Below are 40597 nucleotides of genomic sequence, written 5' to 3'. Positions count from 1 at the left end.
GAATTACTGCTTTACATCCAAATGCCACACCGAAGTAAGTTTCAACCCCAATTATTTCTTCGTTTTTCCCCAAAACTAAATCCGTTACCATGCCTTCGCGGACTGTCAAATTGGGTTGGTTTTCGACAATTCGCTTCATTACTGCTGCATATTCTCGCTTATCTGTTTGTGCGCGTAAAGCCCAAACTGCTGGCCCTCTAGAAGAGTTTAGCACTCGTTTTTGCAGGTAAGTGCGATCGGTCATTTTGCCGATTTCGCCCCCAAGTGCATCGATTTCGTATGTTAATTGAGACTTCGCTGGCCCACCCACTGCGGGGTTACAAGGTTGCCAAGCAATTTTATCAAGATTAAGGGTTAAAAGTAAGGTACTACAACCGAGTCGTGCGGTAGCAAGTGCAGCTTCACAACCGGAGTGTCCTGCACCAACAACAACAATATCAAATTCTTTTTGGAATTGTACGGACATAAAGGGTTAAGTGCGATCGCGTTAGCGTAGCGTAGCCATATCGAAGTCAGGGTTTGAGTAGCAAGAACTCATTAGTTTATTGTAGCGGTTAAAATTTAAGTGCAGATGTGTTGATTTGGCGATCGCATTGTATCCTTCTAGTTAATACGACCGCCCGTTCTTGTAAGTCAGATTGAAGGATGAAACCCAACACTCATCATTACTTTTCTACTCAAACCCTGGTGCGATCGCTTTCCTTGAAGGTGTCAGCGAAGATGGGAAATAACAATCATTAAATTCAGTGAACTCAAAACCATGCAAATTACCATCGACCTCCCTGACAATCTATCCCTCACAGAATCAGACCTGCGCCGAGAAGTTGCGATCGCGCTCTTCCAGCAAAAAATCTTGCTCATCGAGCAAGCGGCTCAAGTCATTGCGATGGATGTAGACGATTTCTACCAAATCCTCGTCGATCGAGGTATCCTCACCCCCCCAAGCGACCCTGACGACGACCCCAATGAACTCATCCTTGCTCATTTGCGGATCTCTTTACAACAAGCCAAAGAAGGCAACTTGAAGCCCGTCTCTGAACTCTGGGACGGCATTGATGACTGACGCTCCATCCATTCAAATCTTAGTTACCCCCGATTTTCAAGGACAACTTCGCAAGTTAGCCAAACGGTATCGCAATATCCGGTCTGATCTACAACCGCTGTTCGATGACCTCGAAAATGGTAACTGTCCTGGCGATCAAATTTCTGGCACGACCTATACCGTTTTCAAAGTCCGCGTCAAAAATAGCGACATTCAAAAAGGCAAAAGTTCAGGCTATCGAGTCATTTATCAATTGCGAGACAACATCTGCATTCTGCTTGTCACGCTCTATTCCAAATCTGATGAAACTACTCTCACAGCTAGTGAAATTCGCGAAATTATCGATCGCTTCAATGAACCCATCGAACCTCCTGTCCAAGGAGATTGAACTTCGTGTTACCTTACCTACTGATTCACAAGCAAGAATGTAATAAACTAAACTGATAATTAACAGATAAGATGTTTGAAATTTTATTATGAGATGGCGAAAAGTGAGTTTTCCCAAAGCAGGCAGAAAGGTTATTCGTGGGCGTACAATTCTAGATATCATCACGTATAGAATAAACATCTATTAAGAGGTCAAGATTACCTGTGGAGAGCGATGGAACTTTTAATATAAATTTAAATATAAAAGGAGTTTTTAATGACGAAGAAATGGATTTTATATGACAAAAATGATAGGCAAGTCACTTGGCCAGCTTGCATTAAAAATTTGTCACCTGTTAAAAACACTTTAGGAGCGGAATTGCCATCATGGATAAGGCAGGCTTTCAATGAAGAGGGCATTTTTAATGAAGAAGAAATGATTGTTCCGATTCGCCCGATTTCAGTTTTAGGAAAGTGTAGTACAGCCAAATACATTAACTGTCCAAATATGCCTAAGCATCACATAGAAAATGCTAGAAATTGGGCTAAATATGAGCATAGAGGGAATCTAGCACAATATCTCGATCGCATTGGAAGGTATTTCTGGTTTGATTTCGATCTTATTAGCTCGGATGGAACGCTACTAAAACTACGGATGGTGTTTAATAGAGGCGATGCTGACTGCAATGATGGTATGTGGGGGGCAGTTTGGAGACGCAATACAGGGGAGCTTATTGCAGACATTATGAGTACTGGTGATATGGAAACAACAATAGCTGTCTCAAAGAAATACATCGATCTGTATAAACCTTATAATATTTGGATTCCTCTTTTTTTCAACTACAAATACGCCAATAATTTAGAAGTGGAAAAACTTGTAGGCTTAGCAATTAAAATTTGTTTTTATCCGGAAGCCGAGGTTAATGATACTGGATTCATTTTGTAAGGTTGAAAGTAAACTGTCTAAAAATCAATACACCTGAAACAGATTTTGAGTGCGATCGCTGCCAAGGCTACATCGGGTAATTGGAGATTAGTGTTTGAAAGTTTGAAATCTAATTTTGCGATCGCATCCCATTCTTCAACTTATTCCTTTAGAGAGAAGAAAGTTTTAGAACCCCTGCCTTCCCAAACCCCAAATGACCCCCCTTCAGTTTGTAGGTATTAAATATGAAATATCTGTTGACTATTTTATTAGCATTCAGTTTTGTAATTATAAATGCGGAAATTGCCAGATCTGAGTTTAAACAACCCACTGCTATTTCGAGAATGTTTCCCCCTGAATTAACTAAATCGATTACTGTGTCAGGAAGTTTATCTGCTTACCAATTTAATACCTATAGAGAACCAACAGTAGCCATTTATCCAAAAAAACTGGAATTGAATATGGTTTACAATGGAATAGATGATGAAAATTGGCCTTATACAAGAATTTTAGCTACACTTTTAAATAATGTTTGTCAAATCAAAGATACCAACTTTTCGACAAATTTAATTGAGCAAACCTATCGTTCTCGATCGCTCACTCCTGCTGTAAATTTGGGTGGTAATGCGGGAACGAGTGTTTCAAAGCGACAAAGTGCGACTCGTAATGGTTGTTTAGTTAGTGTTGAAGTTAAAGGCGCTCGGTGGCATACAATTACAACTACGATCGCTCCAGCTAGAAAGTAAAATTGACTACGTTATTTTGGTCAGAGTGCATTAACCAGCAATTAGAGTTTGAAAAATTCTCTGGGTTAGCCATATAATCAAAACGCCTTGTCGGGAATAACTCCTGCGATCGGGCAACATCCAGTTAAGTTAACTCATACAAAGAATATCAGTGAAATATTTTTTTCTTTCTGATGGTTGGACTTATGGGCGCGTGTGGTCGTCTGAGGGACTGTGGAACGACGCTACTTGGCGACGCAAACCTCACATTCAACGCTTAAACCTTTATTTTCTTGAGCAAAACGAACAATTGTGGCTATATCGGGTCGAAGATGCCATTTTAACTGTAGAAGTCAAACCTGTAGCCGCAGAACAAATTGAACGGGCAGCGGGTGCGATCGGTCAAGTAGTACTCAAACGATTGATTAGCGGCGACCAAGTTCTAGAACGGCTGAGTGCCGCCGAAACAGTTTGTCAAGTAAAAAATATTCAATCGGTCGTATTTTGACACTCCCTGCTATAAATAGACGAGGATTCTTGGCTCAATGAGTCTGCTTGCTTGTTTGTGTCACCACAAGCAAGTAGAGGTCGTTCTCTCCCCAAGCGTTAATTCCGGCGTGTCCCGCCGTATTTATCTGAATTCCTACTTGCTGCAAAGCCTTAGCCAAAATGTTTAAAGCCGCATTGTGGTCACGGTCTAATACTGTGCTGCAACTACAAATATGAGTCCTAACTGATGATGATCCATCCAGTACCTCAGAGTTTTGTTTCGGATAAATTGAGCAGTGCGGCTCATCTCATCAATAATCCGATACTGCTGCGGCTTACCTTTTAACTTAAACTCTAGTACTATCATCAACCAAAAATATCATGATTTATGAGTAAAGATTACTATAAACTATTCCAAGATGAATAAATTCATCTATTCGCTTATCTTCTCTGCCTAAAAGACAGGGGCTTTACGCTTCACGCTTCGTAACCTACACTTAAAACTGTAACTTGGGGAGTGAACCTAGCTGTGAGTCCAAGTACTGTCAACAATACAGCGCCTAGATTTGCTTGCAATAGGCACCATCAAAAGTTACACTTCTTTAAATACTCTCATTTTGTTAAACTCACTGTTAAACTGCCCAAGGTATCTTAATTAAAGGCAACTTGATTGAGATTTCCTGGACAGCCGCAGCAAACAAAACCTTAACAAACTGCACAAAAGTTCGTTGATCCGACATCACTCATCGAGGAGGAGCGTAGTCAATGGGACTACCCTGGTACCGAGTACATACAGTCGTCCTGAATGACCCAGGCAGATTGATAGCTGTACACCTTATGCACACTGCCTTAGTGGCAGGTTGGGCTGGTTCGATGGCCTTGTACGAACTAGCGATTTACGACCCCAGCGACCCCGTTCTTAACCCTATGTGGCGGCAGGGTATGTTCGTCATGCCCTTCATGGCACGCTTAGGAGTAACGGACTCTTGGGGCGGTTGGAGCATCATCGCTGACAAAGCAAATATTAATCCAGGTATCTGGAGCTTTGAAGGTGTTGCTGCCGCTCATGTTATTCTGTCTGGTTTGCTGTTCCTAGCTGCCGTTTGGCACTGGGTTTACTGGGATTTGGAACTTTTCAGAGATCCCCGTACTGGCGAACCTGCGCTTGACTTGCCAAAAATGTTTGGCATTCACTTGTTCTTATCTGGTCTACTTTGCTTCGGTTTCGGTGCTTTCCACCTCACAGGTCTATTTGGCCCTGGAATGTGGGTTTCCGATCCTTATGGCATAACCGGGCACGTTCAACCCGTAGCACCAGAATGGGGGCCAGCAGGATTTAACCCCTTCAACCCTGGGGGCGTTGTGGCTCACCACATTGCGGCTGGTGTTGTAGGTATTATTGCTGGTTTATTCCACTTGACAGTTAGACCACCGGAAAGACTCTACAAAGCTTTACGGATGGGGAACATTGAAACCGTTCTTTCTAGCAGTATTGCGGCGGTTTTCTTTGCTGCCTTTGTGGTCGCTGGTACTATGTGGTACGGCAATGCTACTACACCGATCGAACTATTTGGCCCCACCCGTTATCAGTGGGATAAGGGTTACTTCCAGCAAGAAATCCAACGTCGTGTCCAAGCTAGTGTAGCTGATGGTGCGACTCTGGTTCAGGCTTATGAACAAATTCCCGAAAAATTGGCCTTTTATGATTACGTAGGTAACAGCCCAGCTAAAGGTGGTTTGTTCCGCGTTGGCCCAATGAACAACGGAGATGGTCTGGCTCAAGCATGGTTAGGTCATCCAGTATTCAAAGATGGTGAAGGTCGCGAATTAACTGTTCGCCGCTTGCCTAACTTCTTTGAAAACTTCCCTGTGATTCTGACTGATAAGGATGGCATTGTTCGTGCTGATATTCCTTTCCGTCGTGCTGAATCTAGATACAGCTTTGAGCAAGTTGGTGTAACTGTCAGCTTCTACGGTGGTGCGCTTGATGGCAAGACTTTCACCGATGCTGCTGATGTGAAGCAATATGCGCGGAAAGCTCAATTGGGCGAACCTTTTGAGTTCGATCGCGAAACTTTAGGTTCTGACGGTGTGTTCCGTACCAGCACTCGCGGTTGGTTCACTTTTGGACACGCTGTATTTGCGCTATTGTTCTTCTTCGGTCATATTTGGCACGGTTCTCGTACCATCTACCGTGATGTATTCGCGGGTGTCGATCCCGACCTGTCTGAAGAGCAAGTGGAATGGGGCTTCTATCAGAAAGTGGGTGACAAGTCTACCCGCCGAGATCAACCTATCTAATCTCTTGTTTGAAGACTTTTGATTAAGGTCTAGCGACTAACTAATTTAATTTATTTTGTTAGGGCGTTAGACCTTCCTCTGTTAGTAATTGGTAAAATCTTAATTGGCAGGATAGTCAGGATTTTTTGATATGGAAAGCATTGCTTACGTTCTCATCTTTGCTATTACTTTGGGCGTGCTGTTCTTTGCGATCGCTTTTCGGGAACCTCCCCGGATCGAAAAGTAATAACTCTCCCGTCTTGTAACGGTTACAGTTTAAAATTGGCAACAGCTGTTACCCAACTGGTTATTTAAGCAAAACCAGAAAAAGTGGTGACAGCTGAATTTGCTATTTTTACTAAAGGCTTAGTTTTGTGTCAAAATCTCGATTAAGGGCGATCGGTTAATCAGGGTTTAATTTGCATTTTTCCCCATCTTTGTTCCCGATCCGGAGATGCACTTTAAATCACTATTAGCTATACCAAGCTTTTTTAAGTATAAAAGGATTTTACAAAATGCGCTGTCCTTTCTGTAATAACCCAGATAATCGTGTGCTGGAGTCACGTTCAGCAGAAGGCGGACAAAGTATTCGCCGTCGTCGAGAATGTCTCTTATGTAAGCGTCGCTTTACGACTTATGAACAAATTGAATTTGTTCCGGTGACAGTGATTAAGCGAGATGGGAGACGAGAAGGTTTCGATCGCTCTAAACTATTACGGGGGATCGTCCGGGCGTGCGAAAAAACTGGCATTCCCCAAATGCGTTTAGAAGCACTTACAGATGAGGTTGAAACTGAATTGCAACAGCGAGAAGTGCGGGAAGTTACCAGCAATGAAATTGGTGAATTAGTTTTGGATAAACTCCGCTATTTAAGTGAAGTAGCTTACGTGCGCTTTGCTTCGGTTTATCGCCAGTTTCGCGGCATCGCTGATTTTATTCATACCTTAAATCAACTCCGCAACGACAATATTACAACACACAGAGAAGGAATATCCACAACCAATACTCCAAGTGCGGAAATGTCTGGTTTAAGAAATGAGGAAATCGAAAAAGCTGTAACTTTTATCGCCCATTCATAAATTGAGTGAAGTTTTCGATCGAGGAGATATTCTGTGCTGCTATCAGTCTCAGCAGTTACACAGAAAGTATTTTGCTATATCTATTGCAAGAAAGCAGAAGGTAAAAGGCTATAAGGCTACAAGGGTTTGAGCTGCTTTTATCTGTTTTCAACTGATTGGTTATTTGTGCGGCGTAGAACTAAGAGTAAATCCAAGAAAATAGTAAAAACTAGTTTCAGAGGCGCTAGTTAGGATAGAATGATATGTCTGGACTCTAAATCCCCTTAGCTGGAACTGCTAAAATATGAGATTTGGAGGGGTGAAGGTGTAAACGGCACATTAAAAACGTGCGTATACATCGACAGGAGGCGTAATTTTTCTAAAAACTAACAAGGACAAGGTTCGATTCGCATGGTCAATCAGAAAACAACAACTGCCGATATTGGTTTTACTCTCGACGATTTTGCTGCTCTACTCGACAAATACGATTATCACTTCAATCCTGGTGATATTGTAGCTGGTACTGTATTTAGTATAGAGCCGAGGGGCGCTCTGATTGACATAGGTGCTAAAACGGCAGCTTATATTCCGATTCAGGAAATGTCGATTAACCGAGTAGACGCTCCTGAAGAAGTACTGCAATCCAACGAAACTCGCGAATTCTTCATTCTTACAGATGAAAATGAAGATGGACAATTAACTCTTTCGATTCGTCGCATTGAGTATATGCGTGCTTGGGAACGGGTGCGCCAGTTGCAAGCTGAAGATGCTACAGTGCGTTCTCAGGTTTTTGCTACTAATCGTGGTGGTGCGTTAGTTAGAATTGAAGGGTTACGTGGTTTTATTCCCGGATCTCATATTAGTACCCGTAAGCCTAAAGAAGATTTGGTAGGGGAAGAATTACCACTAAAATTTTTAGAAGTAGATGAAGACAGAAATCGTTTAGTTCTCTCGCATAGACGCGCCTTAGTTGAGCGGAAGATGAACCGCTTAGAAGTCGGTGAAGTGGTAATTGGTTCAGTACGTGGTATTAAACCTTATGGTGCTTTTATCGATATTGGTGGTGTGAGTGGGTTGCTACACATTTCGGAAATTTCTCACGAACATATCGATACGCCTCATAGTGTGTTCAATGTCAATGATGAAATTAAGGTGATGATCATTGACTTGGATGCGGAAAGAGGGAGAATTTCGCTTTCTACTAAGCAATTAGAACCAGAAACTGGGGATATGATCCGGAATCGCGATCGCGTTTACGAAATGGCTGAAGAAATGGCGGCGAAGTATCGCGAACAGCAACGGGCGAAGTTGCTGGGTGAAGTTCCTCCAGCAGCAGAAACGGTTGCTCCGGCTGAGGTTGTGGAAGCGGTAACTGCGGAAGAAGATATTCCGCCTGCTGAGGAAGAAGTAGAAGCGGTTGCGGAAGAAGATATTCCGCCTGCTGAGGAAGAAGTAGAAGCGGTTCCAGCTGTTGTCGGGGCTGTGGATAAAACTGAACCAGAAACGGTTGCAGAAGCAGCAATACCTTCAGCTGAAGACGAGTAATTGATTAAAAAAATAACAAAAAACACAGAGGGAAGCACCCTCTTTTTTTGTGTTGAAGGGAACAGGGAAGAAGAAGTGGGGAGATAGGGAGATGGGGGATGAGGGAAAATATAGCAGAAGGCAGAAGGGAAAAGTCGTAAAACCAAGGGTTCTAGCCCTTCATTCTGGCTTAACCGCCCTGACGGTTGCTATAATTTAATTAACTACCTCTTCAACTGAGTTTTCTTCCCCACCTCCCCTACTGTTTCTATCAACAATTTAAATGAATCAATGGCTTAGGAGAGAAATATGGTGGTAACTATCCGTTGTGGAGAAGTAATTTTTCCTGAGATTCGGGGGATCATTTTTGATAAAGATGGGACTTTGGAAAATTCCGAGGAGTTTTTGCGAAATTTAGCCCAAAAGCGATCGCGCTTATTGGATGCTCAAATTCCTGGAGTTGGGGAACCATTGTTGATGGCGTTTGGTGTTGATGGCAATAAAATCGATCCGACTGGTTTAATGGCAGTGGGAAGTCGGCGGGAAAATGAAATTGCGGCGGCGGCTTATGTGGCAGAAACTGGTAGGGGGTGGATGGAAGCTTTGGCGATCGCAAGTCGCGCTTTTACAGAAGCAGATCAACACTTCCAAAATGCTGCACCTTCACCTTTATTTATAGGAAGTTTAGAAGTTTTGCAATTACTTTCCCAAGCTGGCTTAAAATTAGGAATTCTTTCGGCTGATACTACAACAAAAGTGCAGGCATTTGTCCAAAGATATCAGCTAACTGATTATATTCAATTAGCAATGGGAGTTGATCGAGGCCCCAGTAAACCAGATCCGATTTTATTTTGGCAAGCTTGTGAAAAATTAGGAATAGAACCTGGTGCTACTTTAATGGTGGGTGATGCTGTCAGTGATATTGAAATGGCGCGTCAAGCTGGTGCTGCTGGTTGTATTGGTATTTGTTGGGGTAACTCAAAAGCAACTCATTTAGCAATGGCAGATGTAACTATTGGACAGCTAGATGAACTTGAAGTTCTCAGTTGCTAATAAGTAAATTTTATCTCGGTAATTTAGCTTATTTTCAGTTATTTTATGAAGTTGGTTGACAGCAATTCTTTGATAACTGTTTGAGAAAAACGATCGCTGATTGTGGCGTAGGAGTTCTCGATTTTTTGCGTCAAGTCTGGTCAATCTATCTTCTGAGAGAGTCAAAAAATTAAAGAATCTTTTTTTTAGTTTCCGTCTAGAGATGGAGTAACAACTATCTGAGACAACGATAACATTTGCATAACAGTTAGACAAGCTAAAGGCAATTTTATTTATCAGTCAGCAGTCTGAAGATTCTTATGAAATAAGCATTCTGCTCACTAAAATTTAGCAAAAAAGCTTGCTCTAGATGATTAAATTTACTGTTAAGCGCAAGGAGAGAAAAATGCGAATAGCTCAAATAGCACCTTTATGGGAAAGAGTTCCACCTCCAGCTTATGGAGGTATTGAATTAGTAGTAGGGCTCCTTTGTGATGAACTAGTCAAAAGAGGACATGAAGTAACTTTGTTTGCTTCTGGAGACTCAATCAGTTTAGCTAACCTAGAGTGGGTTCATCCTCGTGCTTTGCGCTTAGATGAAACAGTAAAAGAGTATAGCGTTTATGAGATGTTAAATCTCAGTCTGGTGTATGAAAAAGCTTCTGAATTTGACATAATTCACTCTCATGTAGGTTGTGCAGCTTTACCTTTTGCTAAGTTAGTAAAAACGCCAACAATTCATACTTTACATGGCACTTTTACGCCTGATAATGAAAAATTGTTTACTCATGCTCACCAGCAACCTTATGTGAGTATTTCTGATGCTCAAAGGGAAACTCGGTTAAATCTTAACTGTGTAGCCACAGTTTATAACGGCATTGATGTTAACACTTACAAGTTTTACGATAAACCTCAAGCTCCACCTTATTTAGCATTTTTGGGGCGTGTTTCTCCCGAAAAAGGAACCCATTTAGCCATTGAAATTGCTAAATGTTCTGGTTGGCAATTAAAGATTGCGGGTAAGGTGGATGTAGTCGATCGCCTATACTTTGAGCAAGAAATCAAACCTCACATTGATGGCGAACAAATTCAGTTTATTGGTGAAGCTAACCACGCCCAAAAAAGTAAATTAATGGGTAATGCAGCAGCGACACTTTTCCCGATTACTTGGCGAGAACCTTTCGGATTAGTAATGATTGAATCAATGGTAACGGGAACACCTGTAATCGCCATGAATATGGGTTCAACTTCTGAAATTATTGCTCATGGTAAGACAGGTTTTCTCTGTAATAGTGTAGAGGAATGTGTAGCAGCAATTGAACGTGCTACTCAACTCGATCGCTATACTTGCCGTCAGCACGTAATTGACAACTTTAGCGTGCAGAAAATGACTTCGGGTTACGAAGCAGTTTATCAAAATATTTTGGCAGAACGGTTCGTCCAAAATGGTCATTCTCGTCCAGTAAAAAGAATGCAATTTGTATAAAACTCAACATTACATAACCACCTAAAATTTAGGTGGATTTTTTAATTTCAACAGAGCATTTTGATAACAAGTTATCGCCAGGGTTGATTTACTGGAAAGTTGCAGGAGAAAAGGATATGTCACAGCTGAATAGACAACCGATCGCTATAATTTCCGATCACGCCGATCCAGCAGCAGAAGTGGTAAAACAGGATGTTGGGGGACAAAATGTTTATGTGCGAAACATCGGAGAAGCATTAGCAAAGTTGGGTTGGCAAGTTGATATGTTTACCCGCAAAGTTAATCCCAACGATGCCAAAATTGTGCAACATTCACCTCACTGTCGCACAATTCGCTTGTCAGCAGGGCCGGAGGAATTTATTCCTAAAAATGAATTATTTGCATATATGCCAGAATTTTTGGAAGCTTTTCTCAAATTTCAAAATAAAGAAGGCACAAATTATCCTTTAGTGCATACAAACTATTGGCTTTCTGGTTGGGTTGGCTTGCAATTGCAAGAATTACGTAATATTCAATTGGTACATACTCATCACTCATTAGGTATAGTCAAGTACCAAGCTGCTGGTTATCAACCGCCAATTGCTAAAACTAGATTAGGAATAGAAAAACAAATTTTAGAGCAAGCAAATTGTGTAGTTGCTACCAGTCCTCAAGAACAAGAAGCTTTGCGAAAATTGGTTTCGGAAGCAGGGGAAATTAAAGTAATTTCTGGCGGTACAGATATTAGTAACTTCCGGTTATTATCTAAGACGGAAGCCAGATTAAAATTAGGATTTGACCAAACTGAACATATAGTTTTGTATGTCGGCAGGTTCGATCCTCGTAAAGGTGTGGAAACATTGCTGCAAGCTTGTGCAAATTGTCAGGCAAAAAGTTTGGGAAATTTTCGGTTAGTAATTGCTGGGGGAGAAGATCCACACTCAGAAGGCGATCGCGAAGATGAGAGAATTAAACTTTTAGCTCAAAAATTAGAATTGACTGAAAATATCCTATTTACAGGACGTTTAAATCATGATATTTTGCCCTTTTATTATGCCGCAGCCGATGTTTGTGTGGTTCCTAGCTATTATGAACCTTTTGGTTTAGTGGCAATTGAAGCTATGGCTTGTGGTACACCTGTAGTAGCTTCTAATGTTGGTGGCTTGAAGTTTACTGTAATTCCCGAAGAAACAGGCTTATTAGTACCACCTCATGATGTTGCTGGTTTTGCGGCTGCAATTGACCGGATTTTAACCGATGATGTTTGGGCGAAAAAAATACGGAAGCAAGCTTCGCTTCGAGTGAGACATAACTTTAGTTGGGCTTATGTAGCAGGACAGTTGAGCGATCTTTATCGTTGCTTATTGGCTAGGTCAATTATGAATGAACAACTGTGGCATTTACATTTACCAACTCATTGGTCAACTAATGCTTCTAATGTAGAGGTTTCCCCAGTTCGATCGACAAAACTGGGTAAAGTCTCTTAAATTTTGGGAGTTGAGGAGTCGGGAATAGTGAGTAAGAGTTACCTATTCGCGACTCCAGTGTTATTAAGAAGTATTTTGTTTCTCGATCGCCTTTTTTGTGATATTTTGTGATGTTTAGTGATAAATTTCACAAAAGTATAACTTTGTTGATGAAAGTGTATTGAAAAATATCCGACTCTAGACAGAGGAGAATACTATGTTAGATGTGCTACAAGAGAATTTGATACATACATCAGCCAATTCAACTTTATTTTAGAGTAGCCAATGCCAGCCTCAGCGCAATCTTCACTGCAAAAAGTGTTCGATTACACTATGCTTGATGCAGAAACCAGTTTATTCATTCAAAAACAAACTGGGGAAATTCGGGCGCTCATGAAGCGCACTGCACAAGACATCATCGAGATCGGACAGAAGTTGATTTTAGTTAAGGAGAAACTCGCCCACGGCAGATTCTTAGATTGGATAGCGGCAGAATTTGAATGGAGCTATCCCACTGCGGCGAGATTTATGCAGGTAGCTAATTCGTTTAGTAAAACTTATCAAATTGACAGGTTTGCTGCATCTGCCTTATATGTCCTAGCGGCACCTTCAACGCCAGCAAGTGCGCGATCGGAAGCGATCGCTCGTGCGGAAGCTGGGGAACCGATAACCTATACGATCGCCAAAGAAATTAGGCAAAAACATACTTTACCAGGCAATAAATCTAAAACCGAATCAGTTCAAACAATTCAAACAATTCAAACAGTTCAAACAGTTTCTCCATTAAAAGCTGTTCCGGTTATTTTACCTGCCAATGAATCACGTCCTAGAGTAGAAATTGTAGCTACTCGTCCAGCCAAAGAAGCAGTTCGGGTTCTCAAGAAAGAAAAAGAAGCAGAATTGCCGGAAATTAAACGAGTAATTCCCATTTCTGTAACACCATCAACAACAATAACAATAGCATCCCAGCCTATTTCTCAACCATCTTCAACTGTTGTCAAACGCGAATCAACAGGAATTTGGTGGCAATTAGGTAGAAGACATTTACTGTATTGTGGCGATCCTAATTCCGCAGAATTTACTCAGAAAGTTCCTCATCATGCGGGATTATTATTAGGTTTTCCGGCAAGCAAAGATTGGCAGTCTGCAATTCCAGCCGAAAATCGGATTATTGTTACGAAAAACTTACCGCAATCTAAAGATGTTCGGCTCTTTGAAGACACTTTAGAATCAATTATTTTGCTTTACACGGAATTGGGAGAAACAATAACTGTTTGTTTCTTGCCTTATCCAGAAATTCTCTCAACAATTAATCGTTTAGATCGCCTTGCCATATTTGCTGAACCAGATCCTAAACGAGTCAATGAAATTATTACTGATTGGAAAGCTGGTGGATTGAAGGCAGAAAAAATTGATTTTTGAAATTTTTCTTTTTTCTCAAGGGTGCATTTCATTCAACTAGTGCCGCAATGCCTGTATCAACCAAGCATTCAAAATCTTAACTAAAGCAAGCAGACTCCCGTTATACTGACGGGTTAACGGGAAAGTAGTTTTCACTCATATCTTGCTCCAGTCAGGAGGTAGAACCTCTCAAGAACTCGTTTCCAGGTTGAACCTGGGAACGAGAAATAGAGGTTCCGCTCAGGAGTGCAAGATATCAGTTTCAGGGCAAATTATGTGAATCTTTAAGGTATATTTCAGTTATTTTAAAGATAATATCTAACCGAAAATTATCTACTAAATCTTTTAAAATATTTACCAAATTAATGTAAGTTTCCGGGATTTCCTGAGCTAATTCTAGAATTAGTTGATCGTCTACTGCGGCAGCAGCTTGATGTAATTTTCCGATCCATTCTTGAGACATTACCTTTAACTCTTCTGGTGTTAGAATTAGAATTTGGGAATGGTCAGGAATTGATTGCGAATTCTCCGCATAAATGTAGCGTAAATCCAAATATTTAGCAATTTTTTCTAATAAAACTTCTGAGCGAAAAGGTTTAGGCACCAAGTCATCACATCCCGCCTTTAAAATAGCTGGTTGCTGTTCTTCAAAAACACTAGCAGTAAGAGCAATAATGACTGTGTTTTTTCCTTGAGGATGAGCTTTGATCCGTCGAGTAGCTTCATAGCCATCCATGACTGGCATTCGCATATCCATCCAAATCAGATGGGGTTGCCAACTTTCCCAAATTGTAATAGCTTCTTGACCATTTTCAGCTTCTCGCACCTCGAATCCTAAAGGTACTAATAATTTGACTAGTAGTTGGCGATTCTCTTTGATATCCTCAACCACTAATATCCGATAAATTGGTTGATTTGGTTCTAAAGATATAACTTGTCGAGTATTTAAACTAATGTTTGTTGTAGTTTCAGGTGCTAACTTGGCAGAGATATTAAAAGTAAAAATAGAACCAATACCTAATTGGCTTTCGACAACAATTTCACCACCCATTAGTTTGATAAATTGTTGACTAATAGCTAAACCTAAACCAGTTCCTTGTCCTGTTTGGCGACCTGTTTGGGTTTGAGAGAAAGGTTGAAACAATCTGGTAATTTCATCGTGAGCAATTCCTGGCCCTGTATCTTTGATTGTAAACATTATTGGCATTGCTTCTGTTTCCTGGGCTTCTAATTGCGCTAAAAAAACTGTTAAAGTTATATAGCCAGTATCAGTGAATTTAATGGCGTTACCTAATAAATTAAGCAAAATTTGACGTAATTTACTTTCATCTGTTTGGATATTTTGGGGGACTTCGGGAGCAATTATAAAGTTCAGTTCTAAGCCTTTTTGTTGAGCTTTTAACTGAAACATATCTTTTAATAATTCCAGCATTTGATGTAAATTAAAACAACTTTCGTTTAAGATAACTTGTCCTGATTCAATTTTAGCCATTGATAAAATATCGTTAATTAGGTTGAGTAAATGTTCGCCGCTACGGTTGATAATTTCTAAATGTTCTCTCTGTTCTGGTGAAACAGAATTACTCCGCACCATAATTTGGCTAAATCCTAAAATTGCATTTAAGGGTGTACGCAATTCATGACTCATTTTGGCGAGAAACTGACTTTTAGCATAGTTGGCAGCATCGGCTACTTCTTTTGCTTTCATTAGTTCTAAAGATTGCCTTTGTGTTTGAGAGAGTAGTTCGGCTTGTTGTAAGGCGACTGCTAATTGAGTTCCGATTTGGAGTACTACATTAATTTCTGATTCTTGCCATTGTCTGGGGCGATAATTTTGATAAACTGCTAGTAAGCCCCAGAAGTGATTCCCAGAAAAAATTGGCACCGTTAAATAAGCTTTGGATTGAAATTTTTCTAAAATCTCAATGTGACAATTAGTAAGTTCGCTTTGATAGATATCGGCTACGGCTAAATAATTGGCGGTGTGGTTTTCTAGATCGTGTTGATTTAATTTTTTGATGACACATTCTTCTTTCTTTAAGGTACAAGCTGTTAGTTGAGGATTTTGCTGTTGTACTTCTAACAAAGAAATCCAACCATCTGCTACTGATTCAGAGACAAATTCTCCACTACAATCATCATGAAAGCGATAAATGGTGACGCGATCGCAATCTAAAAGTTGTCGCAATTCAGTGGTTGTAGCACTGAATATTTCCGGCAATTCTAATGTTTGGCGAATTTTTTGAATTACTTGTGTGAGTGCTTGTTCCCGTTTGGCGCTTTCCCGTAAAGCTTTTTCTACCCGTTTCCGTTCTGTAACTTCCACCACAACCGATCCGACGCTGCGAGAATTTCCATCTTCTCCAGGAATGGGAAATAAAGACACTATCCAATCTCGTAAAACTCCTGGTTGACTGGGAACTTCTCCCCTAATTTCTAAGTTAAGTGCTGCTTCATCTTTGGTTAAAACTTGCTGAAATAATGGAACTAAACTAGGGGCTACTTCAGGTAAGATTTGGTAAAAGTTTTTGCCAATATGTTCTGATGTAGGTAAGCCATTAATTTCTGCTAATTGTTGGTTGATTTTTACATATCGCAATTCTTCATCTACAATACATAATCCTACTGGTGCTGAGTAGAAAAAGGCATTGAGTAAAGCTTCTCTGAAGGCGAGTTTTTGCTCTAAGGTTTTGCGATCGCTAATGTCTCTTCCTTCCGCAATTAATAAAGTTACCTCTCCTTGTTGATTACAAATTGGACGTAGGGAAAAATCAATGGTGACTGTTTGGTTATCTTTACCAATTACATCTACTTCATAACGCATCAAAGCTCCCGCTGCTGCGGCTGCGATCGCCAATTTTAACTCGGATTGGGTTTCTGGAGAAATTGTCCACCATTTAGTTTCCCAAAATAGTTTATCTATGACATCCTCTCTAGCGATTCCCGCAAAATCTAGAGCCGTTTGATTAATTTCTAAAATCATCCCATCGGGTTGCAATAAACCTATGAATTGAATTGCTTGATTGAAAATAGCACGGAATTTTTCCTCACTTTCCCGCAAAGCTATTTCTGCTTGCTTGCGTTCCGTAACATCCATTGCTGTGCCATATAATTGGATGACTTCTTGGGCATCATTAAAAATAGCTTCTCCTCTCCCTTCAATGTAACGGATTTCACTATCAGGACGAATAATTCGATATATTTGTGTGTAAGATTTTCCGGTCTGTAAACTATCAGTAACTATTTGATACCAAACATCACAATCTTCTGGATAAATTAATTGTTTATGTTCGTCAAATGTTGGTTCTGGGTTGGTAGGATCTAACCCAAAAATGTGGAATAATTCTTCCGACCATGTAACTTTTCTTTGAAATACATCAAATTGCCAACTGCCAATATGAGCGACTCTTTGAGCAGTTGCTAAATTAGTTTTACTCTCTTGTAATGCTTGTTCGGCAAATTTGCGATCGCTCACATCAAATAATACACCGTACCAAATAATATCACCATTGTTTCGTCGTTCTGGTTGTGAGTTTGCTTGCACCCATTTCAACTTTCCCGAAGGTGTAATAATCCGCCATTCATGAGAAAAAGGTGATAAGTTTTGGCGACTAATAGTGACAGCTTCTTCGTAGCTTTGGCGATCGTCTGGATGAAAAGCATCGAACAAAATTTGTGGCTCTTCTAATACTTCTTCATGCGTAAATTCGTAAATTTCTTCGATCGCCGGACTTATATATTCCAAACTGATACCATCATGGGAATTTATTACAAATTCATAAACTGCTCCTGGTATATTAGCGACTAATGTTTGGAAGCGTGCTTCGCTTTTTTCCCATGCGTGTTCTGCTTGTTTACGAGCGGTAATATCTCTCGCTACCCACAGCACAGAATTATCTGAAAAGGGGGAAATACTAATACTAAACCAGAATTCTTGTTGAAAAAAACTTATTTGACGATCAAAATTAATTATTTGATTTTTCATTAATGATTCTTGAATCAGACTTAATAAATTTACTGAATTGTTATCGCAATAATTTAAATTTTCTAATATGTATTCAACTAATTCATTACTATTAGGTAAATTCGTTAAATTAGTGGGAAAAATTTCCACATCTTTTACCTGACCTTCTGCCAGATTAATAACCATCAATAAATCGGTCATTGCTGCAAAGACTCTACGCAGCTTTTGTTCGGAAGAAAGGACTTTTTCTTCGGCTAAGTTACGATGATGAATAGTATTTTGTAATTTGTCATTTAAAATCTTTAATTCTCTGGCTTGCTGCTCAATTAAATTTTGTAATTCAGTAAGCTTTTGATTAACTTCTTTGGTATTGATGGCTTCTAGTAAGCGATCTTGAATACTTTGCTGAGTGATTATACCAATGAAATTACCTGTTTTACCAACTACAGGTAAATAATTAATTTGATGTTTACGTAATAAAGAAGTGACCCCAAACAAATCTGTTGTGGCGGTTTCATTAATGGTAATTAACTCTTTACTAATGACAGAATCCAGAGATAAGTTACTCAATTGAATACCGGAAGCGGTTAATTGTATTATCTCTCGTTCTGTGAATAAGCCAACTATAGGACTTTCTGGTTCAGTGTTAGCCAATACTACCAAATAGTTAGTAGAATTTTGGCTCATTAATGCGATCGCTACATCTACTGTAGTGTCTGCTGTAATAGTTAAAGGATGATAATTGATCATTGAACTATTTTCTTGGTTCTGCATAATAACAAGAATAATCGGTAAAGTTGGTCATTCGAGTTTAGATTTCAGATTTGAGATTTTCTGGCAATATTGACCCACGATTTGAGGCTAATTTATCAGCCCAACGAGTTGTTTCTGGTAAACGATATTTGGTAGTACAACGCAAAACATAATCAATCGCTGTAGCTAAACTAATTTTATGTCCGCTTGAAACATAAACAGGTTTTACTCCTGTGCGTGTTCGTAAAACCGCCCCTACTGTCTGGTTACGATATACCAAAGGTTGCCAAGCTTCCCGTTGATCTGGCAATTCCGCGTGTTTGCCAACTAACAAAGATTTTGCCACTCCGATCGCTGGAATATCCGTGAGTAAACCTAAGTGACAAGCAATCCCAAAACGACGCGGATGTGCGATTCCCTGACCATCGCATAAGATTAAATTGGGTGTAATACTGAGTTTTTCCAATGCTTCTATTACTGCTGGAACTTCTCTAAAAGAGAGAAATCCCGGAACGTAGGGAAAAGTGGTGGGACGGTAGGCGATCGCATACTCTTGCAACTGCAAGTCAGAAAAACTTAAAACTGCTACAGCTGCTCGTGTAATGCTTCCAGATTCGGTAAATCCTACATCAACCCCCGCAACATACTGTACAGTAGTCAACTGATCCGAAGTAATTACCTCTGAGGCTAACTGCTGTTGGATAATAATTGCTTCTTCCGCTGTCAAAGGCCAATCATGACGTTGATTTATCTTCATCTTTAAACACCTTTTATCTATAAGTGTAACCATACAAAGCATGACCAAAACCAAAGAAGGATACATCCCAAAAGTAAAATATAAAATCGGATGAGCGATTAATCATACTTAGAATAAAGCTTAATATACTACTCAAAATAAACAATTAAATTAATTAAAATGTAAGCTATGTTGGGAAAACTGTTAGGGGCAAGATACCAAATAATTCAAGTTCTCGGTGCTGGAGGATTTGGCGAAACCTATATCGCCCAAGACCAGCAACGTCCAGGTCATCCGAGATGTGTGGTCAAACGCTTTCGTCCTACTAATCAGAATACAAGTTTTTTAACTGTAGCTCGACGACTTTTTTATACTGAAGCAGAAACCCTAGAAAAGTTGGGACGACACGATCAAATTCCCCGACTATTGGCTTATTTTGAAGAAGAAAAAGAATTCTACTTAGTCCAAGAATTTATTGAAGGGCGTTCTCTGAGTGATGAATTAGGAACAGGCAAAAAACAATCAGAAGTTTATGTACTAAATTTGTTAGAAGATGTTTTAGGAATTCTCAGTTATGTTCATAACCAAGGTGTAATTCACCGCGATATTAAGCCGAGTAATTTAATTCGTCGGAATTCGGATGGAAAGTTAGTTTTAATTGATTTTGGTGCGGTTAAGTCCATCGAAACTCAAATGGCAGGTGAGCCAAAAGATCAAATGGAATTAACGGTGGGAATTGGTACTCAAGGTTATATGCCTCTTGAACAATTGGCGGGAAAACCCAGGTTTAATAGTGATATTTATGCCTTGGGAATGATTGGTATTAAAGCTTTAACAGGACTCCAGCCGCTGCAACTGCCAAATAGCCCACAAAATCATGAAATTATCTGGCAAAACCATACCCAAGTCAGCCCAAATTTGGCAGACATTTTAGATAAAATGGTGCGTTATCACTGGAGCGATCGCTATCAGTCAGTCTCCCAAGTATTAGAAGCGTTGGGAAAAATTTCTAGCCCTGTTATTCAGACAGAATTACCTTCAGAAATTAAACAAGAAAATTTAGTAAAAGTCAAGCGATTATTGCTGATTGCTACTGGAGTAGCAGCAGTTATTTTCCTAATTGCCTGGTTTGGTAAATCTTTATTTTCCCTATCTACAAACTTCAATTTAAATTTTTTGTTTCAGACAACTAATCAATCGGATTCTGCTGCTGAACGGATTAGTTTCGGCACTAAAAGTTTAACTCCCTGGCAAATTAACCCTTATAAACAAGAAGGAATACATTTAATAAAATCTGGTGCTTATAAACAAGCAATTTTAGCTTTTCAAAAAGCTAGAAAAGTCAATCGTAGCGATCCAGAAACTTTTATTTATTTGAATAATGCCCAAATTGGTAATGCCAGAGCTTACAGTATTGCCGCAGTTGTACCGTTAGTTACGAGTTCTCAGAGTGCTTTGGAAATGTTGCGCGGTGTCGCCCAAGCACAAGAGGAAATTAATGCTGCTGGTGGAATTAATGGAATTCCGCTGAAAGTGGGTATTGCTCATGATGATAATCAATCAAAAGTGGCTCAATCTGTAGCCCAAGAATTGGTAAAAAATCCTGAAGTTTTAGGTGTAGTAGGGCATGGAATTAGTGATACAACTTTGGCAGCCGCATCAGTTTATCAAGAAGCAGAATTAGTAGCAATTTCTCCGATTAGTTCAGCCGTACAATTATCGGGATTTGGTGGTTATATTTTCCGCACTATGCCGAGCGATCGCTTCACCGCCAGAGCTTTGAGTAATTATATGTTAACTGAATTGAAAAAAGAAAAAGTGATAGTTTTTTATAATTCCGCTAGTATGTATAGTAAATCTTTAAAAGATGAATTTAAAAATGCTTTGTTTTATGCAGGAAAAGGCAAAGTTTTAACGGAAATTGATTTGGCTAGACCTGACTTTAACGCTAAAGCTAGCGTCGATCAAGCAATTGAAAAAAGTGCAGAAGTGATTATGCTATTACCTAGCAGTGATGTAGCCGATCGCGCTTTGCAAGTTGTACATATCAACCGTCGCCGCTTAAATTTATTAGCTGGAGATGGTTTTTATAGCGATAAAACTTTACAAATTGGTGCGGAAGATGCCGCAGGAATGGTGTTAGCAATTCCGGGAAATATTACCGGAAAACAGGGAGAAATATTTCAGAATCATGGCTTAAAAATTTGGGGCGGAAATGTTAATTGGCGCACGGCGCTTGCTTATGATGCTACTCAAGCTTTAATTATTGCTATTGGTAAAAATCCTACCCGCGAAGGCGTACAGCGATCGCTTTCTGCACCAGATTTTACAATTTCTGGAGCTACCGGAGATGTAAGTTTTCGTTCTACAGGCGATCGCGAAGCTCCAGTACAATTAGTAATAGTTACTCCGAAATCTCCCGGAAAAGCGGAAAATGGTTATCAGTTCACTCCGTTAAAGTAATTACTTATGGAATCTTTCAGCATTTCTTCGCTATATTAGCAATAACAGCTAAAAAGTCAGGTCAATAACTAATGAAATCTTCCAATGGTTCTTACATCTTGGCAGCTATTACCATATTGCTTTTAGTAGTCGCAATTTTTTTTAAACCTTTTGTAATTATCAATGCCGGACAACGGGGCGTTGTCATGAAATTTGGACAAGTTCAAGAGCAGGTATTAACTGAAGGAATACACCCTATTATCCCCATAGTTAACACTGTAAAAACTCTCAGTGTCCGAGTTCAAAAACATCAAATCCCTGGGCAAGCTTCCTCAAAAGATTTGCAAGATGTGTTTACAGATGTAGCTCTTAACTGGCACATTAGCCCAGAAAAATCGAATATTGTCTTTCAACAAATAGGTGATGAAGATGAGGTAGTGCAACGCATTATTAATCCCGCAGTTGAAGAAATTTTAAAAGCGGTAATGGCGCTTTACACTGCGGAACAAATTATTACTAAACGGGGAGAAGTAAAAGCCGGAATTGACAATCAATTGACTTCAAGACTAGCTCAATATAATATTGTAGTTGATGATATTTCTCTGGTAAATATTCGCTTTTCCCAAAGGTTTAGTGAAGCAGTAGAAGCCAAACAAATTGCTGAACAAGAAGCAAAAAAAGCAGAGTTTTTAGCTTTGAAAGCTACCCAAGAAGCCCAAGCAGAAATTAACCGCGCCAAAGGACAAGCAGAAGCACAAAGATTACTCCGAGAAAATTTAACAGCGGAGATTTTGCAAAAAAGAGCGATCGACAAATGGGATGGACATTTCCCCACTGTTTTAGGTGGCAATGGTGCGCTACCATTTATTAATATTGCCCCCAATGAATTACCACCCACAATTCAACAGTGAACACATCCAGTCACGTAAATGTATGAGTAGCGAGAGTCAAGTAAGTTAGACTGGAAATGCGATCGCAAAAGGTGATTTAGATGTTTGTCGCAACTTCTCAACTAGGATTGGTTACAAATGCAGCTTTGCTGTCAAATATAACATGGGAAACTCTCTTAAAACTGGATGCAGATTTGGCAGGAACAGGAGCACGTCTAACTTATTTGGATGGGTGTTTAGAAATTATGTCTCCCTTATCTGAAGAACACGAAGAACCTAGAAACACTTTAGGTCAACTTTTAGAGATTTATCTGCGGATGAAAAACATTCGGTTTTATGGAAGGGGGAGTATAACGATCGGGAAAAAGGAGTTAGCCGCAAGAAAAGAACCTGATGAATCTTATTGTTTAGGTACGCGAAAGTCTGTTCCAGATTTGGCAATTGAAGTGATAGTAACTAGTGGCGGAATTGAAGTTTTAGAAATTTATCGGCGCGTGGGAGTGCGAGAAGTTTGGTTTTGGCAAGATGGGGTAATTTCGGTTTATTGTTTGCGTGAAACGGGATATGAATTAGTAAGTAATAGTGAAGTTTTGCCGGAGTTGGATTTGCGATCGCTAGAGTTCTATTCCCGCATGGCAGATCAATATGATGCGGTTAATGCTTTTAGGGATTTTTTAACCACAGATGAACACAGATGAACACAGATTGTATATGTAAGTTATCTGTTTTTGCTTGAGTTCTTTTTTTTAATACGCAGATGAACGCAGATGAACGCAGATGTATGCGTAGCCTTCCCGTAGGGTACGCAGATGTAGAGATATATTTGGAAGAGGATGCGATCGCAAAATCACTCCAAAGCACGACAATAGAAAATGCGGGAATTTTTTCCCGATTCTTGCCTAAAATAGGAGTCTGCAATTGTGGTTGCCCAAAATAATAACACTTACGAACCAAAAACCCAAGAGATTGCTAAACAACTTTTAGCAGCAACTAAGGAAAATCGCTCGTTTTTTGCCCAAATGCGCGACCAAATGCGCTGGGATGATAAACTGCTGGCATGGGCGATGAGTAATCCAGGTTTGCGCGTGCAGCTGTTTCGCTTCATTGACTGTCTTCCGGCGTTGCGTAGCAAGACTGAAGTTGCGCGTCATTTACAAGAATACTTGAGCGATGAGTCGGTGGAACTTCCCAGCGCACTGAAGGGAATGTTAAACTTTGCTTCTGCTGATTCTATGCCGGGACAGGTGGCGGCGACAACTGTATCGACGGCGGTGGAGGCGTTGGCGCACAAGTACATTGCTGGGGAAAATGTTCAGCAGGTAATTAAGACGATCGAACGTCTCAGAAAGGATAAAATGGCTTTTACCATCGACCTTCTTGGTGAGGCGGTAATTGCTGAGTCGGAAGCACAGTTGTATCTGAAAAAGTATTTGGAATTGATGCAGCAGTTGACGGAAGCTGCTAAGAATTGGAAAACTATTCCTCAAATTGATGAAGCTGACGGACAAGCAATTCCGAAAGTACAGGTTTCGGTGAAGCTAACTGCATTTTACTCGCAGTTTGACCCTTTGGATGATAAGGGAAGTGAAGAGAAAGTTAGCGATCGTATTCGTATTTTACTCCGTCGCGCTCAAGAGTTGGGAGCGGCTGTTCATTTTGATATGGAACAGTATGCTTACAAAGATTTAACACTCGCTATTTTAAAACGAGTTTTGTTAGAAGAGGAGTTCCGTTCGCGTACCGATATTGGTGTTACTATTCAAGGTTACTTGCGTGATAGTGAAAAAGACCTGAAAGATTTAATCGAATGGGCAAAACTGAGAGGATATCCGGTAACAGTCCGTTTGGTAAAAGGCGCATATTGGGATCAAGAAACCATCAAAGCGGCTCAAAGAGATTGGTCGCAACCTGTTTATAATGATAAAGCGGCGACTGATGCTAATTATGAAAAACTCACCCAACTGTTGTTAGAGAACTATCAATATATATATACAGCAATTGGTAGTCATAATGTCAGAACGCAAGCACGCGCAATTGCTATTGCCGAAACTCTAAATGTTCCCAAGCGTTGCTTTGAAATGCAAGTGCTGTATGGCATGGGAGATAAATTAGCTAAAGCTTTAGCGGATAAAGGTTATCGGGTGAGAGTATATTGTCCTTATGGGGAATTACTTCCGGGAATGGCGTATTTGATTCGTCGTTTGTTGGAAAATACTGCTAATAGTTCCTTCCTCAGACAAAACTTAGAAGACCGTCCAATTGAAGAACTCTTAGCACCGCCTTCTCCTAATAATACTGTATCAGATTTGGCGGCAAAACGCGCATTTCCCAATGTGGCAGATACAGATTATGCTGACAAAGCAAAGCGGGAAAAAGCACAAGAAGCTTATCGCATTGTCAAAGGACAATTGGGTAAAACTTACTTACCTTTAGTTAATGGTAAGTACGAAAATACTTCCGAAACTTTTGATTCCGTTAACCCTTCCAATCCCAAAGAAATTGTTGGTAAAATCGGTTTATTATCTGTTGAACAAGCAGAACAAGCACTGAAAGCTGCAAAAGCAGCGTTTCCCCAATGGCGGAAAAAATCTGCCAAAGAACGCGCCGACATTCTGCGGAAAGCAGCTGATTTAATGGAACAACGTCGCGCCGAACTTTGTGCTTGGATTGTATTAGAAGTTGGCAAACCTTTACAAGAAGCAGATGGAGAAGTTTCAGAAGCGATCGATTTTTGTCGTTACAATGCCAACGAAATCGAACGCTTAGATCAAGGATACAACTACGACCTCGCTGGCGAAACTAACCGTTACATTTATCAACCTTTGGGAATTGCAGTGGTAATTTCCCCTTGGAATTTCCCCTTTGCCATTGCAACGGGAATGACTGTAGCGGCGTTAGTTGCGGGAAATTGCACGCTTTTGAAACCTGCGGAAGTTTCTTCCGTAATTGCTGCTAAACTAGCAGAAATCCTGGTAGATGCGGGAATGCCTCCCGGAGTTTTCCAATTTGTACCAGGGAAAGGTTCAGTCGTTGGCGCGTACATGGTGAAGCATCCCGATGTGAACATGATAGCTTTCACAGGTTCGCAAGAAGTCGGATGTCGCATTTACGCCGATGCTGCCATTTTACAACCCGGTCAGAAACATCTCAAACGGGTAATTGCCGAAATGGGTGGCAAGAATGCGATTATTATCGATGAAAGTGCGGATTTAGATCAAGCCGTTGCCGGGGTTGTGCATTCCGCTTTCGGTTACAGTGGGCAAAAATGTTCCGCTTGTTCGCGTGTAATTGCCGTCGATTCAGTATACGATACCTTTGTGAATCGCTTAGTCGAAGTTACCCGCAGTTTAAACGTCGGTAATGCTGAAGATCCTAGTACAAAAGTCGGCCCTGTAGTTGATTCTAAGGCACGCGATCGCATTCGGGAATACATCGCCAAAGGCAAAGAGGAAAGTAAACTAGTTTTAGAAATGCCTTCTTCAGAAGCGGGATATTTCATCGGCCCGGTAATCTTCAGCGAAGTCTCGCCAACTGCTACAATTGCCCAAGAGGAAATTTTCGGCCCTGTACTCGCCTGCATTCGCGCTAAAGATTTCCAAGAAGCTTTGCAAATTGCCAATGGTACGAACTTTGCCTTAACTGGCGGTTTGTACTCCCGCACACCTTCGCACATCGAACAAGCAACCGCAGAGTTTGAGGTAGGTAATCTTTATATTAACCGAGGAATTACGGGTGCGATCGTCTCGCGTCAGCCTTTTGGAGGATTTAAACTTTCTGGTGTCGGATCTAAAGCCGGAGGGCCCGATTATCTGCTACAATTCCTTGAACCCCGCGTGGTGACGGAAAACATCCAACGTCAAGGTTTCGCACCAATCGAAGGGGCAGAATAATCTAAGTTTCCCTTGCTAGTCTATCAACTCCGTAGGGGTGGGCAATGCTCACCCTGTTTTTTTGCTCTCTTTCCTTCGCGTTCTTTGCGTCCTTTGCGGTTTAATAAAAAAACCACAGATAGAAATACAGATTAAACCGCAGATGAACGCAGATGAACGCAGATGTAGTAGATAAATTGTTGATTTTCGCCAGAACTTTTTGATGAGATGGTGCGTTACGCTGAAACTTGAAACCTATTAAAATACACACAATGACTATAATGATTAGATTAAGCCAAAATGAACGTAAAAAAAGTAAACTGGCTAATTGAAAGAAATATTTTTGATGCAGATGAGCAATTTTTAGAAGAACTAAGGACGCTGGGATACATTTACAAAGAAATTAAATATCTTAATTTTCGACCAGAAGAAGCAAATAAATACTTTCCAGATGATGAATGTGTTCTTTTCAGAGGAACTCTAAATCTCGGTAGAGATATTCTACGAACTTCTTGGATTCCAGGGGCGTACATGAATGAAAAGAACCTTCGCTGTTCTACTTACTATGCTTATTTTGGTGAATACTTACTGAACAATAAATATTTTATTTTTCCTTTGCGTGAGTTGGTTAGAAGAAAAGAAGAAGTCCTAGAATACTTTAAATCCGAAGGTGAAATTTTTATCCGACCTGATAGCAACATGAAGCCATTTCGTGCAGGAGTATTTAACCTGAAAGTATTAAATACCATGCAGAGTTTAGCAAGTGAATTAACCAGTGATAAAACTACTTTAGTATTAGTTAGCAGCAAACGACATATATCTAAAGAGTGGAGATTCTTTGTTTACAAAAATGAAATTATTACTGGGTCACTCTACTTAGTTGGAGAGGAAAGAGTTGATGAGAAAATCCAAGGGGGTTATTTAGAAAACTACCTTATTGAAGTACTAAAACAAGTAAATTGGTATCCTGAATTGCTTTATACAGTAGATATTTGTGAGTCCGAAGGAGAGCTTTATATTTTAGAGTTGGGTTCTTTTAGTTGCGCTGGAGAGTATGGTTGCGATTTGGGTTTGATTATAGAAGCTGGCGCAAAAGCTGCTTGGGAAGATTACGAAGCTGTAAATGGTTAACACACCTGATTGATAAATCAACTGCTACGCTTACAAGCAGTGGTGTTTGTGGGGTGTAGTGCGATTCATTCTTCTATTATGCCTTCATCTGCGATCGCGTTTATTAATTTTATCCTGCTAGTCTATTAACTCCGCAGGGGTGGATAACACTTAGTTACTCAGTTTGTTTTGCTCTTTTAATTTGCTCAAGCTTTTCTTTAAAAATAGCTTCCATTTCGGCTATAGGATCGGCAAGAGCGAGAGGATTAGGATACCTTATCGCATTAGGATCGCGACGACTCATTAACTCTTGCAATGCCGCATGAAAGGCTTCTTCATCGTTTCTATTTTCAGAGATATACTGCTTTAGTTCAGCATTTGTCATTTCTTTTAAGTTTTGTGTCATTGAACAAACTCCCAAATTCCATCTTCATCTATTACGATCGCAAGTTCATCCCTTACCCCAGCCTGAATGTAGATTGTTTTTAACTTTTGGTCATAACGAAAAACTTGAATTGGTTGATACAAATTAGAAAGTAACTGACAAACAAATATTGCCATGTAGCACTGGCTTTGTGTCGGCAAGTTGTAGCCCCTAAATATAATATATGACAAATTTAGCTTATCAGAAGTTGATAATGATGAATCAGCTGCTACGTTTGCAAAGACTGAGTGCTAGTTGTGCATGGTGTTTGTGGGGTGTAGTGCGATTTATTCTTCTATTATGCCTTCATTTGCGATCGCATCCTCTTCTTCCGACTCCAAATTAAACTCTATTCGACTTTGCAAAACAATTTCCTCTATTACTTCCCCACCTCTATTTCGTTCTAACACCGCGTCAAAACGGCGCATTAACTCAGGTATATTTATCACTTCTTCCACACATTCTATATATCTCCTAACAATAGCTTTAACTTTATATCTAGTTGTTGCTTGTTCCTCAACCCTCTTAAGTACTTCATCAATTGTCTGTTCAGTTTTAACAACAAAAGTAATGGGATACCTTTGCACTTTATCAATATCTAAAAAATATTTTCCTGCATCTATAGTTTCCGTTACTTGAAAGAAACGACCAAGAGGCTTCATGACAAAATCTATACCTCCATCATTGGCATTTGTGCGTCCAGTCTTGTATAAAACTAAATACTCAGCATTTAACTCATCTGGCGACCAACCCCAATATATTAATTGTTCAGCATAATATTCTTTCAAAATTGCATAACTCACAATTTCAAAGACCCTTGCATCTATATTCGGTTTCAATAAACTGCGAATGAACTCTATTGCTCTTTGAGGTTCTTGTTGCTGTATGTCTATCATTTCCTGGCAATAAATCATGAATTCATTAAATGCCTTTCTTCGTGCTTCTACATAAGCATCGATAATATCTCTTATTGCCTCAGCAATATTGATTTGCTGATTATCGATCGTAAACTTAATCAGATTTTCATTAATCCAGTATCTATTTGTTTTAGCATCTCTAATAATCGGTAAATATGGCGATGTAGGAAAGTATTTTTTGAATTCTTCATTTAATCGATGGTTAAGTGCATGATTCTGAAGCTTGCTGCCAAAAGGAAGTTCCCTTTGTCTGCTTAATAACAATTTATACTGTGCGCCTTCGTAATCATCGTAACCATTTTTAATGTTAAATTCCTTAGTTAAATAATCTTCTATCAATACATAAATTGCATAGTGATTAGCGAATGCTGCTCTTGATTTAGAACCGCGATTAGCAGATAGTGTTTTAATATTTAGGTATTGTAATAATTCACTTGAATTTAATACTTTCTCTCCTAAACTGGGAAAATAACCCTCAAGAATAGAAATTATAGTTTTTGTGAATTCATGCTGTACTATTGGCATTGAATAGATTCTCCTGATTTTATATTCAATCTTTTCCCATTCCGATTTCTAATAATGTGGCTTTTCTGTGGTGGCAAAAGTGGCTCTCCCTGATATTCATGCCATCCTAAAACTCGCCTAAGACCAATTTTAAAATATTCTGCTTGTGACTCTATGCTAATTGAATTTCTTCCTAATCGCTTTGCTACAGCACCTACTGTAAAAGTACCTGCAAATGGATCGAGTATTAAATGTCCTTCATCACTACTCGCAAGAATGATTCTTTCCAGTAATGTTTCCGGCTTTTGTGAAGGATGATTTTCATATTCTTCCATGCGATACCTGACACGCGGAAAGTACCATACATTACCTGGTACTTTTTCTGTATTGTATAGTGTGGGAACGGGTTTTCTATAATCAATTAGTTTCCGTTGGGAACCTGTTTTTGCTTCAACTTTAATGCTTTCAGCGTTAAATATATAGTTATTTTTATCTTTCACACAATGAAGTATTGGCTCATACATTGAGCCGAAATATTTAGTTGCTTGAACACCAGAACTATCATAATGCCATACAATCCGACTAAGAATTGTTAGCTTTTTTCTTAAGTAAAGGTCAAAGTATGGCATAGCTTGGGTACTTGTCATTACATAAATTGTTCCATTTGGTTTTAGTACCCGTATGCACTCATCAAGCCATTTATATGCCCACTTTGTATATTCTTCATCAGATTCCCATTTATCATGAAAAGCTGCAAATTTTTTGCCGATGTTATAAGGAGGATCGATAAAAATAAGATTTACGGATTCAGAAGCAATTTTGTCTGATAAAATAGCGAAAGCATCTCCGTGAAACACTATATGACCCGCATTTTCGTATTGTTCAGACATTAGTTCTCCTGATATTTTGATAGAAATTTTAGCACGTTATGCGATCGCGTAGCCTGTGCGTAGCACGCATCGCGTTTGCGGGGTAGAGTGCGATCGCTCTTGTGCCTTTTCAAATATAGTTAATATTAACCATCAACTCGAATTATTCACTATGGACAATACAGCCAAAATTTACACTCTATACTTTGTTTTGACAGATACCATAACTTCTATTATTCATAAAAGCAAAAATTCCAGTGAAAACTTTGATGGCGATGAACTGTTTAATAGATTTTTGACTAGAGGTAAAAATCAATATTCTGATATACTCTACGATCTGGCTGCCGAAATTGGGTTGGCTCATTCCAAGGCTGAAGAAGAGTATGGCAGAATTGCCACCAGAATAGCAAGTTTTTTAGGCACCTTACGCGATGGAAAGAATGTAGGTTTAGTTTTTGCCCTTTGGACTGCTGTAGAGTTAGCCTTGAGTTTTGATTTTTCTATTTCGGAAAATCAACCTGACTTAGTTTATGATTTGGAGGAAAAACTTAGCTTAGGGCATGAAAAATATTTGGCTGCACAATCTAATTCTGAAGAGTGGCAAAATATTGATTCAATAATGAAGTCTAAATTGGGTGATTTTTAATCAAACTTTCTTATTAAATAAATTTTTTCAAGCTTTTCTTATCACCATAAAACAGTTTTGTTTCTAATACAATTGATTTAACCATTTTTGCTCGCGGTGCTTTAGTTGTTCTGAGAGTTGCATAATAATTAAATGTTCTAATGCCACAGCCCAGTACGGTTTTTTTTGTTGTATTTTTAACCACATCTCTGAAGAGAGATAATAAAACTTACTAGGCCGATCGGTAACAACAGAAACAGAATGAGGAGTTTGTCCGTAAAGGCTAATTTCTCCTAAGATAATATTCTCGCTGAAGGTTCGTAATCGTTTTGACTCTCCATTATGGAGTTGAATCAAAACGCTGACTTGACCAGAAATCAGGAAATAAAGACCTTGAGGAACATCTCCTTGGTGGAAGAGGACATAATTAGAAGGAAAGTTTTGGCAGTCGAAATAGCTGAGTAATTCTGTAATTTCTTGAACCGAAAGCCACAAGGATAGTTGTTCAACTAAAGACTGTCCTAAAGACTGATTAGTTTTGTCTTTATCGTCTTGAAGCAGTTGCTCTTCACACCATTCCAGGGATAAATCAAGCTCACTAAAAAAGCGACAGTAAGACTGGGATGATTCATCTTTTAAACATAGCCCTTGTTTAAGAACTCGTTCGATAGATGGTAAAAGAGAGCAAAAGACTAAATTAACCTTTTGGTTGTAGAGTTTTTGGCGTAGTTTAGTCAAACTAAAAATAGCCGAAGCATCTAAACCACTAACAAGATGACACTCAAGAATCACAAACCTCAAGGGTGACTCCTTGACCCGATCGATTTTGGCGGTAATCTCTTTAAGTAAGTGATAGCTACTACCAAAAAAAATAAATCCTTGAATTTGAAAAATCCCAATTTGCGCCCGTTTTTTTTGCAGAATCTGCTCTTGCCAAAGAGGACGAGCAACATAGCTTTTAAGCAGATTACCAGAATAGACTTCCCGCACCATCGCTATACGACCATAGCGAAAGGCAAATAAGATAGTGGCAATTGCTAAACCAACCCCTATCCCTTCAAGAAAGCCAACTGTCACTATAATTAGCCAAACTAATCCGAGCAAGCAATAGTCTAGATAGGGAAGTTGGAAATAAGCATCATAGAGCCATTCCACCAAAAAGGATAACCCTAAAAACAGCAGTAATCCCCCAAGAATAGGGCGAGGAAAGAAACACAGGATGGAAGAACCACTAATCAATACTGCACCAGAAATTGCTGCTGCTACTAAACCAACCAAACGACTTCTTGCACCAAGTTTGTGAGCAAGAACTGAGGAACTCAGAGAATGATAGCCAATCATGCCACTGGCTAACCCAGAGAGGAAAATCATCAAACCAGTGGTTTGTAATTCTCGTTCTATGTTCAACTCTGCCTGAAAAGTTTGTTCCATGCTACTAAGATTGAGTAGCAGATTCAGCACACTCAGAAAGACAATCACCAACACGCTATTAAGATGATTGAAGATTACCAACCAATTAACTTTAAATAAATCGCTGGGAATCAAGGGATGCCATACGCTTATCTCAGAAGAAGTCTTGAGTAACCATCCCCAAGTAATCGCTTCATTTATAGATGTATGAGTTAACCACAAGAGGAGATAAGTTATTAGGACAGCAACAAAGAGAATAGTTGGAATGATTGACCAATGGCGGTAACGACGGGACGAGATTAACAGCACTACCGCCAAGCTTAGTCCTGATAGCCAATGGGGTAATACCTCAGCCTCGAACAGTGATGGTAAGGATGAGATTGTTAAGGGAATATCCGTCATTACCTGAATTGAGCCTTGTAATAAAAGCCATCCAGTTCCAGCCAGAAATGCGCCGATGATTGGATAGGGAATAAATCCGCTCAAGTTACCCAGTTTTAAACTTCCTAATCCCCAACAGGTCAAACCAGTGACTAATGTGCTTAAAGCAATTACAGATATAATCATCAAGTAGATTTCTTGGCTCGTTGAGTGAGGAGACATTTCCGAAGCTATTTCACTTACTAACATGGCGATAATAGTGGCGGGAGCTTCTTGAAGACCTGCTATTACACCAGAAAATCCGCTGGTTAAGGTCATGCCAATTATCATCAAACATCCGCTAAATAAAGCTATCGCCATACCCGCTGGAAGATAATCAGACAGATTGCCAGAGAAAATTAGTGCTGCTAAGGAAAGGGAAAAAGTAACTTGAATAACACCTATAATTACACCAGCAATCAAACTGGGAATTAGTCGGCTTGGATGTAATTCTTGTTTATGCACATTGGTCACGAGTTAAAATTATGTACAATTAGCTAAAATTTTTCATATAATTTTGCTGAACTTGGGTTGATATATTTCCGAGTGCTGTTTGAATATTTTGTGGGGATGAGCAGGAATTTTTTGAGTGATGGGATGATTTATTTGTGACATTTTGTTGTTCTGTTTTGTTAATATTGATGATAAAATTTCCGCCAAAATTCTATGCTTTTTCACGGTATAAAAAGTAGCCTAAGCTAGATAAGTGCAAAATAGGACAAGATGCAAAGCTTTGTAACAAAATTAATTGTTACGTAATCAATTGACTGGTTTGAGCCTGATTTGGGCAACCAAGAATGGCTTAATCGCCTTGGCGGTTGTTATACCTGCGGTTGCCGACTGCTGGTGACTATAGCTAAGTTTTAGATAAATATTAGCGGTAGCGATTGCTAATTCTGTAAACTTCTCTGCATCATGTAACCAATATATTTGTGCTTGTAGTTCCCCTAATACAATAGCTAAATTTTCAGTCATGCTTCTAATCATCTCTACAATCTGATTTTGGATATGTCTAATTGATTAGCTTAACTCCGTCAAGTAATGCTATCTTTGCTAGGGATAAGTAATAGTTAATTGTAAGCCTGTGATTGAAGAGGAAAAAGATAAAAAGTTCCAAGGGTTAATTGCGCTGGGAATTATCTGGCTGTTGGGTGCTTTGTGCGATCGCCTTTGGTTCGCTCTCGACCATTCTACCCCGGCTTGGGATCAGGCGGAATATCTCACAGGTACTTTAAATTATGGGCAAGCTTTACGCAATCCTCAAATCTTTTCTGGGGAATGGTGGGTTAATTTTTGGCAGATTTCGTCCAAAATACCACCTTTGGTTTATATTTTAGCAGGCTTTGTCCAAAATGTCTTCGGTAATGGGCCGGATCGGGCAACTATTATTAATCTATTTTTTAGTGCTATCCTGTTAATTTCGGTTTATGGTTTGGGGGTTTATCTATTTAGTGTAGAGGTGGGTTTGTTGGCGGCTGTTATCTGTCAGCTTTTGCCTGGTTTGTATCGAGTTCGCTTGGATTTTTTGCTGGATTATCCCCTAACCGCTGTTGTTACTTTTAGTTTTTTTTGTTTGACGGTTTGGCGTTTTTTGGGAACCGCAGAGACGCAGAGGACGCAGAGGAAAGAGTGGTTTTGGGCCGTGATTTTTGGGCTTTCTTTAGGAGTAAGCCTGATGGTAAAGCAAACTGCTTTGTTCTTTCTTTTGATTCCTATTTTATGGGTTTTAGTTGCAACTATTCGTCAAAAAAAATGGGAAAGGTTAGCGCAGCTTTTTACTGCTTTTTTGGTGTCAGTTTTGGTGTTTGGTTTTTGGTATCGAATTAATTGGTTGTTGATTTTAACTTCGGGGAAAAGGGCGACGGTGGATTCTGCGATCGCAGAAGGCGATCCCCCACTTAATACATTAGCTGCTTGGACTTTTTATTGGCAAGATTTACCTTATGTCGTTTCTTGGGTTTTGTTGTTAGTGCCAATTGTCGGTTTACTGATTTATTATTTTAAGTCTAAATCCAAAAATCCGAAAGCTAAGGTTTTAAATCCCTATTTAGGATGGTTGGTGGTTTTTTGGATTGGTTCATATCTACTTTGTTCTTTAAATATCAATAAAGATACTCGTTATGTTTTACCTTATTTACCTGTTTTGGCTGTCTTTTTAGCTTATTGTTTAACTCTCTGGCAAGGTCGGTTTGCTAAGTCAATTCGTTGGGGTACAATTGGGTTAGCATTTTTGTTAATGTTGTGCAATCTTTATCCTTTGGGTGGTGCTTGGTTAACGCAATTTTTGAGTCCTCGATTTCAACATTATATTTATACTGGTGCCCAATGGCCGCAACGAGAAGTTATCGCGGAAATTACTCAAACTGAACCTTATTTACGCTCAAATTTAGGGGTTTTACCTTCTACTCCCAATTTGAATCAGCATAATTTTAATTACTTCGGTGCTTTGCAAAATTTCCAAGTTTACGGTCGGCAAGTGGGCACTCGCAAAAAGTTTGTTCTGCAAGATGTGAGGAGTCTTTCTTGGTTTGTAACTAAAACAGGAGATCAAGGTTCTGTTCCCTCGGAAGCGCAAAGTCAAATAACGCAAATTGTCGAACAAGGAAAGGATTTTAAATTACAGAAGAGTTGGAAGTTACCCGATGGAAGTAACTTGAATCTTTACCGCAGTAAACAACCGCCTGTCATCGTTCAACCTTTGGCGAAACCTTTGGGAAAAGTTAGCTTGAATAAAGTTACTGTACCGGAAAAAGTTGCACCGGGAACACCCGTTACAGTAGTCTATGATTGGTCTGGTTCTTGGGAACAATTACAATCGGGAATAGTTTTATTAACTTGGTATAATTCCGCTACTCCTAACCAAAGAATTAATAACCAATCTCGCTGGGTACACGATCATGGTTTTGGTATGGGAAATTTGTATCCGCCAAATCTGTCAAACAATGCTTCTAAAGGGTTTCGAGTTGTGGAAAAAATGGCAATGCTTCCACCAGCAGAATTAACTCCGGGAAATTACACTTTATTTGCCACTTATTTAAATCGCCAAACAGGTGAAAATTACCCTATCAAAACACCAAAGGTTACGGTAATTATTGAGCCTAATGCTAGCAAAATACCTGCACCAGAATTGGATTTAATTACTCAATTACGCACTTTAGCAATTTCTTTACCCGAAGGGCCAAAAGCACTCGATCGCGTGTTCGAGCAAATTGGTAGAATTAATCAATATGACCCGACACAAGATTATTTGCAACAAGCCGAAATATCGCTGAAATTCCGCCTCAAACGAGAACCGAGCAATTGGGAATTCGCTTATAATTTGGCATTAACAAAGGTTTTGCAAAGAGATGTGAAAGGCGCGATCGCAGCACTACAAACAGTCACCCAGCTAGACTCCCAAAACCCCTACGCCTACGCTTACCTCGCCTTCGTACACCTGTACAACTGGAACCCGAAAGCCGCCCAAACAGCACTCCAGCCAGCCTTAGCAATCGATCCTAACTCGCCAGAATTGCAAGCTCTTAGCGGTGTCGCTTCTGCGATGCAAGGTAATCTGATTAAAGCTTGGCGACAACTTCAGCCTATTCTTAATAGCAACAGTTCAAAATAGATTCTTGATATCTTCCTTTGCGTTCTACCCTACGGGAAGGCTATGCTTAATGCGGTTAAAAAAAATTATGTAACGTAAGGAGGATAAAAATTTCTAGACAGAGAGGTAAATTAAGATAAACTCCCCCAATTATATGGTGATAAATTATGAATAATAGCGATCAACTGAGAATCGTTTCTCTACTTCCCAGTGCGACAGAAATTGTGGCTAGCTTGGGTTTAACAGATGCTTTGGTAGGACGATCGCACGAATGCGACTACCCACCCGAAGTCCAAAACTTACCTGTTTGTACCCAAGCAAGAATAAATGCAGAAAAATCTAGCGCCAATATTCATCAAGATGTTACCCAATTAGTACGATCGGCATTGAGCATTTATGAGATCAAACTTGATGTTTTAGAACAGTTAAAACCTACTCATATTTTAACCCAAGACCAATGTGATATTTGCGCGGTTAGTGTGGCGGATGTAGAAACTGCTGTGGCTAAACTTACCAACTCTCAACCCCAAATTATTTCCTTACAACCGCAACATTTAGCAGATGTTTGGCAGGACATTCAAAGAGTAGCTGTCGCCTTAAATGTACCTACAGAATCAGTGATTCAAAACTTAGAAGCGCGAGTCAAAATTTGCGAACAAAAAACTCAATCTTTATCACCAGAAGACCGCCTCAAAGTTCTTTGCGTTGAATGGATCGAACCCTTAATGGTTGCATCTAATTGGATTCCCGAAATGGTCAAAATTGCTGGAGGAGAACCGCTGTTTAGCGTCGTCGGTCAACCTTCACCTAAGTTAAGTTGGGAATCAGTTTTTAACGCCAATCCAGATATTATTATTTTCATGCCTTGCGGTTTCAATTTAGACCGCACTCGTCAAGAAGCTACACCTTTAACTCAACGCCCGGAATGGCAAAATTTACAGGCTGTTCAAAAAGGAAGAGTTTATATTACTGATGGCAATGCTTATTTTAATCGTCCTGGGCCAAGATTAGCAGAATCAGTAGAAATTTTAGCAGATATCCTGCACCCAGAAATTTTCCAATACGGTTACAAAGATCGAGCTTGGCAACCATTATAGAGTTAATTTCTGGGATTTATTCGTGAAAATTTGCTTGTTTAATGATTCTTTAAAACTTCAAATTAACCCCAAACGATCGCACAGCAAAGCCACCAAAACCGCAAAAATGGTAATCTGTAAAGCTACCAGGGGATGTTGTCCCTGACTGACTGCGAAAGATGTAACAACACCTGCACCTAAACCAGCAGTGACGACAGCACTTACCAAATCTTTATCTGAATTTTTGTTGTACATAAATTCATCCCCGGAATTAGTAAAGGCATTAAATCGATTTACTGTTTTCCAAACTACCATCCTGGTTTGAATTGATTATGCTTTTACCCAAATATTGCAACCAAGTTTAAAATTTTGCTACTTTTCTTAACACATCAATTGAGTTCCTACTGATTAGATGCTTGCGCTTGTTCTCCTTCTTCAACGCGCTTAATATTTCGTGCTTTTACCCAACCTTCGTTACTACCATCCTCCGATCGAACTCTTACCCAACGTTTGTCATCACTTTCCGACAAAACTACCACCTCTTCGTTATAAGCTACACCACCAATTCTTTCCGAGTCAGAGCTAGGATTATCGCGGAGACTTAAACCACTTGACCAAATCACCCGCCCTTTATATGTTCCTGGTTCTAAGGGTTTTTCCTTGGTTTCACTAATTGGGGTTGGAGTATTCGTATTAGCACTAACTTCCGTAGCTTTAGGAGTACTTGCTGCTGGTGGCTGAACCTTAGCTGCTACTGGCTTAACCTTATTGGCATTTTTTTCATTGGCGAATATAGGTTTTTCTGGAGGTGAAGTTAATTTGGTGATAAAATAAAGTCCCCCTGCAATACCCGCACCTGCTAATAAACCGATCGCAATCACAAAACCAATCAAAAATTTAACAATTCCAGAAAAACTCATAACGCTCACCCACTCACGCCAATTTTGCTCAATGCAACTATATAATACGGCAATCTAATATTATCGCAGTTGATTTTTAATCCGATCGCTCAAACTGCTATGCTTAGAAGCTAAACGCGCCTTACCCGCCGCCGCCCAATCTTGTAAAAACTCAATTTGTTCTTGAGCAGTTCTGGCTAAAGGTACAATTTGACTAGCCGCTTCTAAAACATCATCTGTGTTAAAATCTCGGTTTTGACTAAAACCAATGTGCATCGCTTCTGTCAAAGCTTGCTCAATTTCTGCTCCCGAAAAATCAGGAGTTTCGTAAGCTAAACGATCGAGATCGTAACTATTCAAATTATGCGGACGTAGCCGAGTTAAATGTACCCCGAAAATCGCCCTCCTTTCTTCTTGCGTCGGTAAACCCACAAAAAAGATTTCATCAAACCTACCTTTCCTTAACATTTCTGCTGGTAAAGTTTGAATATTATTCGCTGTTGCCACCACAAAAACTGGGCTAGTTTTTTCGGCTAACCATGTAATAAATGTGCCAAAAACCCGGTTACTTGTACCTGCATCACCTTTGCCATCTATTCCCGAAAAAGCTTTATCAATTTCATCAATCCATAATACGCAAGGAGCTAAAGCTTCAGCTAATTGAATCATTTGTCGAGTGCGAGATTCTGATTCTCCTACTAAACCCCCAAATAATCTTCCCACATCTAATCTGAGTAAAGGTAAATGCCAATGGTGTGCGATCGCTTTTGCCATTAAAGATTTACCCGTTCCCTGAATTCCTACTAATAATAAACCTCTCGGATGCGGTAAACCATATTGTCTCGCCCTTTCCGAAAAAGCGCCACCCCGTCGCAATAACCATTCTTTTAAATTATCCAATCCTCCCACATCAGAAATATTTTCCGTAGCTGGATAGAACTCTAAAATTTGGGTTTGGCGAATCGTTTGGCGTTTTTCTTCTAATACTAAATCTACATCTTCGGGGCGTAATTCGCCATGAGTTGCGATCGCTCTCGCCAACACCCTGCGAATTCTTTCCAAAGAAAGTCCTTGACAAGAACGCACAATTTGATCTAAAACTCGACCTTCTAAAGAATGTCCCGTAGCCGCCAACAAACGCTCCACTTCTGTTTTAATTTCCGGTGCTGCTGGTAAGTGAAACTCTAAAACCGTCAGCACTTCGCTCAACTCTTCAGGAACAGCCAGTCGAGGCGACAAAATAACAATATTTTTCGGTTGTGACTTCAGCAAACGCGCCAAATTTTTCAACTTTCGCGCCACAGCCACATCTTCTAAAAAGCGGTGAAAATCCCGTAAAATAAAAATAGCTGCCGCCGAAGCAGACAGCTTTTCCAGAAATTCTAAAGCCTGTAAAGGATTGCGTTTTCCAAAGCCCGCATCATTGGGATTACCTTGATAACCATCAACAAAATCCCAAATATAAACCCCGCGATTCCCCTGATTTTTGGCAATATTAGCGATCGCTCCTTCCACTCGCTCTTCTTCACAAGTCGGAATATAAATTAACGGATAGCGGGCGCGTAACAGCAGTTCAAATTCATCACTGAAACTCATATTTTTTGCTGATTTGGTAAATTGTAATGGTAAATAGTGAGGATTTTAAATTTAAGCTTCTAGATGAGAAATTAGTTAATCCTCTACAATTTTAATGTAAACTTCCCCCTTTTTTATCTTCTGCCTTCTGCCTTCTGCCTTCTGCCTTCTATTTACCATTATTGAGTCTTTCCTTGAGAGATTCTAGAGAAGCCCAACGACTATCAATAATTCCTCCCCCAGCACTGTTAATATCTTCCAACTGAATTCCTTGACAAGTTTTATCACACAATTGTCTTTGAGGAATTGCTAAACACATTTGCTGATATAACCAATCATCAGGATAAAAATAACCCTTTGGGGATAAAGTTTCCACCAAATCTTCTAAAGCCGTTTCTCTTTCTAAAGCACCATCATCCGGTTGATCGGCAGCTTCATCCAACCAAATCATTTCCGCAGTTTTCACCACTAAACGGTGATTATATTGTTGCAAACAGCGATGACAAGTCAAGGTAACAATTGTTTCTGCTTGAGCAGAAACATCCAAATAATTTCCTTTGTGAACTACCTTAATTTTGCCTCTGATTGGTGTTAAAGTTTCCAAATCAGGCAGAAACTCATCTACTTCTATTACTTCTGTTTGCTGCGGTGCTTTCGTCAGACGGGGAATTTGAATTGCTTCCATAGTCGCGTCACCAACTTTTTTCCATCCTAGTACAAGAAGGCTCCAAGAGAGGTGGGGAGGTGGGGGG

At 39.7% G+C, this 40597-nt stretch carries 35 protein-coding genes and 1 pseudogene; 21 read left to right on the top strand and 15 right to left on the bottom strand.

The window, feature by feature from the left end; translation table 11 throughout:
• Positions 1 to 466, bottom strand: a 466-nt coding sequence (locus IQ264_RS16250) for an FAD-dependent oxidoreductase (RefSeq protein WP_193981836.1), incomplete at its 3' end; no start/stop codon positions are given.
• Between the two features lie 294 nt (positions 467 to 760).
• Between IQ264_RS16250 and IQ264_RS16245 the strand changes: the two genes are divergently transcribed.
• The 5 genes from IQ264_RS16245 to IQ264_RS16225 all read left to right on the top strand — a co-directional run bounded on the left by IQ264_RS16245 (position 761) and on the right by IQ264_RS16225 (position 3566).
• Positions 761 to 1063: a UPF0175 family protein gene (locus tag IQ264_RS16245; RefSeq protein ID WP_190467712.1), complete on the top strand. Its 303-nt coding sequence runs from the start codon at positions 761 to 763 to the stop codon at positions 1061 to 1063.
• Complete coding sequence (locus tag IQ264_RS16240; RefSeq protein WP_193981835.1) at positions 1056 to 1430, top strand: type II toxin-antitoxin system RelE family toxin; 375 nt, start codon at positions 1056 to 1058, stop codon at positions 1428 to 1430. The genes IQ264_RS16245 and IQ264_RS16240 overlap by 8 nt, the downstream gene beginning before the upstream one ends.
• Positions 1431 to 1685: 255 nt before the next feature.
• Complete coding sequence (locus tag IQ264_RS16235) at positions 1686 to 2354, top strand: hypothetical protein (protein WP_193981834.1); 669 nt, start codon at positions 1686 to 1688, stop codon at positions 2352 to 2354.
• Positions 2355 to 2578: 224 nt separating this feature from the next.
• Positions 2579 to 3079, top strand: a complete 501-nt coding sequence (locus tag IQ264_RS16230; RefSeq protein WP_193981833.1) for a hypothetical protein — start codon at positions 2579 to 2581, stop codon at positions 3077 to 3079.
• A gap of 151 nt (positions 3080 to 3230) precedes the next feature.
• Positions 3231 to 3566 carry a hypothetical protein gene (locus tag IQ264_RS16225; protein ID WP_193981832.1) on the top strand — a complete coding sequence of 112 codons (336 nt, stop codon included), beginning with the start codon at positions 3231 to 3233 and terminating at the stop codon, positions 3564 to 3566.
• 34 nt (positions 3567 to 3600) lie between these two features.
• On the opposite strand, the gene IQ264_RS33455 is transcribed toward IQ264_RS16225, so the two are convergent.
• Positions 3601 to 3726, bottom strand: a complete 126-nt coding sequence (locus IQ264_RS33455) for a hypothetical protein (RefSeq protein ID WP_265583054.1) — start codon at positions 3724 to 3726, stop codon at positions 3601 to 3603.
• 71 nt (positions 3727 to 3797) lie between these two features.
• Positions 3798 to 3914 (bottom strand): annotated as a pseudogene (locus tag IQ264_RS32995) (RNA-guided endonuclease TnpB family protein); the annotation flags it as partial.
• A gap of 398 nt (positions 3915 to 4312) precedes the next feature.
• Here IQ264_RS32995 and psbB point away from each other — a divergent pair.
• From psbB to IQ264_RS16180, 8 genes are all read left to right on the top strand, one after another.
• Positions 4313 to 5848, top strand: a complete 1536-nt coding sequence (gene psbB, locus IQ264_RS16215) for a photosystem II chlorophyll-binding protein CP47 (protein WP_193981831.1) — start codon at positions 4313 to 4315, stop codon at positions 5846 to 5848.
• A gap of 130 nt (positions 5849 to 5978) precedes the next feature.
• Positions 5979 to 6074, top strand: coding sequence for a photosystem II reaction center protein T (locus IQ264_RS16210; RefSeq protein WP_073594306.1), 96 nt, complete (start codon positions 5979 to 5981; stop codon positions 6072 to 6074).
• A gap of 268 nt (positions 6075 to 6342) precedes the next feature.
• Positions 6343 to 6906, top strand: a complete 564-nt coding sequence (gene nrdR, locus IQ264_RS16205) for a transcriptional regulator NrdR (protein ID WP_193981830.1) — start codon at positions 6343 to 6345, stop codon at positions 6904 to 6906.
• 390 nt (positions 6907 to 7296) lie between these two features.
• Entirely contained in the window at positions 7297 to 8430 is a 1134-nt protein-coding gene (locus IQ264_RS16200) for a 30S ribosomal protein S1 (protein ID WP_193981829.1), read from the top strand.
• Positions 8431 to 8721: 291 nt separating this feature from the next.
• Positions 8722 to 9462 (top strand): HAD family hydrolase, encoded by a 741-nt coding sequence (locus IQ264_RS16195; RefSeq protein ID WP_193981839.1) that lies wholly within the window; start codon positions 8722 to 8724, stop codon positions 9460 to 9462.
• 385 nt (positions 9463 to 9847) lie between these two features.
• Positions 9848 to 10927, top strand: a complete 1080-nt coding sequence (locus IQ264_RS16190; RefSeq protein WP_193981828.1) for a glycosyltransferase family 4 protein — start codon at positions 9848 to 9850, stop codon at positions 10925 to 10927.
• Positions 10928 to 11043: 116 nt separating this feature from the next.
• Positions 11044 to 12393, top strand: a complete 1350-nt coding sequence (locus tag IQ264_RS16185; RefSeq protein ID WP_193981827.1) for a glycosyltransferase family 4 protein — start codon at positions 11044 to 11046, stop codon at positions 12391 to 12393.
• 264 nt (positions 12394 to 12657) lie between these two features.
• A complete protein-coding gene (locus tag IQ264_RS16180) occupies positions 12658 to 13794 on the top strand; it encodes a DUF3102 domain-containing protein (RefSeq protein ID WP_193981826.1) in 1137 nt (378 codons plus the stop codon).
• Positions 13795 to 14035: 241 nt separating this feature from the next.
• Here the strand turns inward: IQ264_RS16180 and IQ264_RS16175 are convergent, their stop codons facing one another.
• Complete coding sequence (locus IQ264_RS16175; protein WP_193981825.1) at positions 14036 to 18487, bottom strand: PAS domain S-box protein; 4452 nt, start codon at positions 18485 to 18487, stop codon at positions 14036 to 14038.
• A 61-nt stretch (positions 18488 to 18548) separates the two neighbouring features.
• Positions 18549 to 19247, bottom strand: a complete 699-nt coding sequence (gene nfi / locus IQ264_RS16170) for a deoxyribonuclease V (protein WP_193981824.1) — start codon at positions 19245 to 19247, stop codon at positions 18549 to 18551.
• Between the two features lie 168 nt (positions 19248 to 19415).
• Here nfi and IQ264_RS16165 point away from each other — a divergent pair, with 168 nt between their 5' ends.
• The 5 genes from IQ264_RS16165 (at position 19416) to IQ264_RS16145 (ending at position 27558) form a co-directional block, all read left to right on the top strand.
• Positions 19416 to 21689, top strand: coding sequence for a bifunctional serine/threonine-protein kinase/ABC transporter substrate-binding protein (locus tag IQ264_RS16165; protein ID WP_193981823.1), 2274 nt, complete (start codon positions 19416 to 19418; stop codon positions 21687 to 21689).
• Between the two features lie 71 nt (positions 21690 to 21760).
• The gene (locus IQ264_RS16160) at positions 21761 to 22579 is read left to right on the top strand and encodes a prohibitin family protein (RefSeq protein ID WP_193981822.1); all 819 of its coding nucleotides are present in this window, start codon (positions 21761 to 21763) and stop codon (positions 22577 to 22579) included.
• A gap of 80 nt (positions 22580 to 22659) precedes the next feature.
• A complete protein-coding gene (locus tag IQ264_RS16155) occupies positions 22660 to 23256 on the top strand; it encodes a Uma2 family endonuclease (RefSeq protein ID WP_193981821.1) in 597 nt (198 codons plus the stop codon).
• Positions 23257 to 23478: 222 nt separating this feature from the next.
• Positions 23479 to 26448, top strand: coding sequence for an L-glutamate gamma-semialdehyde dehydrogenase (gene pruA / locus IQ264_RS16150; RefSeq protein WP_322744708.1), 2970 nt, complete (start codon positions 23479 to 23481; stop codon positions 26446 to 26448).
• 279 nt (positions 26449 to 26727) lie between these two features.
• Positions 26728 to 27558 carry an ATP-grasp domain-containing protein gene (locus IQ264_RS16145; RefSeq protein WP_193981820.1) on the top strand — a complete coding sequence of 277 codons (831 nt, stop codon included), beginning with the start codon at positions 26728 to 26730 and terminating at the stop codon, positions 27556 to 27558.
• Positions 27559 to 27712: 154 nt separating this feature from the next.
• Here IQ264_RS16145 and IQ264_RS16140 read toward each other — a convergent pair whose 3' ends face one another.
• The 4 genes from IQ264_RS16140 to yhdJ all read right to left on the bottom strand — a co-directional run bounded on the left by IQ264_RS16140 (position 27713) and on the right by yhdJ (position 30272).
• A complete protein-coding gene (locus IQ264_RS16140; RefSeq protein WP_193981819.1) occupies positions 27713 to 27943 on the bottom strand; it encodes a DUF6887 family protein in 231 nt (76 codons plus the stop codon).
• Positions 27940 to 28122 carry a DUF6888 family protein gene (locus tag IQ264_RS16135; RefSeq protein WP_193981818.1) on the bottom strand — a complete coding sequence of 61 codons (183 nt, stop codon included), beginning with the start codon at positions 28120 to 28122 and terminating at the stop codon, positions 27940 to 27942. Before IQ264_RS16135 ends, IQ264_RS16140 begins: the two co-directional genes overlap by 4 nt.
• A 126-nt stretch (positions 28123 to 28248) precedes the next feature.
• Complete coding sequence (locus IQ264_RS16130; protein ID WP_193981817.1) at positions 28249 to 29403, bottom strand: restriction endonuclease; 1155 nt, start codon at positions 29401 to 29403, stop codon at positions 28249 to 28251.
• Positions 29394 to 30272 carry an adenine-specific DNA-methyltransferase gene (gene yhdJ, locus IQ264_RS16125; RefSeq protein WP_193981816.1) on the bottom strand — a complete coding sequence of 293 codons (879 nt, stop codon included), beginning with the start codon at positions 30270 to 30272 and terminating at the stop codon, positions 29394 to 29396. The genes IQ264_RS16130 and yhdJ overlap by 10 nt, the downstream gene beginning before the upstream one ends.
• Positions 30273 to 30423: 151 nt before the next feature.
• Between yhdJ and IQ264_RS16120 the strand changes: the two genes are divergently transcribed.
• The gene (locus IQ264_RS16120; protein WP_193981815.1) at positions 30424 to 30897 is read left to right on the top strand and encodes a hypothetical protein; all 474 of its coding nucleotides are present in this window, start codon (positions 30424 to 30426) and stop codon (positions 30895 to 30897) included.
• 63 nt (positions 30898 to 30960) lie between these two features.
• On the opposite strand, the gene IQ264_RS16115 is transcribed toward IQ264_RS16120, so the two are convergent.
• On the bottom strand, positions 30961 to 33180 hold the full coding sequence (locus tag IQ264_RS16115; protein WP_193981814.1) for a SulP family inorganic anion transporter: 2220 nt from the start codon (positions 33178 to 33180) through the stop codon (positions 30961 to 30963).
• 285 nt (positions 33181 to 33465) lie between these two features.
• Positions 33466 to 33681 carry a hypothetical protein gene (locus IQ264_RS16110; protein WP_193981813.1) on the bottom strand — a complete coding sequence of 72 codons (216 nt, stop codon included), beginning with the start codon at positions 33679 to 33681 and terminating at the stop codon, positions 33466 to 33468.
• A gap of 109 nt (positions 33682 to 33790) precedes the next feature.
• Between IQ264_RS16110 and IQ264_RS16105 the strand changes: the two genes are divergently transcribed.
• Positions 33791 to 36316 carry a phospholipid carrier-dependent glycosyltransferase gene (locus tag IQ264_RS16105; RefSeq protein ID WP_322744707.1) on the top strand — a complete coding sequence of 842 codons (2526 nt, stop codon included), beginning with the start codon at positions 33791 to 33793 and terminating at the stop codon, positions 36314 to 36316.
• A gap of 146 nt (positions 36317 to 36462) precedes the next feature.
• Positions 36463 to 37392, top strand: coding sequence for a cobalamin-binding protein (locus tag IQ264_RS16100; RefSeq protein WP_193981812.1), 930 nt, complete (start codon positions 36463 to 36465; stop codon positions 37390 to 37392).
• Positions 37393 to 37449: 57 nt separating this feature from the next.
• On the opposite strand, the gene IQ264_RS16095 is transcribed toward IQ264_RS16100, so the two are convergent.
• The 4 genes from IQ264_RS16095 to IQ264_RS16080 form a co-directional block, all read right to left on the bottom strand.
• Positions 37450 to 37686: a hypothetical protein gene (locus IQ264_RS16095; protein ID WP_193981841.1), complete on the bottom strand. Its 237-nt coding sequence runs from the start codon at positions 37684 to 37686 to the stop codon at positions 37450 to 37452.
• Between the two features lie 86 nt (positions 37687 to 37772).
• The gene (locus tag IQ264_RS16090; protein WP_193981811.1) at positions 37773 to 38291 is read right to left on the bottom strand and encodes an SH3 domain-containing protein; all 519 of its coding nucleotides are present in this window, start codon (positions 38289 to 38291) and stop codon (positions 37773 to 37775) included.
• A gap of 60 nt (positions 38292 to 38351) precedes the next feature.
• The gene (locus IQ264_RS16085; RefSeq protein WP_193981810.1) at positions 38352 to 39866 is read right to left on the bottom strand and encodes an AAA family ATPase; all 1515 of its coding nucleotides are present in this window, start codon (positions 39864 to 39866) and stop codon (positions 38352 to 38354) included.
• 148 nt (positions 39867 to 40014) lie between these two features.
• A partial coding sequence (locus tag IQ264_RS16080; protein WP_322744706.1) for a YceD family protein occupies positions 40015 to 40597 on the bottom strand: 583 nt, incomplete at its 5' end.

It is taken from the genome of [Phormidium] sp. LEGE 05292 (genome assembly GCF_015207735.1).
GTDB lineage: Bacteria > Cyanobacteriota > Cyanobacteriia > Cyanobacteriales > Aerosakkonemataceae > Floridanema.
This window is presented reverse-complemented; position numbering and strand designations above follow the sequence as displayed.

Coding starts and splice junctions, on each gene's coding strand:
- IQ264_RS16100 (WP_193981812.1), top strand. CDS start 36,463: ATGAATAATAGCGATCAACTGAGAATCGTTTCTCTACTTCCCAGTGCG.
- IQ264_RS16090 (WP_193981811.1), bottom strand. CDS start 38,291: ATGAGTTTTTCTGGAATTGTTAAATTTTTGATTGGTTTTGTGATTGCG.
- IQ264_RS16145 (WP_193981820.1), top strand. CDS start 26,728: ATGAACGTAAAAAAAGTAAACTGGCTAATTGAAAGAAATATTTTTGAT.
- IQ264_RS16155 (WP_193981821.1), top strand. CDS start 22,660: ATGTTTGTCGCAACTTCTCAACTAGGATTGGTTACAAATGCAGCTTTG.
- IQ264_RS16160 (WP_193981822.1), top strand. CDS start 21,761: ATGAAATCTTCCAATGGTTCTTACATCTTGGCAGCTATTACCATATTG.
- IQ264_RS16230 (WP_193981833.1), top strand. CDS start 2,579: ATGAAATATCTGTTGACTATTTTATTAGCATTCAGTTTTGTAATTATA.
- IQ264_RS16120 (WP_193981815.1), top strand. CDS start 30,424: ATGGACAATACAGCCAAAATTTACACTCTATACTTTGTTTTGACAGAT.
- IQ264_RS16130 (WP_193981817.1), bottom strand. CDS start 29,403: ATGCCAATAGTACAGCATGAATTCACAAAAACTATAATTTCTATTCTT.
- IQ264_RS16140 (WP_193981819.1), bottom strand. CDS start 27,943: ATGACACAAAACTTAAAAGAAATGACAAATGCTGAACTAAAGCAGTAT.
- nfi (WP_193981824.1), bottom strand. CDS start 19,247: ATGAAGATAAATCAACGTCATGATTGGCCTTTGACAGCGGAAGAAGCA.
- nrdR (WP_193981830.1), top strand. CDS start 6,343: ATGCGCTGTCCTTTCTGTAATAACCCAGATAATCGTGTGCTGGAGTCA.
- IQ264_RS16085 (WP_193981810.1), bottom strand. CDS start 39,866: ATGAGTTTCAGTGATGAATTTGAACTGCTGTTACGCGCCCGCTATCCG.
- IQ264_RS16175 (WP_193981825.1), bottom strand. CDS start 18,487: ATGATCAATTATCATCCTTTAACTATTACAGCAGACACTACAGTAGAT.
- IQ264_RS16110 (WP_193981813.1), bottom strand. CDS start 33,681: ATGACTGAAAATTTAGCTATTGTATTAGGGGAACTACAAGCACAAATA.
- IQ264_RS16190 (WP_193981828.1), top strand. CDS start 9,848: ATGCGAATAGCTCAAATAGCACCTTTATGGGAAAGAGTTCCACCTCCA.
- IQ264_RS16200 (WP_193981829.1), top strand. CDS start 7,297: ATGGTCAATCAGAAAACAACAACTGCCGATATTGGTTTTACTCTCGAC.
- IQ264_RS16235 (WP_193981834.1), top strand. CDS start 1,686: ATGACGAAGAAATGGATTTTATATGACAAAAATGATAGGCAAGTCACT.
- IQ264_RS16210 (WP_073594306.1), top strand. CDS start 5,979: ATGGAAAGCATTGCTTACGTTCTCATCTTTGCTATTACTTTGGGCGTG.
- IQ264_RS16165 (WP_193981823.1), top strand. CDS start 19,416: ATGTTGGGAAAACTGTTAGGGGCAAGATACCAAATAATTCAAGTTCTC.
- IQ264_RS16180 (WP_193981826.1), top strand. CDS start 12,658: ATGCCAGCCTCAGCGCAATCTTCACTGCAAAAAGTGTTCGATTACACT.
- IQ264_RS16095 (WP_193981841.1), bottom strand. CDS start 37,686: ATGGTAGTTTGGAAAACAGTAAATCGATTTAATGCCTTTACTAATTCC.
- IQ264_RS16240 (WP_193981835.1), top strand. CDS start 1,056: ATGACTGACGCTCCATCCATTCAAATCTTAGTTACCCCCGATTTTCAA.
- yhdJ (WP_193981816.1), bottom strand. CDS start 30,272: ATGTCTGAACAATACGAAAATGCGGGTCATATAGTGTTTCACGGAGAT.
- IQ264_RS16245 (WP_190467712.1), top strand. CDS start 761: ATGCAAATTACCATCGACCTCCCTGACAATCTATCCCTCACAGAATCA.
- IQ264_RS16185 (WP_193981827.1), top strand. CDS start 11,044: ATGTCACAGCTGAATAGACAACCGATCGCTATAATTTCCGATCACGCC.
- psbB (WP_193981831.1), top strand. CDS start 4,313: ATGGGACTACCCTGGTACCGAGTACATACAGTCGTCCTGAATGACCCA.